The organism is Dolichospermum planctonicum (assembly GCF_005402965.1).
In the GTDB taxonomy this organism is placed as follows: domain Bacteria; phylum Cyanobacteriota; class Cyanobacteriia; order Cyanobacteriales; family Nostocaceae; genus Dolichospermum; species Dolichospermum planctonicum.
Genome location: NZ_BJCF01000002.1, coordinates 1 through 56,173 on the forward strand (window position 1 = coordinate 1; position 56,173 = coordinate 56,173).

Annotated in this window: 68 protein-coding genes and 3 pseudogenes (1 of these 71 cut by a window edge); 19 read left to right on the plus strand and 52 right to left on the minus strand. The window is 41.0% G+C overall.

Features of this window, described 5'->3' with window-relative positions; all coding sequences use genetic code 11:
- Together FFO06_RS01080 and FFO06_RS01085 are read right to left on the minus strand one after the other, a co-directional pair.
- Positions 1–782 (minus strand): calcium-binding protein (locus FFO06_RS01080; RefSeq protein WP_236097045.1); only part of this gene is annotated, 782 nt, incomplete at its 3' end.
- A gap of 68 nt (positions 783–850) precedes the next feature.
- A complete protein-coding gene (locus FFO06_RS01085; protein ID WP_137906383.1) occupies positions 851–1,060 on the minus strand; it encodes a C-type lectin-like domain-containing protein in 210 nt (69 codons plus the stop codon).
- A 299-nt stretch (positions 1,061–1,359) separates the two neighbouring features.
- Between FFO06_RS01085 and FFO06_RS01090 the strand changes: the two genes are divergently transcribed.
- From FFO06_RS01090 to FFO06_RS01100, 3 genes are all read left to right on the plus strand, one after another.
- Positions 1,360–2,601: an NB-ARC domain-containing protein gene (locus tag FFO06_RS01090; RefSeq protein WP_137906384.1), complete on the plus strand. Its 1,242-nt coding sequence runs from the start codon at positions 1,360–1,362 to the stop codon at positions 2,599–2,601.
- A 734-nt stretch (positions 2,602–3,335) separates the two neighbouring features.
- Positions 3,336–4,241: a M48 family metallopeptidase gene (locus tag FFO06_RS01095; RefSeq protein ID WP_137906385.1), complete on the plus strand. Its 906-nt coding sequence runs from the start codon at positions 3,336–3,338 to the stop codon at positions 4,239–4,241.
- Positions 4,242–4,495: 254 nt separating this feature from the next.
- Complete coding sequence (locus tag FFO06_RS01100) at positions 4,496–4,996, plus strand: 2TM domain-containing protein (protein WP_137906386.1); 501 nt, start codon at positions 4,496–4,498, stop codon at positions 4,994–4,996.
- Between the two features lie 45 nt (positions 4,997–5,041).
- Here the strand turns inward: FFO06_RS01100 and prfA are convergent, their stop codons facing one another.
- The 31 genes from prfA to rplC all read right to left on the minus strand — a co-directional run bounded on the left by prfA (position 5,042) and on the right by rplC (position 22,960).
- Positions 5,042–6,142 carry a peptide chain release factor 1 gene (gene prfA, locus FFO06_RS01105; protein ID WP_137906529.1) on the minus strand — a complete coding sequence of 367 codons (1,101 nt, stop codon included), beginning with the start codon at positions 6,140–6,142 and terminating at the stop codon, positions 5,042–5,044.
- Between the two features lie 126 nt (positions 6,143–6,268).
- On the minus strand, positions 6,269–6,505 hold the full coding sequence (gene rpmE / locus FFO06_RS01110; RefSeq protein ID WP_137906387.1) for a 50S ribosomal protein L31: 237 nt from the start codon (positions 6,503–6,505) through the stop codon (positions 6,269–6,271).
- Between the two features lie 173 nt (positions 6,506–6,678).
- Positions 6,679–7,095 carry a 30S ribosomal protein S9 gene (gene rpsI, locus FFO06_RS01115; protein ID WP_028085236.1) on the minus strand — a complete coding sequence of 139 codons (417 nt, stop codon included), beginning with the start codon at positions 7,093–7,095 and terminating at the stop codon, positions 6,679–6,681.
- On the minus strand, positions 7,095–7,550 hold the full coding sequence (gene rplM, locus FFO06_RS01120; protein ID WP_027402083.1) for a 50S ribosomal protein L13: 456 nt from the start codon (positions 7,548–7,550) through the stop codon (positions 7,095–7,097). The genes rpsI and rplM overlap by 1 nt, the downstream gene beginning before the upstream one ends.
- Positions 7,551–7,584: 34 nt before the next feature.
- Positions 7,585–8,418, minus strand: coding sequence for a tRNA pseudouridine(38-40) synthase TruA (gene truA, locus FFO06_RS01125; RefSeq protein ID WP_137906388.1), 834 nt, complete (start codon positions 8,416–8,418; stop codon positions 7,585–7,587).
- A 104-nt stretch (positions 8,419–8,522) separates the two neighbouring features.
- Positions 8,523–8,873, minus strand: a complete 351-nt coding sequence (rplQ, locus tag FFO06_RS01130; RefSeq protein WP_028085239.1) for a 50S ribosomal protein L17 — start codon at positions 8,871–8,873, stop codon at positions 8,523–8,525.
- A 39-nt stretch (positions 8,874–8,912) separates the two neighbouring features.
- A complete protein-coding gene (locus FFO06_RS01135) occupies positions 8,913–9,857 on the minus strand; it encodes a DNA-directed RNA polymerase subunit alpha (protein WP_137906389.1) in 945 nt (314 codons plus the stop codon).
- Between the two features lie 323 nt (positions 9,858–10,180).
- Positions 10,181–10,576, minus strand: a complete 396-nt coding sequence (rpsK, locus tag FFO06_RS01140) for a 30S ribosomal protein S11 (RefSeq protein ID WP_028089019.1) — start codon at positions 10,574–10,576, stop codon at positions 10,181–10,183.
- 54 nt (positions 10,577–10,630) lie between these two features.
- Positions 10,631–11,011 carry a 30S ribosomal protein S13 gene (gene rpsM, locus FFO06_RS01145; RefSeq protein WP_028089020.1) on the minus strand — a complete coding sequence of 127 codons (381 nt, stop codon included), beginning with the start codon at positions 11,009–11,011 and terminating at the stop codon, positions 10,631–10,633.
- A 96-nt stretch (positions 11,012–11,107) separates the two neighbouring features.
- Entirely contained in the window at positions 11,108–11,221 is a 114-nt protein-coding gene (gene rpmJ / locus FFO06_RS01150) for a 50S ribosomal protein L36 (RefSeq protein ID WP_015079193.1), read from the minus strand.
- A gap of 111 nt (positions 11,222–11,332) precedes the next feature.
- Positions 11,333–11,557, minus strand: a complete 225-nt coding sequence (gene infA, locus FFO06_RS01155) for a translation initiation factor IF-1 (protein WP_006276978.1) — start codon at positions 11,555–11,557, stop codon at positions 11,333–11,335.
- 206 nt (positions 11,558–11,763) lie between these two features.
- Positions 11,764–12,318 carry an adenylate kinase gene (locus FFO06_RS01160; protein WP_137906390.1) on the minus strand — a complete coding sequence of 185 codons (555 nt, stop codon included), beginning with the start codon at positions 12,316–12,318 and terminating at the stop codon, positions 11,764–11,766.
- Positions 12,318–13,631, minus strand: coding sequence for a preprotein translocase subunit SecY (secY, locus tag FFO06_RS01165; RefSeq protein WP_137906391.1), 1,314 nt, complete (start codon positions 13,629–13,631; stop codon positions 12,318–12,320). The genes FFO06_RS01160 and secY overlap by 1 nt, the downstream gene beginning before the upstream one ends.
- 92 nt (positions 13,632–13,723) lie before the next feature.
- Positions 13,724–14,191 (minus strand): 50S ribosomal protein L15, encoded by a 468-nt coding sequence (gene rplO, locus FFO06_RS01170; protein WP_137906392.1) that lies wholly within the window; start codon positions 14,189–14,191, stop codon positions 13,724–13,726.
- A 64-nt stretch (positions 14,192–14,255) separates the two neighbouring features.
- Positions 14,256–14,780: a 30S ribosomal protein S5 gene (gene rpsE / locus FFO06_RS01175; protein WP_028089024.1), complete on the minus strand. Its 525-nt coding sequence runs from the start codon at positions 14,778–14,780 to the stop codon at positions 14,256–14,258.
- A 69-nt stretch (positions 14,781–14,849) separates the two neighbouring features.
- On the minus strand, positions 14,850–15,212 hold the full coding sequence (gene rplR, locus FFO06_RS01180) for a 50S ribosomal protein L18 (RefSeq protein ID WP_028089025.1): 363 nt from the start codon (positions 15,210–15,212) through the stop codon (positions 14,850–14,852).
- Between the two features lie 2 nt (positions 15,213–15,214).
- Entirely contained in the window at positions 15,215–15,763 is a 549-nt protein-coding gene (rplF, locus tag FFO06_RS01185) for a 50S ribosomal protein L6 (protein WP_137906393.1), read from the minus strand.
- Between the two features lie 94 nt (positions 15,764–15,857).
- Positions 15,858–16,259 (minus strand): 30S ribosomal protein S8, encoded by a 402-nt coding sequence (gene rpsH / locus FFO06_RS01190; RefSeq protein ID WP_028085248.1) that lies wholly within the window; start codon positions 16,257–16,259, stop codon positions 15,858–15,860.
- Between the two features lie 20 nt (positions 16,260–16,279).
- Positions 16,280–16,828, minus strand: coding sequence for a 50S ribosomal protein L5 (rplE, locus tag FFO06_RS01195; protein WP_137906394.1), 549 nt, complete (start codon positions 16,826–16,828; stop codon positions 16,280–16,282).
- 113 nt (positions 16,829–16,941) lie between these two features.
- Positions 16,942–17,292 carry a 50S ribosomal protein L24 gene (gene rplX, locus FFO06_RS01200; RefSeq protein WP_137906395.1) on the minus strand — a complete coding sequence of 117 codons (351 nt, stop codon included), beginning with the start codon at positions 17,290–17,292 and terminating at the stop codon, positions 16,942–16,944.
- Positions 17,292–17,660 (minus strand): 50S ribosomal protein L14, encoded by a 369-nt coding sequence (gene rplN / locus FFO06_RS01205; RefSeq protein WP_137906396.1) that lies wholly within the window; start codon positions 17,658–17,660, stop codon positions 17,292–17,294. Before rplN ends, rplX begins: the two co-directional genes overlap by 1 nt.
- Before the next feature lie 45 nt (positions 17,661–17,705).
- Positions 17,706–17,957: a 30S ribosomal protein S17 gene (rpsQ, locus tag FFO06_RS01210; protein ID WP_137906397.1), complete on the minus strand. Its 252-nt coding sequence runs from the start codon at positions 17,955–17,957 to the stop codon at positions 17,706–17,708.
- Positions 17,958–17,963: 6 nt separating this feature from the next.
- Positions 17,964–18,191, minus strand: a complete 228-nt coding sequence (rpmC, locus tag FFO06_RS01215; RefSeq protein WP_027402099.1) for a 50S ribosomal protein L29 — start codon at positions 18,189–18,191, stop codon at positions 17,964–17,966.
- Between the two features lie 3 nt (positions 18,192–18,194).
- Entirely contained in the window at positions 18,195–18,620 is a 426-nt protein-coding gene (gene rplP, locus FFO06_RS01220; RefSeq protein WP_137906398.1) for a 50S ribosomal protein L16, read from the minus strand.
- 95 nt (positions 18,621–18,715) lie between these two features.
- The gene (rpsC, locus tag FFO06_RS01225) at positions 18,716–19,507 is read right to left on the minus strand and encodes a 30S ribosomal protein S3 (protein ID WP_137906399.1); all 792 of its coding nucleotides are present in this window, start codon (positions 19,505–19,507) and stop codon (positions 18,716–18,718) included.
- Between the two features lie 57 nt (positions 19,508–19,564).
- Positions 19,565–19,927, minus strand: coding sequence for a 50S ribosomal protein L22 (gene rplV / locus FFO06_RS01230; RefSeq protein WP_137906400.1), 363 nt, complete (start codon positions 19,925–19,927; stop codon positions 19,565–19,567).
- A 20-nt stretch (positions 19,928–19,947) separates the two neighbouring features.
- The gene (gene rpsS, locus FFO06_RS01235) at positions 19,948–20,226 is read right to left on the minus strand and encodes a 30S ribosomal protein S19 (protein ID WP_028085257.1); all 279 of its coding nucleotides are present in this window, start codon (positions 20,224–20,226) and stop codon (positions 19,948–19,950) included.
- Positions 20,227–20,371: 145 nt separating this feature from the next.
- Positions 20,372–21,235 carry a 50S ribosomal protein L2 gene (gene rplB, locus FFO06_RS01240; RefSeq protein WP_137906401.1) on the minus strand — a complete coding sequence of 288 codons (864 nt, stop codon included), beginning with the start codon at positions 21,233–21,235 and terminating at the stop codon, positions 20,372–20,374.
- A gap of 91 nt (positions 21,236–21,326) precedes the next feature.
- Positions 21,327–21,644 carry a 50S ribosomal protein L23 gene (locus FFO06_RS01245; RefSeq protein ID WP_137906402.1) on the minus strand — a complete coding sequence of 106 codons (318 nt, stop codon included), beginning with the start codon at positions 21,642–21,644 and terminating at the stop codon, positions 21,327–21,329.
- Positions 21,637–22,269, minus strand: a complete 633-nt coding sequence (rplD, locus tag FFO06_RS01250; RefSeq protein ID WP_137906403.1) for a 50S ribosomal protein L4 — start codon at positions 22,267–22,269, stop codon at positions 21,637–21,639. Before rplD ends, FFO06_RS01245 begins: the two co-directional genes overlap by 8 nt.
- A 52-nt stretch (positions 22,270–22,321) precedes the next feature.
- Positions 22,322–22,960 carry a 50S ribosomal protein L3 gene (rplC, locus tag FFO06_RS01255; RefSeq protein WP_028085261.1) on the minus strand — a complete coding sequence of 213 codons (639 nt, stop codon included), beginning with the start codon at positions 22,958–22,960 and terminating at the stop codon, positions 22,322–22,324.
- An 856-nt stretch (positions 22,961–23,816) separates the two neighbouring features.
- On the opposite strand from rplC, the gene FFO06_RS01260 reads away from it, so the two are divergent.
- A complete protein-coding gene (locus FFO06_RS01260; protein WP_028085262.1) occupies positions 23,817–24,293 on the plus strand; it encodes an NAD(P)H-quinone oxidoreductase subunit N in 477 nt (158 codons plus the stop codon).
- A gap of 30 nt (positions 24,294–24,323) precedes the next feature.
- Here FFO06_RS01260 and FFO06_RS21060 read toward each other — a convergent pair whose 3' ends face one another.
- Positions 24,324–24,545, minus strand: a complete 222-nt coding sequence (locus FFO06_RS21060) for a hypothetical protein (protein ID WP_190371108.1) — start codon at positions 24,543–24,545, stop codon at positions 24,324–24,326.
- Here FFO06_RS21060 and FFO06_RS01265 point away from each other — a divergent pair.
- Entirely contained in the window at positions 24,454–24,996 is a 543-nt protein-coding gene (locus tag FFO06_RS01265) for a DUF3172 domain-containing protein (RefSeq protein ID WP_028085263.1), read from the plus strand. The two genes, FFO06_RS21060 and FFO06_RS01265, sit on opposite strands and share 92 nt — an antisense overlap.
- 272 nt (positions 24,997–25,268) lie before the next feature.
- Here the strand turns inward: FFO06_RS01265 and FFO06_RS01270 are convergent, their stop codons facing one another.
- Positions 25,269–25,931: an AMIN domain-containing protein gene (locus tag FFO06_RS01270; protein WP_137906404.1), complete on the minus strand. Its 663-nt coding sequence runs from the start codon at positions 25,929–25,931 to the stop codon at positions 25,269–25,271.
- 53 nt (positions 25,932–25,984) lie between these two features.
- Positions 25,985–28,180 carry a cation:proton antiporter gene (locus FFO06_RS01275; protein ID WP_137906405.1) on the minus strand — a complete coding sequence of 732 codons (2,196 nt, stop codon included), beginning with the start codon at positions 28,178–28,180 and terminating at the stop codon, positions 25,985–25,987.
- Between the two features lie 686 nt (positions 28,181–28,866).
- On the opposite strand from FFO06_RS01275, the gene FFO06_RS01280 reads away from it, so the two are divergent.
- Positions 28,867–30,561, plus strand: coding sequence for an ABC-F family ATP-binding cassette domain-containing protein (locus FFO06_RS01280; RefSeq protein ID WP_137906406.1), 1,695 nt, complete (start codon positions 28,867–28,869; stop codon positions 30,559–30,561).
- Positions 30,562–30,661: 100 nt separating this feature from the next.
- Here FFO06_RS01280 and FFO06_RS01285 read toward each other — a convergent pair whose 3' ends face one another.
- On the minus strand, positions 30,662–32,767 hold the full coding sequence (locus FFO06_RS01285) for a right-handed parallel beta-helix repeat-containing protein (protein WP_137906407.1): 2,106 nt from the start codon (positions 32,765–32,767) through the stop codon (positions 30,662–30,664).
- A 283-nt stretch (positions 32,768–33,050) separates the two neighbouring features.
- Between FFO06_RS01285 and gpmI the strand changes: the two genes are divergently transcribed.
- The 3 genes from gpmI to FFO06_RS01300 all read left to right on the plus strand — a co-directional run bounded on the left by gpmI (position 33,051) and on the right by FFO06_RS01300 (position 35,877).
- On the plus strand, positions 33,051–34,649 hold the full coding sequence (gpmI, locus tag FFO06_RS01290) for a 2,3-bisphosphoglycerate-independent phosphoglycerate mutase (protein ID WP_137906408.1): 1,599 nt from the start codon (positions 33,051–33,053) through the stop codon (positions 34,647–34,649).
- Between the two features lie 199 nt (positions 34,650–34,848).
- On the plus strand, positions 34,849–35,082 hold the full coding sequence (gene secG, locus FFO06_RS01295) for a preprotein translocase subunit SecG (protein WP_137906409.1): 234 nt from the start codon (positions 34,849–34,851) through the stop codon (positions 35,080–35,082).
- A gap of 21 nt (positions 35,083–35,103) precedes the next feature.
- Positions 35,104–35,877: a peptidase gene (locus FFO06_RS01300; protein ID WP_137906410.1), complete on the plus strand. Its 774-nt coding sequence runs from the start codon at positions 35,104–35,106 to the stop codon at positions 35,875–35,877.
- A gap of 36 nt (positions 35,878–35,913) precedes the next feature.
- On the opposite strand, the gene FFO06_RS21770 is transcribed toward FFO06_RS01300, so the two are convergent.
- The 7 genes and pseudogenes from FFO06_RS21770 to FFO06_RS01335 all read right to left on the minus strand — a co-directional run.
- The gene (locus FFO06_RS21770; RefSeq protein WP_137906530.1) at positions 35,914–36,033 is read right to left on the minus strand and encodes a DUF29 family protein; all 120 of its coding nucleotides are present in this window, start codon (positions 36,031–36,033) and stop codon (positions 35,914–35,916) included.
- Positions 36,034–36,268: 235 nt separating this feature from the next.
- On the minus strand, positions 36,269–37,237 hold the full coding sequence (locus FFO06_RS01310; RefSeq protein ID WP_137906411.1) for an orange carotenoid protein N-terminal domain-containing protein: 969 nt from the start codon (positions 37,235–37,237) through the stop codon (positions 36,269–36,271).
- A 310-nt stretch (positions 37,238–37,547) separates the two neighbouring features.
- Positions 37,548–38,696, minus strand: a complete 1,149-nt coding sequence (locus FFO06_RS01315) for a glycosyltransferase family 4 protein (RefSeq protein WP_137906412.1) — start codon at positions 38,694–38,696, stop codon at positions 37,548–37,550.
- A gap of 274 nt (positions 38,697–38,970) precedes the next feature.
- A complete protein-coding gene (locus FFO06_RS01320) occupies positions 38,971–40,617 on the minus strand; it encodes an MFS transporter (RefSeq protein WP_137906413.1) in 1,647 nt (548 codons plus the stop codon).
- Positions 40,601–41,530 carry a DNA repair protein RecO gene (gene recO / locus FFO06_RS01325; RefSeq protein WP_137906414.1) on the minus strand — a complete coding sequence of 310 codons (930 nt, stop codon included), beginning with the start codon at positions 41,528–41,530 and terminating at the stop codon, positions 40,601–40,603. Before recO ends, FFO06_RS01320 begins: the two co-directional genes overlap by 17 nt.
- A 29-nt stretch (positions 41,531–41,559) precedes the next feature.
- On the minus strand, positions 41,560–42,237 hold the full coding sequence (gene deoC / locus FFO06_RS01330; protein WP_137906415.1) for a deoxyribose-phosphate aldolase: 678 nt from the start codon (positions 42,235–42,237) through the stop codon (positions 41,560–41,562).
- Positions 42,238–42,347: 110 nt separating this feature from the next.
- Positions 42,348–42,563, minus strand: a pseudogene (locus tag FFO06_RS01335) (DNA cytosine methyltransferase); the annotation flags it as partial.
- An 89-nt stretch (positions 42,564–42,652) separates the two neighbouring features.
- Between FFO06_RS01335 and FFO06_RS01340 the strand changes: the two are divergent.
- The 4 genes from FFO06_RS01340 to FFO06_RS01355 all read left to right on the plus strand — a co-directional run bounded on the left by FFO06_RS01340 (position 42,653) and on the right by FFO06_RS01355 (position 45,392).
- The gene (locus FFO06_RS01340; protein ID WP_028089047.1) at positions 42,653–43,375 is read left to right on the plus strand and encodes a pyridoxine 5'-phosphate synthase; all 723 of its coding nucleotides are present in this window, start codon (positions 42,653–42,655) and stop codon (positions 43,373–43,375) included.
- Positions 43,376–43,467: 92 nt separating this feature from the next.
- Positions 43,468–44,187, plus strand: a complete 720-nt coding sequence (locus FFO06_RS01345; RefSeq protein ID WP_137906416.1) for a nuclear transport factor 2 family protein — start codon at positions 43,468–43,470, stop codon at positions 44,185–44,187.
- 147 nt (positions 44,188–44,334) lie between these two features.
- Positions 44,335–44,664 (plus strand): MgPME-cyclase complex family protein, encoded by a 330-nt coding sequence (locus FFO06_RS01350; protein ID WP_137906417.1) that lies wholly within the window; start codon positions 44,335–44,337, stop codon positions 44,662–44,664.
- 74 nt (positions 44,665–44,738) lie between these two features.
- Positions 44,739–45,392, plus strand: a complete 654-nt coding sequence (locus tag FFO06_RS01355) for a hypothetical protein (protein ID WP_137906418.1) — start codon at positions 44,739–44,741, stop codon at positions 45,390–45,392.
- A gap of 51 nt (positions 45,393–45,443) precedes the next feature.
- On the opposite strand, the pseudogene FFO06_RS01360 reads toward FFO06_RS01355, so the two are convergent.
- The 5 genes and pseudogenes from FFO06_RS01360 to folD all read right to left on the minus strand — a co-directional run.
- A pseudogene (locus FFO06_RS01360) lies at positions 45,444–45,653 on the minus strand (divergent PAP2 family protein); the annotation flags it as partial.
- A 408-nt stretch (positions 45,654–46,061) separates the two neighbouring features.
- Positions 46,062–46,673: a hypothetical protein gene (locus FFO06_RS01365; RefSeq protein WP_137906419.1), complete on the minus strand. Its 612-nt coding sequence runs from the start codon at positions 46,671–46,673 to the stop codon at positions 46,062–46,064.
- Positions 46,674–46,974: 301 nt separating this feature from the next.
- The gene (locus FFO06_RS01370; RefSeq protein WP_137906420.1) at positions 46,975–47,436 is read right to left on the minus strand and encodes a divergent PAP2 family protein; all 462 of its coding nucleotides are present in this window, start codon (positions 47,434–47,436) and stop codon (positions 46,975–46,977) included.
- An 85-nt stretch (positions 47,437–47,521) separates the two neighbouring features.
- Positions 47,522–48,460, minus strand: a complete 939-nt coding sequence (gene crtE, locus FFO06_RS01375; protein WP_137906421.1) for a geranylgeranyl diphosphate synthase CrtE — start codon at positions 48,458–48,460, stop codon at positions 47,522–47,524.
- A 183-nt stretch (positions 48,461–48,643) separates the two neighbouring features.
- Positions 48,644–49,522: a bifunctional methylenetetrahydrofolate dehydrogenase/methenyltetrahydrofolate cyclohydrolase FolD gene (gene folD, locus FFO06_RS01380; RefSeq protein WP_137906531.1), complete on the minus strand. Its 879-nt coding sequence runs from the start codon at positions 49,520–49,522 to the stop codon at positions 48,644–48,646.
- 215 nt (positions 49,523–49,737) lie between these two features.
- Here folD and FFO06_RS01385 point away from each other — a divergent pair, with 215 nt between their 5' ends.
- Positions 49,738–50,769, plus strand: a complete 1,032-nt coding sequence (locus tag FFO06_RS01385) for a hypothetical protein (RefSeq protein ID WP_137906422.1) — start codon at positions 49,738–49,740, stop codon at positions 50,767–50,769.
- Between the two features lie 27 nt (positions 50,770–50,796).
- Here FFO06_RS01385 and FFO06_RS01390 read toward each other — a convergent pair whose 3' ends face one another.
- The 3 genes from FFO06_RS01390 to FFO06_RS01400 all read right to left on the minus strand — a co-directional run bounded on the left by FFO06_RS01390 (position 50,797) and on the right by FFO06_RS01400 (position 51,924).
- Positions 50,797–51,099 (minus strand): 4a-hydroxytetrahydrobiopterin dehydratase, encoded by a 303-nt coding sequence (locus FFO06_RS01390; RefSeq protein WP_028089056.1) that lies wholly within the window; start codon positions 51,097–51,099, stop codon positions 50,797–50,799.
- A gap of 45 nt (positions 51,100–51,144) precedes the next feature.
- On the minus strand, positions 51,145–51,408 hold the full coding sequence (locus FFO06_RS01395; protein ID WP_137906423.1) for a transporter suffix domain-containing protein: 264 nt from the start codon (positions 51,406–51,408) through the stop codon (positions 51,145–51,147).
- A 300-nt stretch (positions 51,409–51,708) separates the two neighbouring features.
- On the minus strand, positions 51,709–51,924 hold the full coding sequence (locus FFO06_RS01400) for a hypothetical protein (protein WP_137906424.1): 216 nt from the start codon (positions 51,922–51,924) through the stop codon (positions 51,709–51,711).
- Positions 51,925–52,034: 110 nt separating this feature from the next.
- Here FFO06_RS01400 and FFO06_RS01405 point away from each other — a divergent pair, with 110 nt between their 5' ends.
- The 5 genes and pseudogenes from FFO06_RS01405 to folE form a co-directional block, all read left to right on the plus strand.
- Positions 52,035–52,754, plus strand: a complete 720-nt coding sequence (locus FFO06_RS01405) for an aldehyde oxygenase (deformylating) (protein WP_137906425.1) — start codon at positions 52,035–52,037, stop codon at positions 52,752–52,754.
- Between the two features lie 94 nt (positions 52,755–52,848).
- Entirely contained in the window at positions 52,849–53,868 is a 1,020-nt protein-coding gene (locus FFO06_RS01410; protein ID WP_137906532.1) for a long-chain acyl-[acyl-carrier-protein] reductase, read from the plus strand.
- Positions 53,869–54,048: 180 nt separating this feature from the next.
- Positions 54,049–55,029, plus strand: a complete 981-nt coding sequence (locus FFO06_RS01415) for an acetyl-CoA carboxylase carboxyltransferase subunit alpha (RefSeq protein ID WP_137906426.1) — start codon at positions 54,049–54,051, stop codon at positions 55,027–55,029.
- 346 nt (positions 55,030–55,375) lie between these two features.
- Positions 55,376–55,525, plus strand: a pseudogene (locus tag FFO06_RS01420) (SDR family NAD(P)-dependent oxidoreductase); the annotation flags it as partial.
- A 186-nt stretch (positions 55,526–55,711) separates the two neighbouring features.
- On the plus strand, positions 55,712–56,173 hold the 5' portion of the coding sequence (gene folE / locus FFO06_RS01425; RefSeq protein WP_137906427.1) for a GTP cyclohydrolase I FolE. It continues 246 nt past the right edge of the window; the window shows 462 of its 708 coding nt (coding positions 1–462); the start codon lies at positions 55,712–55,714; its stop codon lies off the right edge, out of view.

Genomic DNA, 56,173 nt, shown 5'->3' on the forward strand with positions numbered 1-56,173 from the left:
ATCAAGGTATCTGTTCCCTCATCGCCATTGCTTGTGACGTTATCCTTGATTTGGATACTGCCATCAGAGAGAATATTTGCCTGAAATTCTGTATGGCTTCCTGCGTAATTAACTATGTCATTACCCGTATCACCATTGAGGGTGTCATTACCAGCACCACCATTGAGAATATCATTACCAGCACCACCATTGAGGGTGTCATTGCCACCAAGACCATTAATAGTGTTATCACCTATAGTACCTTCAAGGGTGTTATTACTATCATCACCATTGATGATGCTCTCCAGGGTTTCAATTGAGAGAAACCAACCACCAGCAACATTTCCCACATCACCACTGACATCATCGAATATGTAGAGCCGCCACTGACCGTTGGGGTTAGTACCGTTAAAGACAGAAAAGTCTGCATTGTAAGATCCACCGGGGGCAGGAGAGGGAAAAGAGTCGGAGTCACCAACATTATTAGTTGGCCGATAAGTACCACTGCTAATGCCTCCTTCAGAAAGACTAGAAGTGGCAGTGGCATCAAAAGTCAAAGTAACGTTGTTTATATCATTACTACCCCCTGCATCAGACATCAGGATGCTGTTCGCGCCCGTTGGACTTACTAAAAGCACATCAATGTCCCCTGGCCAGGTATGGTTGAGGTTAGTCAGGGTGACTGTTAGCTTAGTCAAATTACCACTTGTTCCGGAAACATTGATAATTGAAGGATAAGGATCACTTGTCCCGTAGTTTGGAATAGAGATGAAGTTAGTGTTACTGAAAGTTGAAGTTGGCATGGAGATAAACCTGTGTATTGTGAATGGTTATTTTCTGAAAATTATCATACCTGCGACATAGTTTTGTACTAACTTTGTACTGACTTTGTAATCGCCTGGATAGCAATAGGATTTAAATATCTATCTAAAGATAGATGACAAATCAGCCTTTCTTGCTCGGCTTGATTGTTGACGGTGACAAGATTTCCGCCTAAACTCCGTGCCTGTGCTTGAGCTTGTTGCCATGTTACAGCGGTAGTGAGACGATAAATAGACCCAGCGTATGTAAATGTTGTCATGACTATAACTGTTTAATTAGATGATGTTTCTGAACTGTGCTAGGAAAAATCTTTCTCGCTTAAATATTTTATTCCACTGCTAAGTGACTTCCATACTGAGAAACACTGACTTCATCTGACTTCATCTGACTTGAGAGCTAATTTTGACACCAAAAAACAAAACAACCATTGTCATCTATCTAAAGATAGATTTACATGACGCACTGATTATGAGAAGATATCACTCATAACATCTGAAATTTAGTCAAATCTGCCTGAAAAAGTGGATTATTGCCGTCTCTATGTAAATTATTTATAATATGCGAAAGTCAATTAAAGTAAGCAATGACCGTATTCAACAGGTTAATATGGCACTTGGAGTTAATGGCTACCCCAGCCAAAGATCTTTAGCTTATGACACAGGATTATCCCTATCTACAATTAGTAATTTTCTGACTGGTAAACCTGTTAGTTATACAAGCTTTGAAGAACTGTGTCGTAAATTAAATCTAGATTGGCAAGAAATTACTACCAGTGTTCAAGTAATATCTACCACTCCCACATACGCACAAATACGCAAAAAAGAACCAAATGCAAATCAATTTCTAGACTGGGGAACTGCAATTGATATTTCAGAATTTTACGGATATAGCCAAGAACTGACACAATTACAGTCATGGATTTTACAAGATGGTTGTCGTGTACTGGGATTATTCGGTATGGTTGGAGTTGGAAAAACAACCTTAGCTACTCAACTAGCAAAACAAATTCAAAATCAATTTGATTACGTTTTTTGGCGTTATGTGCCTAATGTCCTGTCTTTTGATGAGATGATTACTGATATGCTATCCTTGGTGTCCAATTACAAGGAAAGTAAACCCAATATTCATCGAATTATCCATTATTTGCGTGCTTATCGTTGTCTGATTATCTTGGATGACATCAAAATAGTTGTAGACGAGTTTGATAGCGAATATAATCATATTATCCAAGTAATTGCGAAAACCAATCATCAAAGCTGTCTAATTTTCACCTGTCGAAATCAACCTGACCAAATTAGTTTACTGGAAAACTGGTCATCCTCAGTGCGTTCTTTGAGATTGTTTGGTTCTTTTAAAACAGCGTTTTCCTTAATACAATCAAAACAACTATTGGGGACAGAACAACAAAAATATGAATTATGCGATTTATATGGTAATAATCCTTTAAAAATTCAAATAGCTATTAATGCGATCATCAAATTATTTAATGGTGATATTAGCAAATTTCTAGCACAGAATACCCTATTAGTCAGTTATCATCTTCACAGGTTGCTAGAACAACAGTTAAATTGTCTCTGTGATCTAGAAAAGCAAATCATCTATTATTTGGCAATTAACTGGCAATTAACAACAATTACTGATTTAGAAAATATATTACCTCATATTTCTAGATCCCATTTTTGGCAAGCAATAGAAAGGCTACATTCACGCTCTTTAATTCAGGAAAAAGCAGGTAAATATACTTTGCAACCTGTAGTTATGGAGTACGTTATGGAACAATTTAAACCAAAACCTGTATGAGAATTAGTGAATAAAAATATGGGTTCGTAAACAATAACTTGACCATTGTTTGTAGGTTTGGTTGAACGCAGTCAAACCCAACAAATGGGCCGAAATGTTGTAAATAGGGTAGAATGTCGGGTTTCGTTCCTCAGCATTTTCTGAAATGGCAAACATCTTTTACAGCAGTTCCCGATCTTATGAAGTACAAATATCAATAATAAAACTCTTGTGGTGCGGGCATACTTCGACCAATCTCAGTACAAGTCTTGCCCGCACAAGGTGTATCTCACTCAAAGCTACTTGCTGTAAAAGCGATCGCTCTGGTAAAATCATAAAGTCAAGTTAGAATAGAGGAAATTCTGGCTACAGATTTTTACAAAGCATAGAATATAAAATATACATGAGCAATAAAACATTTAGATGAGAACTCAAAAATGTTGGGTTTCGTTCCTCAACCCAACCTACGAATATATTTGAGTTTTGAACGGGATTTTTTTACGTTTGCGGAGGGTGTCATTAGCTATATAATTTAATTATATTAATAATATTACCAAATTAACCCACTAAGTAGGAGAACGGAAAAAAAACCGACATAAGTAACGAAAAGTAAAGTTGCCCAAAACCGTTCGGCTGACGCTCACGGCGAAGCCTCTTCCCTGTTCCCTGTTCCCAGTTAAGAGTTCCCTGTTCCCAGTTAAGAGTTCCCTGTTCCCTTGTCATAACGACAATTTTTAACGCCAACCTACTTACCCATGACAAAAAAAATATTAACTGGAATCAGTTCAACAGCTTACGAACACCCTTTTGATCGAAAAGCTTTGGCTTCTTTACAAAATATGCCCGGTATTTCTCCTTTACTGAAAAAAGTCAACGAATATGGTATTGATCGTTTACTGAGATTACAAAGTATTGCTAGTGAAATCAGAGTTACACCCCGGAATTTTCCCCAATTATATCAACCATTGCTAGAAGCTTGCCAAATTCTGGATGTGACAACCATTCCTGAATTGTATTTGTTTCGAGGCACAGGACATATTCAAACCTATATTATTGGCGTAGAAAAACCTATTATTGGGATTAATATTGAAGCAATGGAATGGTTAAATTATGATGAATTACTATTTATTTTTGGATACGAAATTGCTAGAATTAAAAGTCAACATATGATTTATCATCAAATATCAATTGTCATGCCGGCATTGAAAGTATGGTTAAGTAGTACCACATTAGGATTAGGAGGATTGATCGCTAGTGGTGTGGAATTAGCGTTATATAATTGGGTAATGATGGCAAAATTTACAGCAGACCGTGCAGGTTTATTAGCTTGTCAAAATATTCATGTTGCAACTACCGCATTAATGAAACTTGCGGGTTTACCAGAAGAGTATTTAACCCCTAATGTCATCGAAGATTTCCTAATTCAATCCCGCGAATTTACTGCTAATAGTGTTGATAATCTAGATCAAGTTACGAAAATATTAAGTTATTCAGAATCTCATCTTTCTTGGTTAGTCATGCGAACTGGTGAATTATTAAAATGGGTTGATTCGGGAGCATATAATCGTTTAATTCAAGATGAAAATATCAACACACCAGTAACAGAAGAAATACCCGAAACAGGAGAAAAAGAAGGATGGAATTTTTTAAATTCTTGGTAATTTAACTGGGTATTGCTGTTAGAGATTTCCCAATAAAAATATCTCAAAATAAATTCATCAGTCTTCATCTGTGTTAATCTGCGTTAATCTGCGGTTAATTATCCTTCAAATCTTCATCTAACCACAGATACCACTCTAGAACCCACGAAAAAGAACTAAACCAGAATAGATTTAAATTTGCTAACCTGGAAGTAGTACCAATATTGCTGATAGTAGTGTGGTTCTCTATGAAAACGTTTATTTGAGCAAGAATTATGACAGAATTTAATTCTCATACCCTGCGTTCCTATACTCAAGAGGATGTACAGCAAATCCTACAATTAGCAATTTCTCGTCAAGTCAATGACAATAATCAAGAATTTTCCTATCAACAGATATTGGAAATTGCTAAAGAGTTACAAATATCACCTGATAATCTCCAACAAGCGGAACGAGATTGGTTGGTTAAACAAAGCGAATTCGAGCAACGTCAAGCTTTTAACCTTTATCGTCGCAGTAAATTTAAAAAACGTCTCGGAAATTACGCAATTATTAACATTTTTTTCCTAGCCATGGATTCCCTAAGTGGCGGTATTTCTTGGTCACTTTATATCTTAGTCGCTTCTGCATTAGCCATATCTTTAGATATTTGGAATACTTTTCAAACTAAAGGGGAAGATTACGAAATCGCTTTTCAAAGATGGAATCGCAACCATCAAATTAAACAAACAATTAATACAGTTTTAAATAAGTGGTTTAAGGTATTTAGTCCTTAAACCTGAGAATAGTTAACTATCTATTTTTCCTGTTTCCTGTGATAATTAACTACTAGAACCGGAGGCGGCTAATTCTGCTAACCGTTCTTGTTGGTCTTGAGATATACAAGATTGGATCACGGTTTCTATATCACCCTCCAAGACAGGATTAAGGGTAAAATTTTGACCTAAACGGTGGTCAGTCACCCGACTATCTTTATAGTTGTAGGTGCGAATCTTTTCCGAACGAGAACCCGTACCAACTTGGGATCTCCGCATGGAAGTGACAGCATCCTGTTGTTCTCGCAGTTTTAATTCATACAATTTAGCCCGGAGAATTTGCATCGCCCGTTCTTTATTCTGTAACTGACTACGTTCTTCTGTACAGAAAATCCGAATACCTGTAGGTTTGTGAAATAAGTCAGCGGCTGTTTCCACCTTATTCACGTTTTGTCCACCCGCACCACCAGAACGGGCTGTACTCATTTCAATATCTTTCGGATCAATATGGACTTCCACTTCATCCACTTCCGGCATAATCGCTATAGTAGCGGTAGAAGTGTGAACCCTTCCCCCAGATTCCGTTGCTGGTACGCGCTGTACACGATGTACACCAGATTCAAACTTGAGTTTACTATAAACACTATCACCTTGAACTTCTAGAATTACCTCTTTAAAACCGCCCATTTCCCCAGGGGACTCGCTGACTAACTTCACCTTCCAACCTTGGTTATCAGCATACCGGGAATACATTCGCAGTAAATCTCCTGCCCAGATACTTGCTTCATCACCACCTGTACCAGCGCGGATTTCCAACATAATGTTTTTATCATCGTTGGGGTCACGGGGTAACAGCAATACCTTTAAGCGACTTTCTAAATATTCTAGCTTTTCTTCTAGTTCGCTAACTTCCAATGCGGCCATCTCATGCAACTCTAGGTCGCTATTAGACTCTTTGAGTATTTGACGCGCCCCTACCAATTCATCCTGGGCTGTTTTCCAAGTTTCATAGGTATTAACTACCTCTTCCAAAGAAGAACGAGACTTAGCAATTTTTTGATACTCATCAGGATTACTAGCGGTATCAGGATCAGCTAAACGGCGTGTTAATTCATTAAAGGTTTGTTCAACGGATTTAAGTTTCTCCAGTAAGTATAATTCTGCCATGATGACTATAAATGCTCCTAAAAAATAACAAGTTGGCTCAAGCATAAAATGAGAAGCGACCCAGCGCAGTGCGGGGTCGTCTATGGCTTCCGCCATGCACTCGCTTAAATAGCTATAGCCAACCCGCTACTTTTGATTATCGTCAGCAGTTTGAGCGCTGGACATACCATATTTACGGAGAAAGCGTTCTACACGGCCTTCAGTATCAATCATTTTCTGAGTACCAGTGTAAAAGGGGTGATTTCCAGACCAAACATCTACGTGGAGTTCGGGCTTGGTAGCGCCAATGGTCATCACTACTTGACCATTACAGTAGACCTTAGCGTCTGGATACCATTTAGGGTGAATATCAGGTTTAGCCATTGTTTTTTGTGTTGTGAATGTATATAAATTTTGACACTTTAGATTTTAGATTTTGAGATAAATCTCTATGGCTTAGGCCATGCTTTGCTATTATATATCTCTATCGTCCCTCAGAGACAATACATATTGCTGCGCTGGTGGAGAAAAACCCCAAATCCAAAATCCAAAAGTGATTAACGTTTGGAGTATTGAGGTGCTTTGCGGGCTTTATGTAAACCGTATTTCTTCCGTTCTTTAGCTCGTGGGTCACGAGTTAAATACCCTTCGGTTTTCAAAGGTGAACGGTTATCCGGGTCAAGCTCACATAAAGCGCGGGCTACTCCTAGACGGATAGAATCAGCTTGTCCAGTTAAGCCACCACCTTCAGCTTTCACAACAATGTCGTATTCGTTTTCCAAACCCAATGTTTCTAAAGGTGCTTTAATAGCTCCTAAATAGTTGGGATTGAATTGGAAATACAATTCTCCATCTTTACCGTTAACAGTCATTTTACCAGCACCAGGAACTAGGCGAACTCTGGCCACTGAGCATTTACGACGACCAGTACCCCAGTAAACGGCACGACCGCTATTAATTTCTGCTACCTGCATTAATTTTCTCCAGGAATTGTACTAATGGTGATTTCTTTAGGTTGTTGTGCTGCATGAGGGTGGGTAGGTCCTGCATAGACTTTTAGTTTGGTAAATAGTTGTTTACCCAAACTGTTTTTAGGTAACATACCCTTAATGGCGTGTTCGAGGATTCTTTCTGGTAAGCGCTGTTGCAACTTAGCGAAGGTTTCTGTTTTCATGCCACCGGGACGGCCAGAATGACGACGGTAAAGTTTTTGGGTGCGCTTTTTACCTGTAACTGCTACTTTCTCAGCATTGATAATAATCACAAAATCCCCTGTATCTAAATGGGGAGTATATTCGGCTTTTCTCTTCCCTCTGAGAATCATAGCGACTTCGCTGGCCAATCTTCCCAGACGCTTATCTGTAGCGTCTACTAAGTACCAATCACGCTCAAGAGATGCTTGAGGGGGAAGGTAGGTTTTACTACTCATTTTTTGTCCTTTGTCCTTTGTCCTTTGTCAGTTGTCAGTTGTCATTATTCATGACTAAGTATGGTTGGGTGTCGTACCATATTTTTGGTGGAAAGGGAAAATCGGGATAACCGACTCTCAATAAGCATAGTCCGTGAGCAGGTGCAGAATATTTCACTTCTTCTCGCCGTTCTTGTTGCCAGATTTCGGTGAAATTCTCTACTGTCCGTTGTCTAGAACCCACTTCTACTATCATGCCTATTAACAGCCTTACCATGCCATATAAAAATCCATTAGCTTGAATTTCAATATGGATAAAAGCTCCGCTGCGACGACATTCTACTGCTTGTATTTCTACCCAGGAATGCGATCGCACTGACCCAGCCCGCTCAAAAGCAGATAAATGGTGTTTTCCCAGCAGTGGTTTGAGGGCAGATGTCATTAAGGATTCATCTAAGGCTGCATAATAATAATGCCAACTGAAGGGTTTTACGAATAAATTCGGTAATTCTTCGGTGTATATAGTGTAACGATATCGTCGGTAAACAGCGCTAAAACGAGCGTGCCAACTTTCACTTACACCTGCTGATGCCCTGATCAATACATCTGGGGGCAAATAGCTGTTGAGAACTTTTGCCCACTTATGTGCGGGAATTAAACCTGTAGCCTGAAAATGAGCGACTTGAGCGGCAGCATGGACTCCAGAATCAGTTCTACCTGCGCCGTGGAGTGCTACATGATACCCCAAAACCGTGGCTATAGCTGTTTCTATCTCCTCTTGGACGGTGCGCTGTCCTTTTTGTCTTTGCCAGCCGTGAAAATGAGTACCTAGATACTGAATAACTAAAGCTACTCGCTGAGTGGGATAATGCTGGCCGCTTTCTAACATAGTTGTTTGTCAGTTGTCAGTTGTCAGTTGTCAATTGTCAGTTGTCAGTGGTTTTTCTTGACTACTGACTAATGACCCATGACCCATGACAATAACCAATAACTTTAAACTAGTTCAATAATCGCCATTTGAGCATGATCACCGCGACGGGGTACGGTATGGAGAATCCGAGTATAGCCCCCTTGACGGTTAGCATACCGAGTAGGAGCTTGCTCAAATAGTGCATGAACTAGGGTTTTGTCGTAGATATAACCTAAAGCTTCACGACGGGCTGCTAGAGAGCCATCCTTTGCTAGAGTAATCATTTTATCTACCTTACTGCGAACAACTTTAGCTCTGATTAAAGTTGTAGTAATTCGACCATGACGTACCAACTCTGTTGTCAAAGCTCTGAGGAGAGCGCGACGTTGGTCTGCTGGTTTACTAAGTTGTTTGACTCGGCAACGATGACGCATAACAATGCACTAATGAAGTTTTATTTATTAGGTTTTGCTTTAGCTGCTTTTGGAGCTTCTTTCTGGAGCCAAGGTAATACCCAAGCGCCGCTGTAAAGCTTCCACTACTTCTTCCGCTGACTTTTGACCAAAGTTTTTGATTTCTAAAAGGTCTTCTTGGGTATAATCCAATAAGTCCGCTACAGAGTTGACTTGGGCGCGTTTGAGACAGTTATAAGCTCTTACAGACAACTGTAACTCTTCAATTGGGATTTGGGCTGTGGGGTCATCTGGGTAGTCTGAACCTATATCCGTTAGTTCTAAGGAGATATCTTTCAAAGGGTTGAATAAATCTACCAAAATTCCAGCGGCCGATGATAGTGCCTCTTGGGGAGAGATGCTACCATTAGTCCATACCTCCAACAGGAGTCGGTCTTTCAAAGAACCATCGCCACGAGCTTCTTCCACACTATAGTTGACTTTCCGTACAGGCATAAATACTGAGTCAATTTGCAGAAAATCCAAAGATGTGGCTTCTTCTCTGCCTCGTTCTACAGTGCGGTAACCTTTGCCTCTCTCAATGCGAAATTCCATTTCCAGTTTGCCACCTTCAGCGACGGTGGCGATATACTGAGTTGGGTCAATCACTTCTACTTCGCTGGGTAAGTCAAAATGTGCCACCGTTACCGTAGCAGGTCCATTCACGACTAAGCGACCAATTTGGGGTTGAGCAGAATAACTCTTGAGAATCACATCCTTCATGCGCATGAGGATTTCCAGTACATCTTCCCGCACACCCGGAACCGTTGCAAACTCATGACTAACACCAGCAATTCTCACTGCTGTTACTGATGTTCCTTCTAAATTAGAAAGTAACACCCGCCGCAACGCATTACCAACAGTTGTTCCTTGTCCTCGCTCTAGAGGTTCGAGAACAAACTTGCTGTAATAGCTCCGACTTTCCTCAGCATTAGATTCTACACATTCAATTTGAAACTGCGCCATGGAGTAGCCTCCCTTTTTAAGGTGCTGCTAGAAGGTAAATTAATTGCCTCGTTTTCCAGTTGACAATTGACAGTTGGCAATTATCGCCTAAATTTGATATCTTAATTTAGCCTACAGGTATTGTTTTTTTGGTTTCCACAAAGTTGATCAACCTGGGGGAAAAGCTGATTATCGCTTTGTGACGCGAACTTATTTACCCCATGGGTCTAAATTGGATAGGTACTCCCTTGGGGAAAATAGTTCAAAATTACCAGCCACACAGGGCATTGCTGATTATTTTCCCGAGCTTCAACCTACCGGCTTGGGTGCCAAAATAGTTTTGTTTAAACTCGACGGCGCTTGGGTGGACGGCAACCGTTGTGGGGAATTGGGGTAATATCCCGAATGAGTGTAATTTCCAGTCCTGCACCTTGGAGCGCCCGAATCGCAGTTTCTCTGCCGGCACCAGGGCCACTAACCATGACTTCGATTTGCCGCATTCCTTGGTCTGTGGCTCGTCTAGCCGCGCTTTCAGCAGCGGTTTGTGCCGCAAAGGGAGTTCCTTTTTTTGCCCCTTTAAATCCACTAGAACCAGCACTTGCCCAGGAGATGACATCTCCTTTTTGATCGGTAATCGTGACAATGCTATTGTTGAAAGTAGATTGAATGTAGGCAATGCCGTTGGGAACGTTCCGTTTCTGTTTTTTGCTCCCGGTTTTTTTGGTTGGTTGTCTGGCCATATTTGTTGAGTAAATTTAAGGTACAACTTGCCCATTGCCGCAAGTTTAGAAAAATTATTTACCGGGAGCTTTTTTCTTCCCAGCCACCGTCTGTCTTCTACCACGTCTGGTTCTGGCGTTGGTACGAGTTCTTTGTCCCCGCACAGGTAGGCCCATGCGGTGTCTACGACCTCTGTAACAGCCAATATCAACTAGACGCTTAATATTTAGCCCTTCTAAACGACGTAAATCCCCTTCAACTTGATAGTTGCTTTCGATTTCGCCTCTGAGGGCTGTGACATCAGCATCACTTAGGTCTTTGACGCGGGTATCTGGATTTACACCAGTAGCCGCGAGAATTTGATGTGATCTAGTTAAGCCAATTCCGTAAATGTATGTTAGACCGATTTCAACGCGCTTATCGCGGGGAAGGTCTACTCCGGCAATCCGTGCCACAATGAATTTCTCCCTATTGTTTTCGTAATTGCAGTTAGTAAAACGTGATCTGGCCTCAAGCCTTTAGTCCCGTTCTTAACTTTGATAGATTTGAATCTATCCCTGACGTTGTTTGTGTTTGGGATTTTCACAAATCACCATAACGCGACCACGACGCTTGATCACGCTACATTTCTCACAAATCTTCTTAACCGAGGCTCTGACTTTCATGCCTTTTAAAATTGACTCCAAATAGTAGATTATAGCATTTATAGAAGAAATATTTCAGTTATGTAACTAGAAAAAAACCAATTGATTTATGGTAGAATTCTCTACATAGATTTATTTCTTCCGCAGACGATAGGTGATTCTACCTTTGGTTAAGTCGTAGGGTGTTAATTCAACTTTGACGCGATCGCCAGGTAAGATCTTAATGTAATTACGGCGAATTTTTCCAGAGATGTGTGCTAGGACATTAAAGCCGTTATCTAAGTCAACACGAAACATTGCATTAGGCAAAGATTCGGTGACAGTCCCTTCCATTTCAATTAGATCTTGCTTAGACAAGTTTTTTCCTCAACTCAACAATCTCCTATTATTCTTGTACACTTGTCATGCATAAAGAACACAATTAGAGAAATATCTCAACAGTTTATGAATATATCTTAGCTAAAATTGACTTGTGCCTGGGCGAGAAAGTAGGGTACAGGTAATAGGCCATCATGAAATCAGTTTTTTCCTTCTACCTACATAGAATACTGTCCCTATTTCTTTTAAGCAGCTATGATATTTTGCAAAGCAGTAAAAACTTCTTCTTGGGACTGATTACCGTTGACTGTGAGGAGTTTTTCGCGCTGGCTGTAATAACTAATCAAGGGTGCAGTATCATCACGATAAACCTCCAGGCGGCGACGAATCACCTCCTGAGTATCATCTTTGCGTCCGCGTCCGAGTAAGCGACTAACAACAGTTTCATCTGGCGCATCCAGATTGACTACTTTTTCACCACCCTGTCCTAAATTTTCGAGTAATTTTGCCAAAAACTCTGCCTGTGTAACTTTACGGGGAAAGCCGTCTAAAATCCAACCTGATTTAGCATCTGATTTTTTCAGACGTTCCTCAACCATATCCTCTACTAATTTATCGGGGACTAATTCGCCTTTATCCATATAAGCTTGGGCTTGGATACCCAAATCTGTTTTCTCCTGAATAGCCTGACGTAGAATGTCACCTGTAGAAATATGGGGAATCTGTAAAAATTCAGCCAATATTTTAGCTTGAGTTCCTTTACCTGCTCCCGGTGGTCCCAAGAAGATTAATCGCGTCACTATTGTTTCACCATTCCTTCATATCGCTGAGATATAACATAAGTTTGGATTTGTTTAGCCGTATCAATTGCCACACCAACCAAGATTAACAAAGATGTTGCACCTAGCCCCTTAAAAGTTGGCACTTTCAAAGCACTTTCCACTGCGGTAGGAATAATTGCCACCAAACCCAAAAAGATAGCACCTAAAAAAGTGAGGCGATTTGTCACCCGTTCAATATACTCACTAGTAGCCTTACCGGGACGAATACCCGGAATACTAGAACCCATTTTTTTCAAATTCTGAGCCACATCTACAGGGTTGAGAATCAACGAAGAATAGAAGTAACTAAAGAAAACAATGGAAATTAAGTAAACGAGGGCATATACCCAAGGTGCAGAACCACCAGGACTCAGGTAGGTATTAACAATGTTTGCTAATTCGGGATTTTTAGTAAAATTGGCGACTAAAAGCGGCAAACTCAGGATGGCCGCTGCGAAAATAATCGGCATTACCCCCCCAGAATTAAGACGTAGGGGTAAATAACTCCGCTGTTCTGCTAAAACCTTTCTACCCACTTGACGACGGGCAGAAATAATAGGGATGCGGCGCATTCCCTCTTGTACGAACACAATACCCACAATAGTGAGCATAAAAACTAGTACAAGAACAATGACACGACCGACAATTTCCCGTCCACCCACCTGTACCAAGTCAATGGTATCACCCAGAGCCTTGGGTAAAGAAGCAACAATGTTGACAAAAATCAGCAAAGATGCACCATTACCAATACCCCGTTCCGTAATTAGTTCTGATGCCCACATCACGAACATTGAACCAGCAGTGAGAGCAATTGCGGTTTCTGCCACAAATATCGGACCTGGGTTGAGGGCAAATTGTTGGAGGAATAATGCCGAAAAAGCCACGCTTTGAATAATTGCCCAACCTACAGTCACATAGCGGGTAATTTGTGATATTTTCCGCCGACCTGCTTCCCCTTCATTTTTCTGTAAATTTTCTAAAGAGGGCAGAGCGGCGGTGAGCAATTGGATGATAATGGAAGCATTAATAAAGGGCAAAATCCCCAAAGCAAAGATCCCCAAAGTAGAGAGTCCTCGTCCAGAGAATATATCCAACAAGCCAAAGATGGAATTATTGCCCGATATAGCTTCAGCAAACTTAGGTCTATCAATTCCTGGTACAGGTAAAAAGATGCCCAAACGAACTAAAATTAAAATACCTACGGTAACAAGCAGCCTACCTCTCAGTCCTGCTGCTTGCGCCATCTGCATAAAAGTTTCTTGAGCCGTTGGGGCTTTGTCTCGACTGATCATAGAGTTTTACCTTTTAAGTATGAGGTGTGAAGTATGAGGTGTGAAGTTTCCAGTGCTTGATCTTTTATCCTTCATCCCGCATCCTTCATCTTTTATGCAGCTGTGGCTGTAGGCCGCGCTACGCTATCACAACTCCCACCAGCAGCCTCAATTTTGATACGAGCTTGGCCCGTGAAAGCAGCGGCCTTGACCCGGAGAGGAACATTTAATTCCCCATTTCCCAAAATTTTCAATGGCCCCTTAGCAGCGGTTAAAATACCAGCCTCCTTTAAAGATTCCAGAGTTACTTCTGAGTTAGCAGGTAAATCATTTAACTTCTCTACATTAATGATCGTGTAAATTTTCCGATTAACGAGAGGGAATCCCTTGAGTTTAGGTATCCGGCGGTACAATGGCTGTTGACCACCTTCAAAACCTGGTCTTGTCCCACTACCAGAACGGGATTTTTGACCACGCATCCCTAGACCAGCACTAGCGCCTTGTCCAGCAGAAATACCTCTACCTACGCGCTTACGGCGTTTTTTCGAGCCTTTTTGAGGCTTAACATCGTTCAGTCTCATTTTGATTGGGGATTTTAGATTTTAGATTTTGGATTTGAGATTGAGAATCTGATACAAAGGGCGACTAAATATAGAGTTTCTCAATGGCGATACCGCGATCTTCAGCAACTTCACTTAATGTCCGCAGGGTAGATAGAGCATTAACTGCGGCTCTAGCGTTATTTAAAGGATTGTTTGAACCTAATTGTTTAGCCAGAATATTACGTATTCCTGCTAACTCTAATACAGTCCGTACAGCACCCCCAGCAATTACGCCTGTACCTGGTGCTGCTGGACGCATCATGACCTTAGCTCCACCACCAATACCATCAATGGGGTGAGGAATAGAATTGGATTTAGTGATAGGGATGTCAATTAGATGTTTTTTACCATCAGCGACACCCTTTTTAACTGCACCAATTACATCTGAGGCCTTGCCAACTCCGACTCCAACTTGTCCACGTTCATTACCGACGACGACAATGGCGCGGAAGCTAAGTTTTTTACCACCTTTGACGACTTTACTCACCCGGCGGATTTGGATAACTCGCTCTTGCCAGTTGGTTTCTTCTTTTTTCGCACGACTTGCTTTACGACGACCGGTTACCATAATCAATGTTCTCTTTTAGTTGTCAGTTGTCAGTTGTCAGTTGTCAGTTGCTACTGACCACTGACGGACTTAGAAATCTAAACCAGCCTCCCGTGCTGCCTCGGCTAGGGCTTTAATGCGACCATGATAGAGGTTGCCACCCCGGTCAAAAACTACCTTGGTGATGCCTTTTTCTAGAGCGCGTACTGCTACCAATTTACCAACTTGCACTGATGCTTCACAGTTAGCACCAGAAGCGATATTGGATTTTAATTCTGGTTCTACGGTTGATGCCGCTACTATAGTTTCCTGTTTGGTATCATCAATCACTTGAGCGTAAATATGCTCATTAGATCGGAATATAGCCAGACGGGGACGTTCGGCCGAACCGTTAACTTTACCACGAACGCGCCGATGACGACGCTGTTTTGATTCTCTACGAGTAAGTTTCATATTTACTTCTTACCACCCTTACCAGTCTTACCAGCTTTACGTCTGACCACTTCACCGGCATAGCGAATACCTTTACCTTTGTAAGGTTCAGGGGGACGAACGGCGCGAATTTTCGCGGCTGTGTTGCCGACAATTTCCTTGTCATAGCCACTGACTATGACATTAGTAGTACCTTCTACCGCAAATTGAATTCCCTCTGGTGGTTCAATTTGCACTTGATGGCTATAACCCATGTTTAAAACTAGGTTACGCCCTTGAATTTGAGCGCGATAACCGACCCCTTGGATTTCCAAGCGACGTTGAAAACCTTGGGATACTCCCTCTACCATGTTGGCCACTAGTGTGCGGCTCAAACCGTGCATTTGTCTAGAGGTCCGGGTTTCATCACGACGGGTAACTAGCAATGTTTCTCCGTCTTGGGAGACGATAACATTGTTAGGTAGTTGTCGGGAAAGTTCACCTTTAGGACCCTTTACCACTACTTTGACACCATCAATCGCCACTTGAACTTTGGCGGGGATGGTAATTGGACGTTTACCAATACGAGACATGATTTTTTGTTCTTTGTCTATTGTCAGTTGTTAGTTGTCACTTGTCAGTTGTTCGTTGTTTTGCCACTGACCAATGACCAATGACCAATGACGATTACCAAACGTGGCAAAGCACTTCACCGCCTAGATTTTGGCGGCGTGCTTCGCGGTCAGTCATAATCCCACTGGATGTAGAAATAATGGCAATACCGATACCGCCTAGCACTCTTGGTAATTCTTTTTTGTTGGAGTAAACTCGTAAACCGGGTTTACTGACTCGCTTGAGGGCAGTAATTAAAGGTTGGCGATTTTTACCTTTGTATTTCAGGGAAATAACTAGGTTACGCTTTACTCCTTCTCCTGCTTCTTCAACTTCCGCAATAAAGCCTTCTTCCCGCAATACCTTGGCAATACTCCGAGTCATCTTTGTAGCTGGTACTTGCGTAGTTTGATGTTTCGCCATATTGGCATTGCGGATGCGCGTCAGCATATCTGCAATTGTGTCGTTAGCCGCCATCGTTCCCTCTTTAGATGAACTTATTGATCACGAAAGGGCATTCCCATTTCCTTTAATAAGGCGCGGCCCTCTTCGTCGGTTTTTGCCGTGGTGATAATAGAAATATCTAAACCTCGGACTTGGTCAATTTTGTCGTATTCCACTTCTGGAAAAATTAGCTGTTCCCGCACACCTAGAGTGTAGTTGCCACGTCCGTCAAAGCTTTTGGGGCTGACACCGCGAAAGTCTCTGATTCTAGGTAGTGTCAGGTTAATCAGACGATCTAAGAAGGCGTACATCCGTTCGCCTCTGAGTGTCACCATAATCCCTACAGGCATACCTTGACGAATTTTAAAACCTGCGATCGCCTTTTTAGCCCGTGTTACTACTGGTTTTTGTCCAGTGATCAGGGCAATTTCGCTCAGGGATGCCTCCAGGGATTTAGCATTTTGAGCAGCTTCTCCCAAACCTCTGTTGACAGATACTTTGATCACCTTCGGCACTTGATGCACGTTGGTGTATTCAAACTGAGTAATCAATTTTGGGACAATTGTCTCTTGATATACAGTTTTTAGTCGTGTTATGGCCATAGTGTTTCTCCTTATATCCCCTGGGCTTGGTCAGGGAATTTTAGATTTTGGATTTTGGATTTTGGATTTGAGATTTTGGTGGAAAATCTAAAATCTCATCCTCATTCACCAGTTTATTTATCTAAAATCTCACCTGTTTTTTTGAGCATTCTCACTTTCTTACCCTCGGCAGTGAAAGTGTAGCAGACGCGACTAGCAACGTTTTGTTTGGTAGAATAGAGCATCACATTAGAGCTATGAATGGGGTACTCAGTCGTGACTATTTGCCCTGATTCCCCTTCTTGCTGGGGTTTCACGTGCTTGGTTTTCATGTTGACACCTTTGACCACAACTTTGCTCAGTTGTGGTAGTGCTTTAATCACTTCACCAACTTTACCTTTATCTTTGCCGGCGATGACTTGCACAGTGTCACCGGTTTTGACGTGCATTTTATAAAAAACTTTGGGTTGTGGCTGCTTTGCCATTACAGCACCTCCGGAGCCAGAGAAACAATTTTAGTAAAGTTTTTATCGCGCAGTTCTCGAGCTACCGGACCAAATACCCGTGTACCTCTAGGATTACCTTCCTTGTTGATGATAACTGCCGCGTTATCATCGAAACGGATGGTCATACCGCTATCACGACTAATAGCCTTACGAGTACGCACAATTACTGCTTCTACAACATCAGACTTTTTGACAGCCATGTTGGGTGAAGACTCTTTGACAACGGCGATAATTCTATCACCTACGCCACCATAACGGCGGTTACCTGCACCTAATACGCGGATGCACATTAGTTTTTTAGCACCGCTATTATCTGCGACATTCAGATAAGATTGGGGTTGAATCACAACTGGTCTCTCTTTTGGGTTTGTTGTAGCTTATGTTACAACAGTTTACGCTGTAGCTTTGGTGTTCAGGATTTCTGTAACTTGCCAACGCTTAGTTTTGCTTAGGGGTCTGGTTTCTTGAATCCGCACGCGATCGCCTATTTTGCACGTATTTTCTTCGTCGTGAACTTTATAGCGGCGGGTTTTAACTACGATTTTGCCGTACTTGGGGTGAGGAGCGCGGTTTTCTATGGCTACTACCACAGTTTTTTGCATTTTATCGCTCACTACCAAGCCAACTCGTTCTTTGACTGCCATAATCTTCTACTTTTGCTCTTGGTCTGAAAGACTTGCTGCCCGTTTCCGTTCTCCTTCTACTGTCAGCAATTGGGAGAGTCGGTGGCGTGCGTGTTTGAACTGGTGAGGCTTTTCTAGTTGTCTTGTGGCTTTTTGCAAGCGCAACTGGAATAGTTGTCTTTTAACTGCAACAATTTCCTCAGCCAGACGTTCGTCATTTAATTCTCTAGCTTCCGCAATCTTGGGAAGAGGCATAAGCTACTCCTGCTCCTGTGGTTGAGAGCGCACAATAAATTTGGTCTTAATTGGCAACTTAGCGTCGGCCAATCGCATAGCTTCGCGGGCAATTTCTTCAGCAACGCCGCCAATTTCAAACATAATCCGGCCTGGTTTGACTACGGCTACCCAAAATTCTGGATTACCTTTACCAGAACCCATCCGGGTTTCAGCAGGACGCATGGTGATTGGTTTGTCTGGGAAAATGCGAATCCAGATCTTACCACCCCGGCGAATATAACGAGTCATTGCCCGACGGGAGGCCTCGATTTGCCGTGAAGTAATCCAAGATGGTTCTTGGGCTTGGAGTCCAAAGTCCCCAAAGTTGAGGGTACTGCCACGGCTGGCCAGACCTTCCATACGTCCGCGTTGTTGTTTGCGGAATTTAGTTCTTCTAGGACTTAACATGATTTGTCAGTTGTCGGTTGTCTGTAGGGGCAAACCCCCCGTGGTTGTCCGTTGTCCGTTGTCAGTTTTTTTTGCCACTGACTATTGAGCATTGACTAGGCTTCATTGGAGCGGTCTTCAAACTGTTGACGGCGACGTTGTTGTTGCCGGCGACGGGGTTCGCGTTCACGGTCTCCACGGTCACGGTCACGGTCACGGTCACGTTCTCTGGCTGGTTGGGTGGGAGCCTGTTCTTGACCAGGAATAATTTCTCCTTTAAATACCCAAACTTTAATACCGAGGATCCCGTAAATTGTCTTAGCTGTGCAGCCAGAGTAGTCAATATCAGCACGCAAGGTATGGAGAGGAACTCTGCCTTCACGGGTCCACTCTGTCCGGGCAATTTCTGCACCGTTGAGCCGACCACCGATTTGGATTTTAATTCCTTGTACTCCTGCCCTTTGCGCCCGTTGAATTGCTTGACGGACAACTCGACGGAAGGAAACACGACGTTCTAATTGTTGAGCAATGTATTCAGCAATTAGATAGGCATCAGCATCAACTCGTTGGATTTCGACTACATTAATGCGAATTTGGCGATTACCACCCAATGCCCCTTGCAGTCCCAACCGTAATGATTCAATACCTTGACCACCACGACCTACAACCACACCTGGTCTGGCTGTACGTACTTCTAGGTCAATTTGATCGGCTTTGCGCTCGATTCTCACTTCGGAAATCCCGGCGTTATTTTGCGCGTATCTACCTAGTTTTTGTTCAATGTATTGACGGAGTTTGTAATCTTCTTGTAGAAGTTCTGGATAACGGTCAGGTTCTGCAAACCAACGGGATTGGTGTTCTTGTGTTATACCCAGTCGAAAGCCGACTGGATGAATTTTCTGTCCCACAAATGCTTCCTCTAAAATTTCTGACTGTACGCAATTTTCTTGTGCCTATAAAGCTGTTTACTCAGCAGTAGCGCCGGCGGAAACCGCAACAGTTATATGACACGTTGGCTTGCGAATTTGGTAAGCTCGACCTTGCGCTCTGGGCTGAAACCGTTTTAGCACTGGACCTTGATCAGCGTAGGCTTGACTAATTACCAAGTCACCCCGGTCTAGTCCAGCATTATGCTCGGCATTAGCTGCGGCACTTCTGAGAACCTTTAATATTGGTTCACAAGCACCATAGGGCATAAATTCGAGAATGATTAGTGCTTCTCGGTAGGAACGCCCGCGAATTTGATCAAGTACACGGCGCACTTTATAGGGAGAAATGCGTATATAACGGGCGATCGCTTTTACTTCAGTAGTAGTATCAGTTGCCATAAGTTAATTGTAGATTGCGATTATCTCCCTGATTTTTTGTCACTTTTGCCATGACCTCTGTAGGTACGAGTAGGAGCAAATTCTCCCAATTTATGACCTACCATTTGTTCATTGACAAATACAGGAACGTGCTGCCGTCCATTGTGAACAGCGATAGTATGACCTACCATCAAGGGTAAAATTGTCGAAGCTCTCGACCAGGTTTTAACCACTTGTTTTTCATTTTTTGCATTCAACTTCTCAATTTTCTTGAGGAGATGGTCAGCAATAAACGGACCTTTTTTTAAAGAACGACCCATAGTGCAATTTTCGATTTTGGATTTTGGATTTTCAATTTCTGAATTTTGGATTTTGGATAACTAAGCTGTCCCATATTAGGCCTCAAAAACTTTGAAAGCTTAAAAATAGACCCAATCTAAAATCCAAAATTTAAAATCTCAAATTCTAGGACTGACGGCCACCACGTCCACGTTTAGAGGATTTGCGCCGACGACGGATAATTAATTTAGTGCTTGCTTTCTTGCGCTTACGGGTCTTAGCACCCAATGTAGGTTTACCCCAAGGTGTTACAGGACCGGATCTACCGATAGGCGCTCTTCCCTCACCACCACCATGGGGGTGATCCACAGGGTTCATGACGCTACCTCTAACCTTGGGACGACGGCCTTTCCAGCGATTCCGTCCAGCTTTACCAGCACTCAGGTTTCTCGCGTCTGTATTACCGACTTGGCCAATGGTGGCGTAGCAATCACGGCGAATCAAGCGGACTTCACCTGAAGGTAATTTTAAAGTTACATAGTTGCCTTCTTTAGCGACAACTTGGGCAGTTGCACCAGCAGCACGGACGATTTGACCGCCTTTACCTGGAGTCATTTCCACGTTGTGAACATTACTGCCCAGGGGGATATTTGACAGTGGCAAAGCATTACCATCTTCAATGGGAGAATCAGGTCCTGCAATCACCTTTGTGCCTACAGTCATGCCATTGGGTTGCAAAATGTAACGTTTTTCGCCATCTTCGTACAATAACAAAGCGATCCGCGCATTCCGGTTAGGATCGTATTCAATGGCTGTAACTGTTGCCCAGACATTCCGCTTATCTCGCTTAAAGTCAATAATGCGGTAAAGTTGTTTGTGTCCGCCACCCCGACGACGGCTGGTTATCCGCCCTTGATTGTTCCGACCTTTGGGACGATGAACTGATTCAGTTAATGATTTTTCTGGCTCAGTTTTGGTAATTTCAGCAAAGTCGGAGATTGTAACTTGGCGAGTACTGGGGGTATAAGGGCGATAAGAACGAGTACCCATAGTTGAATTTTGAATTTTGGATTAATCAATTTTGGATTTTAGATTTTAGATTTTAGATTGTTTCTGATCTCAAATCTCTCATCTAAAATTTCTAGACTTCTGGGAAGAGAACTTTTCTAATTTTTTCTTCGTCCCCAGGAGCAACGGTGACAATAGCTCGCTTATATTGGGGCTTATAACCAATAAATCTACCTACACGTTTTTGTTTCCGTGGTGGGTTAGCGGTATTGATTTTGACGACCTTAACTGCAAATAGGTCTTCAATGGCGGCTCTGATTTGTGGTTTAGTGGCTTTAGGAGTTACTTCAAATGTATATTTGTTTTGCTCCATGAGCATGGTCGCTTTTTCGGTGAGAATGGGGCGACGCACTAAATCGGGTAGGTCACGGGTGGCAACTAGTTTAGACACTGTAGACCTCCTGAATCTTCTCTATAGTTGATGATGTGACAACAATTTTGTCAGCATGGAGCAGGTCGTAAACGTTTAACTGGTTAGCAGGAATCAGTTTTAAGTTTTCAATGTTCCGGGCTGATAAAAGCACGTTTTCTGCAATTTCCGACAAAATCAACAGTGTTTTTTGTTCCGGTGCAGCACCCCATCTAGCTAATGCGGCCACGAGTTCCTTTGTTTTAGGACGTTGTAACTCGTTGCTAAATTCCTCAACAATTATTAAGTCTTCAGCACGACTAATAAAGGCTGTTCGCAATGCCAAACGGCGTTCTTTGCGGTTCATTTGTAGGTTAAAATCTCTGGGCTTAGGTCCAAAGATCACACCACCACCACGCCATAATGGTGAACGAATAGAACCTGCACGGGCGCGACCTGTGCCTTTTTGCCGCCAAGGTTTACGACCACCACCACGAACTTCGGCACGAGTTTTAGTGCTGGCAGTTCCCTGGCGAGAATTGGTCATTTGTCTGACTAGGGCGCGGTGTACGATATGCGCCGCTGTTGTTTCTTTGGCAACTCGTAAGTCAAAGCTGGTTTCCCCAACTTGCTCTCCTTGCCAATTTTTAATTACACTCTCTACCATCTTTGTGTCCTTTGTCAGTTGTCAGTTGTCTTTTTTTGCCAATGACCAATGACTATTTTTTACCAACTTTCTTTGCCGGGAGAACGTTAACTAAAGCTCCTGGTTTACCAGGAATAGCTCCCTTAATGATGATTAAGTTACGTTCTGTATCTACTCTTACTACTGTCAGTTTGCGAATTGTGACACGAGTACCGCCTAAACGTCCTGCCATCCTTTTCCCGGGATAAACACGACCTGGGGTTGTACCAGCCCCAATAGAACCTGGCGCTCTGTGGTTTTTAGAACCGTGGGACATAGGTCCACGACCGAAGTTGTTACGCTTCTGGTTGCCGGCAAAACCGCGACCGATACTTGTGCCAACTACATCTACAATTTCACCAGCACTAAAAATGTCTGCTTTAATTTCTTGACCTAAAGCATAATCTCCAGCACTATCGGTGCGATATTCATTCAAATGACGGACAGCCGGGGCAGATGATTTAGCCAAATGTCCCAACAATGGTCTGTTCAGTGCCTTGGGTTTAACTTCACCATAACCAACTTGAATGGCTGCATAACCGTCGGTCTGTTTTGTTTTAACTTGTGTAACGGTGCATGGACCTGCTTGGATGACGGTGACAGGAATAGATACTCCTTCTTCATCAAAGATTTGGGTCATGCCCAGCTTGGTGCCGAGAATACCTACAGACACAGTTACTGGTTCTCCTTCCTAATTTGACTAATGGAAATTGGAAGTTTTGTCACGGTTGCTTGAGGGAACTTTACCTTCAGAAATTTGGACTGGTGTTAAGCAGTGCAAATTATTGGCAACGCAACAATTCTTGCTCTTTCTGTTTTAGTGAATTTGTTTATTTTCACTTACCTAATCTAATCACCATCACAAGAATAGTTTCCTACCCTATTGAGAAGGTGTTACTTCTACTTAATGCGAGGCTTGATTGCTTTGCGCTGTGTGCAGCAATGCTTTCGTCCAAGCAGTTGCTTTGGCACTCTACCGTTGTAGTGGGACTTAAGTGGTTATTGACCCTCAGTATCCGTTTCCTGACCATTAACATAATGCCATAAAACCAACATTATTGCTCAGGAACTACTTCTCTTAATAGTTTAAACTATTGTTTGAGGTCTGGCCTAATTTTTTAGGATTTACGGGAGTGATTTGCTGTGGGAGCCTACATAAGATTTTGGCTCTCGGTTTGTGTCCTAGCTTTTTTAGTTTAGCAGTCTCTTGTCTAGATAAGCTAATTTATTCTTCTGGGGGAACTAACTAGAATATCAGATGCTAGGACTGGCTGATAACTCTAAAATAAGATGGCTATCTAATTTACTATTCGGTCACAATCTAACATTGTAAACCATTCATTAATTTTTGTCTAGTATTTTTTTAGATATTTTTAGATATATTATTGGGATGCTGATAGGGGGGTGATTTTGCCTAGATTTTAGCTTGAGATTCTCAAGGTTGATGAAAATATGCAGCTTCATTTAACTTAATCTACTAGCAGAGAGTGAATAATAGAGATATCTGAGATGGGATAGGAAGAAAATCTATGGCCTTAATTACCACTGGTAACGGTTTCATCCGCAATTTGGAGAAGTTTGGTGCGTTGGGTGTTTATGTTCCTCTGGAAGGGGGCTATGAAGGTCGCTATTTGCGCCGTTTGCGGGCTGCTGGCTATGTTGGCCTCCATATTACTGCTAGAGGATTAGGTGACGTGGCTGCATATCTGACTCAGGTTCATGGTGTGAGACCGCCACATTTGGGTAAAAAAAGCACTGGTAGTGGTGCTGCGGTGGGTGATGTATATTATTTACCACCCATACTCGATTCTCATTTAGCACAATTACCTCCTAAGTCGAAGGGGTTAGTATTGTGGATAATTGAGGGACATATTTTGTCTGATCAGGAAGTTGAGTATTTAATGGATTTACCCAAATTAGAACCAAGGGTTAAAGTAGTAATTGAGAGAGGTGGAGATCGCACTTTCCGCTGGAAACCTCTAGAAAAGACTCTGTTAGCTAGTTAGGGGATTTCCTGCCGTTCGCCCGTACAATGGTCAGTGGTCAGTTGTCGTTTGACTGACTGCTGGCTGTGGTTGTGACATCGAAACAATATCAAAACAATATAGTGAATCAGGGAAAATCAACCAATTCCTTCTAATTTGGCGTGAAGGTAATAAAGCGAAAATGAGACGTAAATCTTCTAACAATAGACCGACTAATACCCCTAAAGCCTCTATTTTCCAATCTCCGATTTTTAACTTCGCCAGCATTGCCATTTTTGGGGGGGTGCTGATTTTGGGAATTGGAATTGGGATTGCATTTAGTTCTACAACTACATTGAGTTCATCAAATGTGGCTTCCCGGGAGTTCATTGACACTAAAGCGCCAAATCCTGAGATTTGCGTCCAGTATGGAGCTAGTGCAATGGTGATGGATGCTAGATTATTTGTCACTCTTAATCCTTTTAATGTTTATGTTGCCCAGCCTAATATCCGTCCTGGATGTGTAATTCGTCAAAATAACTGGGCAATTTTGGAAAATAAAAAACTTGTGACTTCAGATCAGGTCAGGGAATGTAAAAATCGTTTGAATACCTTTGGCTTTACAGGGGACTTAGACAGCGAAAAGCCGGATATTAGATGTATATATCAAAATGAATCGGCTCAAAATTTCTTTTTATCTCAACCTGGGGCTGTGGGAACTCCTCAAGATACGGAAAGATTTTAAATATATAGGACTTACGCGAGTGTCACACAAAATAATATTTTTGTGTTTTTCGTGGAGGCTTTAGCCCTGATTATTTTCCTGTAGCATCTTGAAGAGAGGTCTAAAGTTCTGACTACAATAAGACTTACCCGCAGGTTACGGAATAATCAACCACGAAGGAGCGAAGATCACGAAGGAAAGAGGCTTTGAAAGATATTTTGCGTAAGTCCTGATTATATGTAGGATATTATGCCTGTTGCGTAGGTGCTGATAGTCTGGGTGGCGTAGCCTGTCTAAAATTTTTGTATGGGTAGGGGTTGACCAAATTCGATAATGGGAATTTCTGTAGGGTTGTTTGGGGAATTATTTTTGTTGACTGTAGGCTTAGGAAACATTGCTGAAGGGATGGGTGAATTGGGGACTGATGCGGGATTTTGAGAATTTAGAGGTGGTACAGTGACAAAAGGTTGTTGGGGGTTGGTAATCAAGTTTGTGGATGGTGGTAGGGTGGTGGAGAGATTTTGGGCGGGGGAAAAGGTAATATGGGGACTAAAGACCCAGCGCGTGGGTTTTTGTGGGGAAAGGGGCAAAAGTTGTATTTGATTGGATTGTAACTGAGTTCCTGGCGCTAAATCAAGAACTATGCGGGTGACGTTTTCGTTCATTTGAGAAATGCGAATTTTCTGAATTGCACCTGAGTATTCTTTTTGGGTGGGGACTTGACCGAGTTTGGTGTTAGGCAAATCAAGCACTAAACGTGGTGGTTCGGGAAGGTAAAAATATTGAGGTTTTACGGTAGCTGAGAGGTTAATTTTTAATTGCTGTGCTTTGGGGTTAAATTGCCAATTATCCAATTGTGCGACTGCTTGGGCAAAACTGATACTAGGGCTGAGAATAATTAGGGCAAATAAGCTCACCCTCATCGCTGGCAGAATTTGATTATTGCTAATTTTCATGACTTGATTATTTGGGGTTGGGATGTTTAGCACAGTGTACCGACTATCAAAAGTTAGGAATTGGGAATTATTTCTTGGGTATTAATTGCTGGTAACAGAGAGGTCAGATGTGAGGTAATTTGACTGTAACGACGGGTAATGAGTAAAGAAGAACGACATTGAATGGCGAGTTGATCTGTGTATCTTCCTAATGTTTGACGTTCAATTCCCCAGAGACGACTAGTACCAACAATAGTTAAATCAACATTTTCTGAAGCAGTAATTACTGTTCGCATTGGGTCTGGAGTGGTGACGGTGTTGATCTGAATCCGATCGCGGACACTCTTAGGTAATTGCCCCATCATGGCGTTAAGTTCATAACTTAGTTCGTCTGGGGTGTGATGTCCTTTAAATACCTGTAAAACTTGCAACATACAAGTATCATGGTTAATGAGCATTCTCAAAGCGATGATCAGGGCTAAATCGTCATGAATGTTAGCCGAGTAGGGAACTAATAAACTTTCAATAGCGTCTCCACCTTTATCTACAAATACGGCTACGTCTACTGGTGTAGTGCTAAGAATTTGTCCAACTCTTCCCCCTAAACGATTGTTACTAAAAGCGGGACGATGCCAGCCAACGAGAACTAGGTCTGACATGACAATTTTGGCGGCTATTTGTGCTGTTTCTCTGGCGACATTGCTAGATATCCGAACTATGGGATGGATATAGGAGCGTGTTTCTGGTGGTTCTAGGGTAGCGATTAATTCTTCTAGTTTTTGACGACGTTCGGCTATGAGTCTATCGGCTTCGTTGGGGCTACTCTCAAAGCTATAGTCTTCTTCGAGTTCAATGAAACTGAGGGGATAAACTACGGCGGGTTGTCGGTTGTTGATGGCGATCGCTGCTGCTAATTGTAACAAACCTTTTTGGGTGTCGGGATTAGCTACTGGAACTAAAATCCGATATTGTGATGAATAGGGTTCACTAATTTCTGGTGGGGTTTCTGGTGGAATTTCTGCTTCTGGTTCAACAATATCTAATCTAATCAGGCGTTTAGGATATGTCCATTCTAGTAATGGTGAGGTCATGAATGTTGTCACCAAGGCCATAATTACTAACATGGTGAAAAGCAAGGGTGTAATTACTTTTAATTCTAACCCGATATTCAAGACGATTAACTCGGTTAAACCACGAGTATTCATTAACCAACCCAGGGCGGAAGATTCTCGTTTGTCAATGCCGCTGAACCTAGCTGCTACATAAGCACCAATATATTTACCGCCAATTGCCACTAATAAAATCAAGGCAGACAATAGCCATAACTTAGGACTGTTGAGTAAACCAATTTGTGTTTTTAAACCACTGTAGGCGAAGAATATTGGTAATAGAAAGATGAGGACAAAATCTTCAGTTTTGATGGCCAATTCTCTGACTAATTCCTCATCTTTGGGCATGACTGCGCCTAACAGGAATGCGCCAAAAATCAGATGAATACCGATAAATTCCGTAATTAAAGCGGAGGAAACAACCCCCATATAAATTACAGCCAGGAGGAATTGACTCAAGCGCCCAGCCCGACGATGATGTTTACTCAAACGTTTGAGAAACCAACGTCCAACTGTGAACATGAAGCCAATATAAACAATACTTTCAATAATAGTGAGAACGGCCTGTTGATCAATGCTACCATGACGAGCAACGGCGATCGCTACGGCCAAAATACACCAAGCTGTGACATCATCCACTGCGGCGCAAGTCAAAGCTAATGTGCCTAAACGAGTTCCCTGTAAGTTGTTTTCGGTAATAATTCGCGCCAAAACAGGAAAGGCAGTAATTGACATTGCTGCCCCTAAAAATAAAGCAAAAGGAGCAAAATTGACATTACTACTGGAAACTAAAGGATACAGTACGAAAGATAATACAAATGCAGAAGCGAAAGGAACAATAATACTGAGATTGGAAATGAGAATGGCAGTTTTTAAGTTACCACTCAGATATTTGGGATTTAATTCTAACCCAATCAAAAACATGAAAAATATTAGCCCTATTTGCGATAAAACGTTCAAATAAGGCATTGTTTCTGATGGAAAGAGATGATGTGCTAGATCAGGAGCAATTAAACCAAATAATGATGGACCAAGCATAATGCCGGCGAATATCTCACCAATTACCAATGGTTGTTTAATTGCTTTAAATCCCAGTCCTACAAGTCTTGAGAGTCCAATAACAATTAGCACTTGAACTAGAACGAGAACAACTGTGTGCATAGTTTCCCCACTAACGATTACCAGATTTGACGCAGATAATTTTTGATAACTGTGAATATTGTCAATATGATTAGATACATCTGGAGACCATTTTTATTGGTTTGAGATGTTAGTCATGGTTACTTTACCATCTTAATGGTTAATGCTAAAAATAACTAACTATCAATTTATTGATTAAACTAGAAATAATTTGACAATCAGCAATAATAAAACAAATTAAAGAGAATCTAGGATTTATAACTGTTGATCAAGAAATTATTTAATCCAAAAAGTTAATCATATAGAATTTACGCAAAAAATCACGAAACCGGGGGTAATTAATGAATTACCCATAAGCAATAATCAGGTTTATGGCTAGGCCACAACTGCTATCAATAATATTTTCGATATTTATCATGTCATAAATGCTGTCAGTTACGTGAGTATTGGTCACCAGAATCAAGTCAAAATATGGACTTTGATAGTGATTTCCCAGTAAATGTACCACATATCTGGGAGGAGCAGCCAGAATTTCGGCGATCAAGCCAGAGAATATAGTTCAAAAATGACGAAAACTGGCATTAGTCGGGGATTCTCAAGGAGAAAATTTATTTTTATAGTCAAAAAACTTGTAAATATTGCGTTAATTTTTGTTAAGATTGAATACGGCGTTAGTTTTGCCCCTTTTCCTACCCAAGAGACACTTCATGCTGCGACTAGAACATATCAGTAAAATTTATCCTACAGGCGAAGTTCTTAAAGATATCAACTGGGAAGTCAAACCAGGAGATCGTATTGGTTTAGTTGGTGTTAATGGTGCGGGAAAATCTACCCAACTGAAAATTATCTCTGGGGAGATTGAACCGACTGCTGGGGAAATTATTCGTCCGGCTAGTTTACATATAGCTTATCTTAACCAAGAGTTTGAGGTTGACCCCACTCGCACAGTCAGAGAGGAGTTTTGGACTGTATTTAAAGAAGCTAACGAGGTACAGTTAGCTTTGTCTCACATACCTCGTGAGATGGAAACTGCCTCTCCAGAAGAGTTAGATGAATTAATTCACAAACTAGACAGGTTGCAGCGGCAATTTGAAGCTTTAGACGGATATAACTTAGACTCCCGCATTGGTAAAATATTACCAGAAATGGGATTTCAATTGGAAGATAGTGATCGCCTAGTGAGTGCTTTTTCTGGCGGTTGGCAAATGCGAATGAGTTTAGGTAAAATCCTCCTCCAAAAACCCGATTTATTACTATTGGACGAGCCGACAAACCACTTAGATTTAGAAACTATTGAGTGGTTAGAAAATTACCTCAGAGGTTTAATTACCCCGATGGTGATAGTTTCCCATGACCGGGAATTTCTGGATCGTCTTTGTAACCAAATTGTAGAAACTGAACGGGGTGTTTCTAGTTCTTACCTGGGTAATTACTCATCATACCTACAACAAAAAGCAGAAAATCAATCGGCACAGTTGAACGCTTATGAACGTCAACAAAAAGAACTAGAAAAACAACAAGCATTTGTAGATAAATTCCGCGCTAGTGCTACCCGCAGTACCCAGGCAAAAAGTAGAGAAAAGCAACTAGACAAAATTGAACGCATCGAAGCACCTGTAGGCGGAGTCAGAACCCTACATTTCCGTTTTCCTGATGCTAGTCGTAGCGGTAGAGAGGTAGTAGAAATTAAGGACTTAACCCATATTTATGGAGATAAAATTCTATTTTTATCCGCAAATCTGTTAGTAGAAAGAGGAGACAGAATTGCGTTTCTAGGTCCTAATGGTGCGGGTAAATCCACACTTTTGAAAATGATTATGGGTGTGGAAAAACCCACAGAAGGGATTGTTAAATTAGGAGATCACAACGTTATTGCTGGTTACTTTGAACAAAACCAAGCGGAAGCGTTAGATCTAAATAAAACTGTCATGGAAACCATTCATGATGAAGTTCCTGAATGGACAAATGAAGAAGTTCGCACACTGTTAGGAAGATTCTTATTTACTGGTGATACCGTATTTAAGAAAGTTGGGGCATTAAGTGGAGGTGAAAAAGCTCGGTTAGCGTTGGCGAAAATGCTATTGCGTCCAGCGAATTTAATCATTTTAGATGAGCCTACCAATCACTTAGATATTCCAGCGAAGGAAATGATGGAAGAGGCCTTACAAAATTATGATGGTACAGCCCTTGTAGTTTCCCATGATCGTTATTTTATTTCCCAAGTAGCTAATAAAATAGTAGAAATTCGTGATGGTGAATTTCGGGTTTACTTAGGAGATTATCACTATTATCTGGATAAGAAAGCCGAAGAAAAAGAATTAGCAGAATTGGCAGCAGCAGAAGCGGAAAAAGCCGCAAAAAAAGCTGCCAAAGCTGCCAAAGCCGGAGCAAAACGAAAGTAGGTAATATCGGCAAATGGGTGACTGATTGTGATTCTGGCTTTCTGTCACCTGTTTTTTAAGCAGCAATTTACATCTCCCGGTTCGCCCATTTTTTAAGGAGTTAGGAAACAGCTTTACGGTACTTATCCTTGTATAACCCGATTTTATTTATTGGCAGGTGCTGAAATCCAAACTTGTAAGCAGCCGAGTCGGACTTTAGTTGCAAGAGATCATCATCTGGGACTACAAAGCTGACATCGTTCTTAATTAAATTTCCCTCGATAGTAATAGTCTTGTCGGTCAGTTTGTTCTTTAACTTTAACCAGCCGTCACCAAAATAGACGTTACGTATAATTTTATTGCCTTTGGGAACGCCATATTCATCTTCTAAAATTTTCACCAATTGAGGGTAGCGGATACTGTAGGGCGGATGTTTATAGTTCATATCTTCCAGCTTTTCCACCATTCTCCAATTACCTCCGCGAGCAGCACTGGCTTTTGCCCAGCCTAAAATACGTGCATCTACAGATATTGAAATCTTATTTTTAACAAAGATGTTGTTCTCTACTGTGTTATCACGTCCGCCACCGATTAACACGCCCTGCTGCACTTTATAGAATAGGTTACCATAGATTGTTGTACCGCTAGTACCGTCGTCAAGGTACACTGCCATAACAAGAGTAGAGTGAGTAGAGTTGTTTTGCTTTTGAAGTCCGTACAGGTGGTGAAAATAGTTATAGCGGATGATGTTCCCTTGCTGGGTGTAGTCTCCACCCATATAAAATGCCCCAGCATCATTAGTTTCTAAGCAAACGTGGTGGATATTGTTGAACTCAATGATGTGATCGTTGCCGCTAAGAAGAATAGCATTGTGGGGCGCGTCATGAATCAAATTATGTGAGATCAGATTACCAACACCTTGAATAGAAATGCCTGCTCGGTACGTCTTCACCCACCTAGCATAATTATGAATGTGATTATTGATAGCATAGTGCTTTGCTGGTGTCAGGGTTTTGCGATCGCCTCCATTCAAGACTATACCCGTTTCACCAATGTTATATACATCGCTGCTAATGACACCGTGGCGGATTCCTCCCTTAATTTCCACCCCATTTGTACCAAGGTTACGAATTTGACAGCCTGCAACCAAGACGTTCTCCCCCTTAACTATCCTAAGGGCTGCACCTCTGGAATCTTCAAATATCAGACCACTCAGGGTAATATAAGATGCAGCATTTAGGGAAACCAGTGGCTCTTTCATCATAGAAACAATAGCCCGGTTGTTTTCCACAGGTGTTGGTGGCCAAAAATAGAGAATGCCAGTTTGACGATGCAAATAATATTCACCGGGGGTGTCCAATTCTTCTAGGAGGTTAAGGACGTAATAACGCTTGCCCTTTGTGTAGCCATAGACCCCGTGGGGCGGCTCAGTAGCAATTTCGTGAGTCTGTGTGTTGATCAGCTTGACTTTTTCATAGGAGTCTGCCCAATCCCAAGTCCAGTAGCCGTGTAACCAAATATCCCGCTTATTATTCCATAGCTGAGGGCGATTGCCGTCATAAGTGAACCTACCACCATTCTTTCCCGCCGGCACATCGGCGATTTTTAGATCACCCTGGTTAGGCCAACGTGCTATGTGCATGGGTTGGTCTGCAAAAAACAGTTCTAAGGGAGAAGGATGATCGGGTCTTCCGAAGCCGCGTGGTGAGAGTTGTCCGTAATCTGTAATCCCCTGTGCTTTCAGATCGACTTGTAGGATCTTGCCACGGGCGACAGGTTGCATCTGCTTGAGGATACTGTGATCATTAACAGGGTAGAAATCCCGGATCTCCTTTCCCCCAGATAGGCGAACTTGCTCATTTAAGTAGGGACGGTAAACAATAGGCGAATCCTTTGTGCCGCTATCTTCTGCATTCAGGATAAATGGTACCTTACGTTCATAAATGCCCCCACGTAGGTAGACAGTAACGCCGCCTTTAGGGAATTTACGCCCCTTTTTCAGAGTACGGATCTGATCACGCACCCGCTCAAGTGTCTGGAATGGTCCATCGGTCTTCTCTGAATTAGGGGCTGCAATCTCACCTGACCAGGTATCGTTTCCTAAAGGAGAAACGTATAGGTTTACTGGTGTCGAACTGGCATTTGCTCCTAATATAGTGCAGCAAATAACAAGTATCAGCCCAATGCAGAAATACCATAGAGTTTGCAACCTTATACTGATGTACATTTGGTATCTGTTCCTGAAAGCTAATCCAAAATTAATTATACCCGTGAGGTGTATATATATAAGGTGGATTGACTCTTTTATTCTTGGAGAGGTTTCCCGTTTCCAATAGATAAGTTATCTACTATTAAAAAAATAAAGTGAAATCCTGATGAGACAAGAATTTTAAAAAGCTGACTGGTAAATGCTGACCGGGGACTGGGATAAGATCAACAGAATTTAACTTCCATAAATGATTAGCAATGGTATCATTCAAGTATTACAAAAAGTAAAGGGCGATTTTACTATGACCAAAGCACCTGTTGCTCCTGTGGTGCTAGTCATTCTAGATGGATGGGGCTACTGTGAGGAAAAGCGAGGAAACGCTATTATTGCTGCCAAAACTCCCGTCATGGACAGTTTATGGGCAGCCTATCCCCACACCCTCATTCGCACATCAGGAAAAGCCGTAGGGTTGCCAGAAGGTCAAATGGGCAACTCGGAAGTTGGTCATTTGAACATTGGCGCTGGTCGGGTCGTACCGCAAGAACTGGTACGGATCTCAGATGCTGTAGAAGACGGTTCTTTAAGGGTAAACCCAGCCCTGGTGAAAATTTGCCAGGAAGTCCGTTCCACTAATGGCAAGTTACATCTAGTGGGGCTTTGTTCTGATGGGGGGGTGCATTCCCATATTACCCATCTATTGGGACTACTTGACTTAGCCAAAGAACAGCAAGTTTCACAAGTTTGTATCCATGGGATTACTGATGGCCGTGACACGAAACCGAAAGATGGAATCAGGTTTATCCAGCAGCTAGAAGAATACATAGAGGATATTGGTATTGGTGAAATTACCACTATTAGTGGTCGCTATTATGCCATGGATCGTGATCACCGCTGGGATCGAGTCCAACGGGCTTACGATGTAATGACAACAGACGGTGCAGGCAATGGACTCTCGGCTGTAGAGATATTGCAAGCATCCTACGCTGAAGGTATTACTGATGAGTTTATTCTCCCCGTCCGTTTGCAACCAGGTGCCGTAGAATCGGGTGATGGGGTAATATTTTTTAATTTCCGTCCTGACCGTGCTAGAGAACTAACTCAAGCTTTTGTCAGTAAAACTTTTAACGGTTTTGAAAGACGGCAAATTGTGCCGCTTTCTTTTGTAACTTTTACCCAATATGATCCAGAATTACCCGTTTCTGTGGCTTTCGAGCCTCAAAACCTGACTAATATTCTGGGTGAAGTTATCGCTAACCGTGGTTTAAAACAGTTTAGAACTGCGGAAACGGAAAAATACGCTCATGTCACCTATTTCTTTAATGGGGGAATGGAAGAGGCTTGTGTGGGAGAAGACCGGGAATTGGTCAGTAGTCCCATGGTAGCGACCTATGATCAAGCCCCAGCGATGTCAGCACAAGCTGTGACGGATGTGGCGATCGCTGCTATTAAAAAAGGCATCTACTCCCTAGTAGTGATGAACTATGCTAACCCTGATATGGTAGGGCATACGGGACAAATACCGGCTACAGTAACAGCTATTGAAACGGTAGATCTTTGTTTGGGTCGTCTGATTGATACAATTGGTAAAGCTGGTGGTACGGCAATTATTACTGCTGATCACGGCAATGCTGAGTATATGCTAGATGAGGGCGGTAATCCTTGGACAGCGCATACTACCAACCCAGTTCCCTTAATTTTGGTAGAGGGTGAAAAAACCAAAATACCGGGATATGGAACAAATGTGGAATTAAGAAATGATGGCAAATTAGCCGATATTGCCCCAACTATTCTGGATATTTTACAAATATCCCAACCCCAGGAAATGACCGGGCGATCATTACTCAAAGCCGCAGAATATGATTTACAATTAACTCGTACTCCTGTACAGGTGGGCTTGTAAAATTGTAAAATGTTAGGGGTTTAGTCCTGGTGACTGGAAGTCGCAGCTACACAATCAAAGTCCGCCGGCGCGGACTCAAGAAAAATCAAGATTTTGAAACCTACGCTGGTGGGTTTTGCCTGTGTAGACGCGGTTTCTAACCGCCAATTTAGCTAAATCCCTGATTGTTTGATGACTTCTTATAACCAACATTTCTAATATGACAATTACTAACATCGTACAAGGTATTTGGGCATTTTCTGCTCTTGGTTTAATTGTTCTGGTTTTGTTACATAGTCCTAAAGGTGACGGAATTGGTGCTATTGGTGGACAAGCACAATTGTTCACAAGTACCAAAAGTGCCGAAAATACTTTAAATAGAGTTACTTGGGCGTTAACGGTGGTTTTTATGGGTTTGACTGTGGTTTTAAGTGCTAATTGGTTGCCCAAGTAGTTGCGAATGAAAATGGGGAAAATGGGGAAAATTACCCAAAATCAACGATTTTGGCGACGGTTAATGGCAGTTCTGATTTTAGCAATAAGTACAGGACTGTTAGTTATTTTTACTGATTTTCCAATTAATGCTGTTTTCAGCGAACAGGAGAGAAATTTTCAATTATCTAATTCTCTATCTGTTCTGAAAAAGCACCATTCTTTACCACCAAATCTGGTAAAATGGCACGATAAAACAAATAGTGGTGATTATTTTGATCAAATCAAATCTACTAAAGTTGGTTATTTAATTTGGTCAAACTTTCCGGCAAAGGTGAATATAGAAATACCAAAAGATATTAGTGAAAAACAATCACAAATATGGGTTGGCAATGTTTTAAAAGCAGTTGAAGAATGGAGTATTTATTTACCTTTACAGGTAGTAGAAAAATCCGATATTGCTGATATTAAAATTATTCGTAAAGTTCCACCTTTACAACTTGAACCTAATAGTAAAATACCTCGTGCGCGTTCGGCTTTAACTACTTATGATTTATATACTGCAAATAATATTCTATCTCACAGGTTTACAATTCTGTTGAGTCCCAGTCAAACTGGTGAATATGTACTATCGGCAGCGCGTCATGAACTTGGCCATGCTTTAGGTATTTGGGGTCATAGTTTGTTACCAACTGATACAATGTATTTTTCTCAAGTTCGCAAACCACCGTTTATTTCTGTTAGAGATGTAAATACTTTAAAACGGGTTTATGAACAACCTACAGGTTTGGGTTGGTCTGTTTTAGGGAAGGATTAAATTTTCCCGACGGAAAATATGATATTTTAAGATATTTTAAGATAAACGCAACCAGTTTTTGTCTAAAATCTGACCTAAAGTGTAGGGACAGAGTTCTGGTAAGTTAGTTAATTTTCTTTTGATTTTAACATAATCTAAAGCATTACTGTAAATCAGATTAGTATTTTATACTAAATTGTTGCGTAAGTTAGTGGTTAATTCTTGATGATTTGGTGACTTAGCTTAATATTTTATTAATTACGCTTATACATGGAAGATAGTTCTTCCTCGTCTCTTACATCATAACAAACTTTTCGCCCAGTGTCAATACCTTATACTTTATAATTTGCCAGTTTGGAGGCTGTTAAAACGGTTTGATGCCAACTTTATTGTTAACAGCCTCTTGATTTGATTAAACTCGACGCAGGTTCATGAGTTCTTGAGGAGATGCCAGCATATCAATAGCTACAAAAAATATTTTTCCTTCAGGATTGATCAAAAACCGCCAAGAAATATTCATACCGACAGTAACACCAAACCAAGGAGTTTGGACGATTCCTGTAATTTTCAGTTGCTTAGAACCGTCTGGTTGAACTTCACAGATACCTTGTTGCGGCATCATGTTAAGTCCTTGTGCTTCTTCGCGCATATATTTAGCGATCGCTTCCCGTCCCACAATTGGCTTTTGGAATGGTGGTTGTAGCGCACCGTCAGTAGTGAATAGCGCAATAGCAGCATCAAAATTATCTGCATTCATGGCTTCAATATAGCCTAACACAGCGGGTTCTGTAATGCCGTCAATTTTCACCGAGGAAATCACTGGAGTTGTGCGTTGGAAAGCAGGTTCTGTAGCTGCTTTGGGATAACTACTAGGACCGAGGTCAGAAGTATCAAATCCCATATCTACTACAGTATTTCGCAATACGGTAATTTGCTGACCTGGATCAAGTTTTTGTGTAGTTTCTAATACAAATTTTACACCAGGGGACATTTGATAACCAACGGGGATAGGGGTAATAACTCCCTGTTTCATCAATTCTCCTAACTCGTACCAGAACGCTAGTTTAGTATTTACACTGAAGAAACCATAGGCACGGCTAATAGGAGTATCAGCGCGACTGGCTAAATCCCGCATGACTTTTGTTTGTTCTTCACTGGACATTTGCTTAATTTGATTAAGCAAACCCTCGGCTAATTGTAAGCGTGCCGCTCCTGGTGCAGCAGGAGTAATGGTTTTACCCATTTCAGTATAAGCGTACCAAAGATAAGCTAATTGATCATCAACGTTAAGTTGATCGAACAAGGCTATAGTTGCGGGAATTGGACTAGGAACTTGAGTATTAGAAAAAATAGTTTGAGCAGACTGGATAGTTAATGCCACAATTGGAATCTCCAAGATTATGTGTTTATTAGTCGCTATGAAAACTTAAGTTAAAAATGTTTATGATGAACTTAGGTTTTATGTAAAGTAATGTAACGGAAATCTTAATTTTTGTAAAGCCATGGAAATTACGACTTGACAAAATAGATTAAATGTGGTTATTCATCATAAATGAATAAATAATAAATATCTTCCTCCTCCAGAAGTAGCTAGAGGTAAGTGCATTTTTTTATAACCATTGTAGAGACGTTTCATGAAACGTCTCTGCTAGAGGTGTTTATTGATTGTCAAGAAGAAACGATGAAATTACCTAAACACCCCAACTCAGTGTTAAAGGCCGCTGTACGACGACTTGATGATAAAGCTCTTCTAATTGGGTGATGTTATCATTCAGGGTATAGCGTTCCAATACCCGTTTTCTGGCTTTTTGTCCTAACAATGTTGTTAGTTCTGGATGATCTTGAAATAGTGGTAAGAGGGTTCTTAACTGCGATCGCACGCTTCTAGTATTAATTGCTACACCTGCACCCCGTTCTAAAACTTCTCCGTCAGCACCGACATCAGTAGCTAAACAGGCTAAACCACAGGACATTGCTTCTAATAGGGATAGGGATAGACCTTCTACCAAAGAAGGCAAAATAAATACATCAGACCCCCGTAAAATTTCGATGCGGCGATTTTCGTCAGCAATAAATCCTAACCAGATGATCCCATGTTCTCGCCCATAAAAGGATTCTAAAGAAGGTTTTAATGGACCATCACCGACAATAAGTAATTTTGTATTAATTCCCATATCTGATTGTTTCCAAGCACGCAAGAGAGATTCAACGTTTTTCTCCTGAGCGATTCTTCCTTGGTACACAAATAAACGTTCAGCGCCAAATTCTGTTTTGATTTGGGAATATCCGGGAGAATACTTAATAGGATCTACACCATTAGGAATTACAGCAATTTTGTTTTCCCGCACCCCCATATTTGAGAGTAATTCTCTCTGAATTTGGGAAAAAATAATTACGCGGTCATAATGATCTAAAAAAGGGGCATAAAGTTGATAAGCTAAGAGTTGGGTACTAGATAATAATTTTGCTCCTTTACCTGCAAATGGAGTGTGAAAAGTTGCAATTAGAGGTAAATTTAATTCTTCGCAAATTTCTGGTAAAACGAAGTCAAGAGTTGATAAAGTCAGAGAAGCGTGGACTATATCTGGTTTAATTTCTCTGAGGGAATCTTTCAAAACTTTAGTTGCTTTAAAAGAGGGAATAGTGTAAACCTGGGACTTGTAGATAAATGGTAGGGGAACTTCTTGAAAATTCGGCCAGTTGTCCGTGGTGGCTTCTTCCTGAGCGAAGTGTAGAAAACTAACCTCATGTCCTCTATCTAATAAGCCGTTGGTAATTTCTCGACTGTAGGTGACGTTACCACAAAAGGGCGTTTTTTTTCCAATCCAAGCTATACGCATTCTTTGGTTATCTATAAAAAAGGCGGGTGTCAACTATACTGTTTTAATTATGCAGTTGTGATAACAGAATTTTCGTTGATGATAAAAATTCAGTTACAGGTAATTGAAAAACTAAATAATCTTGGTAATTAAAAATTCAATAAATAACTTTATTGATGATAAATATTAAAAAGTTATGAAATATTTACTTAATCACAACTTAATATACTGATTATTTAGTTTGTTTCCAGCCAAGGCTATTTTCCATCTGACTGGATTAAGTTTAGCATGAAATTCATGATTTTGATGCAGTTGTTGATGATTTAGCATCCTCAGATGCACCAGTATTGTACCAGGTAAAGAGACCGCCGCATAAGACGATGACGGCTAGGGTAAAAAATACTGCTTTTAAGCCGATAAAAGTTTCTGCTATACCTGCTAAAGCCAGGGGGAGGGAGAGAGCAATATTAATCACATTATTTTGCAGTCCAAATACCTTACCGCGCATAGCTGGGGGTGTTTCAGTTTGAATTGCGGTTTGCATGGGTATACCGACCAAAGCGCCAAATACGCCCACTAAGGCTATAAATAAGAGTACAGGTAAGAGTTGGGTTGTAAATAATGATAAACCAATTAAAGAGGCTGTCATGCCGATACAACCGCAAAAACTGAGTTGTTTGTAGGAAAAACGTTGACCAAATTGGCCGAGAATTGTCGCCCCCACAGCAACACCGACACCTGCGGAGGCTAGTAAAAAGCCGAATTGAGAGGCTTTCATATTAGGAATAATTTCCGCCATGCGCACAGCCAGAACAGTGAGGGCTGCAAAGACAGAAAATAAGATAATTAGTTGTAATAAAGCATTACGGATGCGATGATTTTCTTGGAGATAACGTAACCCGTCGCGCAGGTCTGAGAAAACATGGGGAAATTCTGTTTCTGGGGGGTGAGGTTTTTCGTTAGTTTGGAGTAAGAATAATATTAACCCAGCGATCGCATAACTACCACCGACCAAAATTTCTTTTCCCAAGCCACCACTACCACCTAATTGTATCCACAGTTTATCTGCTAATGCTAAAACTGGTTCTCCGACTGCAAAACCAACAATTACGGAAGCCATCATTGTTGTTGTATAAAGAGAATTAGCGGAAAGCAAATCTTGTTCTTTTACTATTAAAGGAATGGCGGCTTGTTCGGCTGGTGCAAAAAATTGTGTTAGGGTAGAAACCAGAAAAGTCACACCTAAAATAATCAAGAAACCCACTGGTAAAACTCCCACAGGCTGCCAATTATGAGTGAACCATAATAAAGCAGGAATGAGTAAAACCAGAATACCGCGCCAAATATTTGATGCTACCAAAACAACTTTTTTTGACCAACGATCTACAAACACTCCAGCAAGAGAACCAAATAATACTGCGGGAATTGTAAAGGCCATCATTAAAGCGGAAACCCAACCGCTAATACTTTGATCACTAGCTTGAAACTGGCTATTAATCAAAGCGATCATTAATACTAAATAAACTTTATCAGCTAATTGACAAAAAACTTGACCTGCCCAAAGAGCCAGGAAATTCTGATTTTTTAATACAGGTAAAAAACCCGCTCGTTGATGATTTTCTGAATCTTGACCTCCCGAACCACTATCCATTATTGGTGGAGTTTCTGGTATTATTTCCGTTGCTACTGAGTCCTGATCCTGATCACAATTAATTTTGCCATTTATCTGGGTAATTTCTAGTGGTTTAGGGATATTAGTCAAGGGAATTTCTGACGTAAAACTTCCAGATTCAGAAATATTATTGAGTGATATTTCTGAACTATGAATATGACTTAGTTTAGGTGAAGAAGCAACATTATGATCTGATGATCTATGGTTTTTTTTAGCTTCGCTAGGTGAGTGAGTTCGGCTTTTTCTATCTAAATCAGACGATTGCATCATGGTTAGTGGCAAAATAAGAGTCAATCAAAGTGGCAGAGTGAATTGGTCGTTCTAAATGATACTGGACGTACTGGCGTAAAACTTGCTCAACAGCTAACCATCCAGAATAGTCGGCTGCATCTATTTGTATTATCTCTATTTCCGACAGATGTTGAAGCATAAACAGTTCTTTTCCGTTCAACAGGTAAGAAACAACTGGTAACTCCTGCTGATAAAAAACCGTTTTATCACTAGGGTCAGAGGCCAAGGATTGGGTATTGGTAACATTTGTCTTTGTTTTTCCGTTCATTTTCCGATGTTCCCATTTTCCCTGCTGTATTTGCTGTTGCAAATTTTTCCAGGCCTCTAAACAAATTATCCCACCAGAGGGAATACTAAATCCAACTTGCCAATGGGGATTTTTCCAGTCTGGAGTTAAAAACCGCTGTGTTAAGCAACAAAATTCTACTTGTGGTTTTAGACCCGCTAAATTTAAAAGCTGAAATACACCTTGAACTAAACAAGCGACTACAGCTTTTATTTCTGTTCCAGGTATATATTCTATACGCTGAATATGTTTATTAAATAATTCATAAATTTCTATTTGGGGTTGTTCGCTTAAAAATTGACATAAGACTATTTCAGCTAAATATTGACTAGCAGCTAATTTACCCAAATTCCTAGATAAACCCGGATAATTTTTAATAGTTTCAGCCTCAATAATTATATTGAGATTTTTGCCGGGAGAAATTAGTAATTCATTAATCACAAACATCCCCATTTTACCGCCCAGACTGGAATTTTGTTTACGCGCCCCAGTCGCCACTGCCCGAATTAAACCAAATTCCTGGGTAAGAATTGTGACTATTTTATCCGATTCGCCCAGGGGCTGAGTTTTGAGATTGATACCAGTTGCTTTGTAGGTTTTAGTCATTAGTTACTAGTAAAAAATTTTCATATTATCTATTCCCCGACCGGGTTATTACGTTGACGAAGTAAATCTACACCACGGGATGTGCCTAATCGAGTCGCACCAGCTATAATTAGATCTAAGGCTTCATTGTGTGTACGAATACCCCCTGATGCTTTGATTCCTACCCGATCTTTTGCGATTTCCTTTAACAGCTTAATATCTGCTACAGTTGCCCCACCATTCCAACCTGTACTGGTTTTTAAGAATGCTGCACCAGCATCCATAGCCAATTCTGCTGCTATTTTTTTCTCAGTATCAGTAAGAAGACTAGTTTCTAAAACTACCTTAACAGGCTGTCCGGCTTCTTCGCAAATTGTGGCAATTTCCTGGTGAACTTCGTCTGTTTTCCCGGCTTTTAACCAGCCTAAATTAATAACTACATCTAACTCAGTAGCGCCATTATCTACTGCTTCTTTAGCTTCATATAATTTCACGGCTGAGGTATTTGCACCATTGGGAAAGCCAATGACCGTACAAATTCGAGGATTTTTTTTATATAATAGTTCTGCTGCTTGCTTGACATAGCAGGGATTTACACAAACGGAAGCAAAGTTATATCTATATGCTTCATCGCACCATTGACTTATCTGTTCTGGGGTGGCAATTGGTAATAGCAGAGAGTGGTCAATAAATGGTGCAATATCAATGTTTGGATAGTCTAATGCCATCGTTTTTATTTTGGTGTAGAGTTTATTAAACTTGATGAAAATTAAAGTATTTCTTATATATTAAACCACAGATCAGGAGAAGTCAGAAATTAGTAGTATAGAGCGTGCGACTATTCTGGCAAACCACTGTTTAAAAAGTCAAGAATAGTTTGTGCTAATGATTTTGCTGCTAAGTATGGTACACCATTGCCAACAGTTTTAAACATATTCGTAAGTGACATATTTCCTGGGAGTGAAAAATTAGCGGGTAAAGATTGAATTGCTAAAGCTTCTGCTACAGAAATACGCCTAATTTTGTAAGGATGTAAATGGACTTCATTATTACCATTGAATTAAAAAATTAAAAATTATTAGTATTTCCGCTAAAATCAACATCTGAAGACAGTAAAAGACAGCAAAGCAGGAGAAACCAGACGTGCCTACACTCGGTGTAAATATTGATCATATAGCTACTATCCGTCAAGCTCGGCGTACAGTAGAACCAGACCCCATAGCAGCAGCATTACTAGCGGAATTAGCAGGTGCAGATGGCATTACTGCCCATTTACGCGAAGATAGAAGACATATTCAAGATCGAGACGTGCGACTATTGCGGCAAACCGTCAGAACTCATCTAAACTTAGAAATGGCTGCGACCGAGGAAATGTTAGCTATAGCCCTAGACATCAAACCTGATTATGTTACCCTAGTACCAGAAAAGCGGGAAGAAGTGACCACAGAAGGTGGTTTAGATATTGTCGGACAAACTGCTAGAATAGGGGCAATAGTGGATAAACTGCAAAATGCTGGCATTCCCGTAAGTTTGTTCATAGATGCCGAATTACCACAAATCGAGGCATCTGTCAAGGTAAAAGCCAAATTTATTGAACTGCATACAGGACAATATGCAGAAGCCAAAGACGAAACAACTCGTCAGCGGGAACTAGCTTTATTAGCCCAGGGCTGTGAACAAGCCATTAAAGCGGGTTTAAGGGTAAATGCTGGTCACGGACTCACATACTGGAACGTTTACCCTGTGGCCGCGCTTCCAGGTATGGAAGAACTCAATATTGGTCATACTATCATTAGTCGAGCCGCTTTGGTAGGTATAGAAAGAGCAGTTCGAGAAATGAAAGCAGCAATGGGGGGTAATTGGTAATTGGGTAAAATTCTGATCTTTTACCTCTTGCTACTGGGGAGTATTAGTTGCGAAATCCTGTAAATTAAATTAAAGTCAGACTTGAAACTTTTATGAGTTCTACACCGAATAACTTACCCCTATGGGTACAGGACAGAGCTAAGGTAATTGCAGCCAGTACAGACGCTCAATGGCGCTATCAAAAGCCACCTGACTATACCCGTTCTCAGCAGAACCTAGCTAAAGAGAGTATTCACCATCATTTAGAAGGTACACTGGAAGCAATTGTGGAAAACCTAGTCAGAACCTTTGAAATGGAAGTTTCATGGAAAACCAACCCCCAACAGTGGTTATCTGTCGTTAATGACAAATTCCGGGTGAGCAGCAATGGCGGCCAACAATATACCGCTGCTGAATTAGGTGCAAAAGGTACTTATAATTTATTTATGGCTGACTCTGAACATTACAAAGCTTCTGAAGAAAGTTTTGAATCATCCCATGATATCTTTCATAGTACCTTTCCCCAAGGATTTCCCTGGGAAGTATTAGCAGTTTATTCAGGTCCGCCTCATGTTACATTCAAATGGCGACACTGGGGACATTTTCAGGGTAAATACAAAGATTATGCACCAACGGGGGAAACAGTAGAAATGATCGGTATGAGTGTTGCCCATGTTACCGATGATTTAAAAATTGTTTCCTTAGAACACTATTTTGATAATGCCCTGTTCTTGGAAAAGTTGACAGCAGGTGGCAAAATAGAAAATAGTGACAATAATAAAGGTAGTGGTTGTCCCTTTGGTTCTTGGTTTCAGGGATTAAAGAAAAGTTAATTATGCGGGGTACAGCTTCAATACTGTACCATTATTACATTCCTGACTTCTGTTTTCATGATGTCAATGAAATGATGAATCAATACTAGAAGTCGGGGATGTTAACACCTTACCATAGAATTATGGATTAGTCAGTAAACACAGAAAATGGAAAAATATTATTACGTTTTGGCCAGTCAACACTTTCTCATAGAAGAAGAACCAATAGATGAAGTTCTCAAAGAACGGACTCGTCACTATCATGAACAAGAAAAAGAAATTGATTTTTGGTTAGTCAAGCAACCTGCTTTTTTAGAAGCACCAGAAATGAGAGATATTAAAAAGAAATGTCCTCAACCAGCAGCAGCAATTATTTCCACTAATGCCCAATTTATTACCTGGCTAAAATTACGATTAGAGTATGTCATTACTGGAGAATTTTCAGCCCCTTCTCACACTATACCTAATGCAATAGCCTCTCTTAGCACCGTTTCTTAATAGCGAACAGGGAATAGGGAACAAATCATAATTTCACCTTTTCCCCAATTATCAATTATCAATATTATGATATTATGCAAAAATTACCAACTTTATCGGGTGTTTTATTATTAGCATTTGCCCCCTTAATTAGCAATATTCATCCTGTTATTGCTCAACAAAATTTTGCTAATTGTCAACAACCAAATATAGGGGAATATTTATTATTAGTATTGAGTCCGACACCGGAAAATCAAAAGCAGTTGCGTACTGCATTACCGACTGAGCAAAAAACAGTTGTTTGTCAGTATAACAACCAAACAGTAACGCGAGTTGGTGGTTTTACAAATATTGATGATGCCAACCGTTGGGCGAGGTATATTCAAAATATAGTTGGTTTATCTGCCACTATTACCACTCGTGCAACAGAACCAGTGACCCGACAAGCAACTCAAACAATACCAAACACACAAACTACAAAAATCACCTACGACCCCAAAATATTAGGGGAAGGTTATGCAATTCTGGTAGATTATTTTAACCGTCCAGAAATGGTTAGTAGTCTGCGAAACGCTGTAGGAGGTGATGTAGGTTTTGTATCCTATGGACAACGCCCTTACTTACTCGCAGTTTATACTACCAATCAAAAAGAAGCATACAATACATTAAAAAAACTCAGTGAAACCGGATTTGTGGCCATTTTAGCAGATGGTCGGAAAGTGGTTTTACTACGCTCAATTGTGCGTTGATAATTCTTAGTTGTGTTAGTTGTTAGTTGTTTATTAACTAATGACAAACGACTAGTAGGCCGCCCTAGCTAACCAAGAAATAGTTACACCCAGAACCGAACCAGCAATAACTTGAACTGGTGTATGTCCCAATAATTCCTTGAGACGGTCTTGGAAAAAGTCAGGTTTTTCATGAAATAATTCATCAATCATTTGATTAAGTATCCGGGCTTGCTTACCGGCAGCTTGACGGACACCAGCGGCATCATACATAACAATAATCCTTGATCCCGGGGTTTTTGTCGTTCAAATTCTTGTTTAGTCATGATGAATACTTGATAGCTGTGGTTTTCTTCAGGTGGCGATGAAAGTCGCTAACCCGCATTTCTCATAAACAATGCGATTCCTACGGAGCGCCTCGCTTTGGTGAGAAATCCGGGGTATTTCGTATAATATAATCAAAGCTGCGAATAACTCAACAACCGCAGTATCCCAGTTGAAAAACTCTGAAACTGCACATCTTAAAGGTTCAAAATAGTTCCTATTCGTAATTATCTCATTCCCAGTCGGAGACTGGGAATGCTATCACAGAGGCTCTGACTCCAGACTCCACTGTTTTTGAAGGCAGAGCCTTCTAGAATTCATTCCCATATAGAGTATGGGAACGAGAGATGGGAACGAGAAATTATTTTAATGTTTTTGGATTTTTAATTCACATTGTTGGAAAATATAATTCACCGCAGCAAATAATTTATCTAAATCTTGAATCATATACAGATTTTTATTTCGAGTAAATACATCACCAACCAACTTTCCAAATTGCCATATTTTCCCGTTAGAAACAATTCCAAAAATATCACTAACAAAATCATCATTAATTCTCTGAACTGCGATCATTTCAGCTAAACACTGACTCCAACCTTCTTCAAATTTGTCTTGTTTAGCTTCAACTATCAAAAAATAAGGTTTATCAAAAACAATTGTACTTAAAGAGTTTCGCTGTGTCACAGTATAATCAGGAATACCTGATAAATCCTCATCATAAGCTAATGCTTCATGACTCCAAAGAGTTAATTTACTTCGGTAAGGTTTCCATACTTCTTTCAATACTGGATAAATGAGATTTTCACAAATAGCATCTTCCGAGTTATCAATAACTCCATCTGTAAATAGCAAGTCTAATTCCTCCTTAAAAGATTCCTTAGCCGGAAATTCTACTTCCAACATAAAATTAGATTGCACATACTTGATTTGAAATTTTTTAATGACTGAACTAATACTTTTATAATTGCTAAATGCCATAAAATTGTGTCAATCCTTAAATCCTTATGACAAGGGAACAGGGAACAGGTTTTGGGCAACTTTACTTTTCGTTACTTATGTCGGTTTTTTTCCGTTCACCTACTTATAGCTTCCCATTGTGCATCACGAAAATCAGCGTTTGGGTTATTCAAAGCCTGACGCAGAAGGACTAATGCTTTTTCTCTCAGTATGGTTGTCATATATGCTGCGTATCTACTTGCCATACTATTGTATCACAAAGGATAACCAACACCATTTGTAATAGGTTGATCATCTGGGAAATCCGGGCAATTACCAATGACTAGTAGGCCGCCCTAGCTAACCAAGAAATAGTTACACCCAGAACCGAACCAGCAATAACTTGAACTGGTGTATGTCCCAATAACTCCTTGAGACGGTCTTGGAAAAAGTCCGGTTTTTCATGAAATAATTCATCAATCATTTGATTAAGTATCCGGGCTTGCTTACCGGCAGCTTGACGGACACCAGCAGCATCATACATAACAATAATAGCAAAAACCGCAGCTAGAGCAAATTCTGGAGATGCCCAGCCCAAAGTTTGTCCTACACCGTCTGCTAGGGCTGTCACTAGGGCTGAATGGGCGCTAGGCATACCCCCAGTCGTGACTAGGACACGCACATCTAATTTTTGGTGTTTGACTAACTCAACGATCAGCTTTAATCCTTGAGCCAAAAAACAAGCTACAAGCGCAACCAACAGCACCCGGTTGTTAATAATTTCGCCTATGCCTATGTCCTGCATGGTATTTTGGTGAGGTTAGTAAGTGTGAGTAGTGGTTGTGTGGAGGAAAAATGAGGATACAAGCCGCCAAAATCCAAAATAGAGGTTAGTGATTGCGGCTGGTGATAAAATGAGCGAGCGCTTGGAGAGGAATAGCTTTTTCCCCATAAAATTCTAATTCAGCACAAGCCTCAGCAACTAGTTGTTGAGCTTTAGCGCGAGATTCTTCAATTCCCCACAAACTAGGATAGGTGACTTTTTTAGCTGCTAGATCCTTACCAGCGGTTTTACCTAACTGTTCTTGGGTAGCAGTAATATCTAGAATATCATCAATGATTTGGAAAGCGAGACCAATATTTTGAGAATAACGAGTTAGTTTTTGCACATCTTGAGCAGATGCACCGGCAATAATTCCTCCACAAACTACAGAAGCTTCTAACAGGGCTGCGGTTTTGTGATTATGAATAAAATTCAGAGTTTCTAGGGAAATATCTGATTTACCTTCCGATTCTAAATCTACTACCTGGCCACCGACTAAGCCAGCCGCACCCAAAGCCTTGGCCAGACGAATAATTACTTGTAAAACCCTATCCTTGGGTACATTTTCAGGAGTTTGGGCGGCCACATACTCAAAAGCTAAGGCCAATAAACCATCTCCTGCTAAAATAGCCACATCTTCACCATAGACTTTATGATTTGTCAATTTACCACGACGATAATCATCATTATCCATAGCGGGTAAATCATCATGAATCAGTGACATGGTATGGATCATTTCTACCGCGCAAGCTGTGGCCATGGCCATTTCTATTGTGCCACCAATCATGTCGGCGGTAGCTAGACAGAGAATGGGACGAACTCGTTTACCTCCAGCTAAGAGGGAGTAGCGCATGGCTTCATAAATCTTTTCTGGATAAGTCACGGTAATGGAATTATCTAAAGCCTGTTCGCAAAGCTGTTGTCGTTCTTTGAGATAGGTAGCGAGGTTAAAACTAGCCGACTCTGATTTTTTTGGGGTTGTCAATTTTTCATCCGTTGCTACCATGCTTTGTATTCCTCTTAACTGTTCAAAATATGGGGCTGTTGTTTGCGATCTGTATACTAATTTTACGGAGGTTGGGGACGGAAACACTCACGGAATTTTAGATTTTAGATTTTAAATTTTGGATTGGAGATTCAAAGTTTACAATCTCCAGGAGTTTGAAGCCGCATTCATAAAAATTATTTCTCAATTGTCTGTTCTTTGTAAATAGCTAGAAACAGTATTTTGCAGTAACATAGCCACCGTCATTGGACCGATACCACCAGGAACAGGGGTAATATATTCTGCTACATTAGCGATCGCTTCAAACTGAATATCACCAACCAAACGACTTTTGCCACTGTTATCTGTAACTCGATTTATCCCTACATCTACCACAACCGCACCCGATTTTACCATATCAGCGGTAATCATCCCCGGAATACCTGTGGCTGCAATGAGAATATCAGCATTTTGGGTAATGTCCGGTAAATTCTGAGATTTTGAATGAGCAATTGTGACTGTAGCATTAGCCTCTAATAACATCAATGCCATGGGTTTCCCTACTAAAATACTACGTCCTACCACTACGGCTTTTTTCCCCTGTAAAGGAATTTTGTATTCCCTTAATAAGCGCATCACACCCGCGGGAGTACAACTGCGTAGACCTGTTTCACCCCGTACCAGTCGCCCTAAATTCACCGGGTGGAGTCCATCAGCGTCTTTATCCGGTGCAATTCGATGTAGTAGACTGACAGCATCTAAATGATTGGGTAAGGGCAATTGTACCAAAATTCCATCTACCCTTTCATCTTCGTTGAGTTCAGCAATGACTTCCTCCAGTTCAGTTTGACTGGTTTGGGTGGGGAAGTGTTTACCAAAAGAGGTAATTCCCACTTTAGCACAGGATTTTTCTTTATTGCGGACATAAGCGGCTGATGCTGGGTTATCACCAACCATTAATACTGCTAAACCAGGAGGTCGGCCAATTTTACCCTGTAATTTAGTGATTGTCTCGCTGAGTTCTATTTGAATTTTATCGGCTAATGCCTTACCATCTAGTATTTTGGCAGTTTGTATATTCATAAAGAAGGGAATAGGGAAAAGTTTTTGATTTTCATCTTTCGTCTGCATCCTGATCTTTTGTTTATTTATTTATTCATTTTCTCATTTTCCCAGTCCCCTAAAATTAAATTTTTGCAGTAAAATACTAACTTGCTTTATTCACCAATTTCCAGAATAATAAATATTAGGTTATGTGAATATAAGCACAAGTCGCATACCCCAACTACTTATCCATCGTGCAAGATACCGACTCCATGAATGACATTGCTGCTGCACTCCAACAACCAGCGGATTTAGATTTTCAACTACCCGATCCAGAAGATGAACAAATTCCTGAGTCTGATTTTTTACAACAACTTGATGTAGCATGGCAGGTATGTGATCGTTTTGATTTGCAAACCGAAATTTGGCGAGGCCGGATTTTACGTTCTATCCGTGACAGAGAAAAAAAAGGCGGAGATGGGCGCGGTACAGGTTTTCTTAAATGGCTTAAAGAACGGGAAATCAGTAAAACCCAGGCCTACAGTTGGATTCAATTGGCTAATAGTGCTGATACCCTGATTTCCGATGGCAAACTCGACCCGGACACAGTTAATAACTTTAGTAAACGGGCTTTTGTCGAAACTGCCAAAGCTGTACCAGAAGTACAACAGATGGTTAGTGAAGCGGCACAAAAAGGCGATCGCATTACCCGTCGAGAGGTCCGTCAACTCAGTGACGAATGGACAGCCATGTCTTCCGATTTATTACCGGAAGAAGTCAGGGAAAAAGCCGCCGATAACAGCCTCCCACCGCGCTACATTGCCCCTCTAGTCAAGGAAATGGAAAAACTGCCCGAACTGCACCAAAAGGCATTACAAAGGGATATAGCCGCCAATCCTGACGTTGATACTGTTAAACAAGCGACTTCAGAAGCCCGTCAATTAGCTAAATATCTCAAATCTGCTGCTCAGGTACAAGCGTTAATAGCGGAAGATGTAGATATTGAAACTGCATTAGAAGAAGCCCAAAGAGTCGGTTGTTTAAGTATTGCTGCTGACTTGGTAAATCAAGCATCTCAAATCGAACAAAGTATTGCTAAGTTGTATATGACTTGGAAAAAAATTGGTAATTTAGCGGATAGGTTATATGTAGATACGGGTGCAAGTACACCTAACCTGCGATCGCTCCTCACTTGTATAGAACCCCTTGGTGGTGAAATCATGGAACTGCAACTAAGCGGCGCAATAGAACATACTATCCGCTTACAAATCCAGGAAACAAATTAGCTTCGGGTGTTACCAATTCCTCCTTATTTAGGGTAACAGCGGTGCTGCTAATTCATCCATTTTTTTAGCAAGTTCAACATCTAAATTACTGATAGCATTACCAATATCGTGGGTAGTAAGATCAACTATAACAGTGTTGTAAACATTAAACCATTCCGGGTGATGTCCCATTTTTTCCGCATAAATACCGACACTAACCATCCAACCTAAGGCAGTTGCAAAAGAGTTAAATTTATATTCTTTGTACAATTTGCCATCTTTGATTTGCCATCCTGGTAAACTCTTGAGAGCTAGTGTTAGTTCAGTTTCGTTCAATTTTCGTGCTGCCATTTTCCTAACCTACACAGGGATTTTATCAATCGCTATTCTATCTAATTACCATCTTTGGCGATTTTTGTGCTTCCATCTTTTGAGTAATATTCGCAAATAGCGAAAACTGAAATAACGGCTATACTTTTGCACCACTTCTTTTCCCACCAACAGCACCCCTGGCCAAAACAAAACTTCGGCCAAGACTAATAAAGCTGGTACTAATAGGGCTTTTTGAGCCAGGGAAATCGGTAAAAATGGTACAATGACAGCGATGGCTAACCAGGGAGAAAATGAGATAATGATTAAAATTAAACCTAGATTTTGCATATTTTATGTTTTTTTAAATAAAATTATATTTAACTCAGTATAGAGAATAATCTATTTTTTATCAAAACTCCGATCTGGAGATGTCTAATTAGTCAATTCCTATTTGGCTGAAATACAGATTTATCCGCGCATATTTGCGTTTATCTGCGTTTAATTACTTATTTTGACACCGCAGTTGAAATAGTCAAGGCTATAAAATCCGAATTAACTTAAACTGCGATCGCTACTTACTAAGGTACAATTAGTGAAGGCCAGTAAAAACTTTCTTTCCATAGCGCCCGATAATTGGCTAGAGTCCAATTACTGGGGAAAATCGCTGCTTTTGTTACCTAAACTCCCAGAAATGTGGAGAAAATCACAATTAGCGGCAGGAAAACGATAAATACACCTGTTAGCACCACTAACAGGCTTAAAAAATTGGCATTTTTGAGATTCCAATTTAGCTTGGACATTGGTTATGACTTCATGTATTTGTTTTTCTGGTACTAAAACATCAGTAAAAACTAATCTAATCACTATAGTTCCTTGTTAAGTTAAATTAAATCACAGTGATCATTATCCCCAATTTTATCGGGCAAGTTAAGTTTTTGTATCCAATGAGTAGGGTTAACGGAGTAATACAGAATATGCAGCAGATTTTAGACCAGGTCAAAGAAATTGATGTCCAAAGTGAAGAAATTGATTTCCAAAGTGAAGTATATAAAGAGGCTTATAGCCGCATTAATGCTATTGTCATTGAAGGGGAACAAGAAGCCCACGAAAATTACATAACATTATCTCAACTATTACCGGCACAAGCAGAGGAATTAATTCGCCTGTCAAAAATGGAAAGTCGCCACAAAAAGGGATTTGAAGCCTGTGGAAGGAATTTAAAAGTAACTCCAGATCTGGAATTTGCCAAGGAATTTTTCTCAGGATTGCACAAAAACTTCCAAACCGCAGCAGCAGAAGGTAAAATAGTTACTTGTTTGCTAATTCAATCTTTAATTATTGAATGTTTTGCGATCGCAGCCTATAACATATATATTCCCGTAGCTGATGACTTTGCCAAGAAAATTACAGAAGGAGTTGTCAAAGAAGAATACAGTCATCTTAACTTTGGTGAGGTGTGGCTGCAAAAAAACTTTACAGAATCCAAGGCTGAATTAGAGCAAGCAAACCGTCAAAATCTGCCCATTGTCTGGAAAATGCTGAATGAAGTAGCAGACGATGCCAAAGTTCTAGCAATGGAAAAAGACGCTCTAGTAGAAGACTTCATGATTCAATATGGCGAAGCATTAAGTAACATAGGCTTTACCACCCGTGACATCATGCGTCTTTCTGCTTACGGACTCGCAACTGCTTAAATACTAACCATAGGGGTGACAATTTCGTTACCCCGGAGGATTGCTGAATAATTCCCAAGTTTTGCACGACAGCACACGCCTAATATATCACTCCATGTTTGGTTTAATTGGACATCTGACTAGTTTAGAACACGCTCAATCAGTAGCTCAAGAATTGGGATATCCAGAATATGCCGATCAAGGGCTAGACTTTTGGTGTAGCGCCCCGCCACAAATAGTTGATCATATCACTGTCACCAGTATTACGGGACAGAAAATAGAAGGAAAGTATGTAGAATCTTGTTTTTTACCGGAAATGCTGGCTAATAGGCGGATTAAAGCCGCAACACGCAAAATCCTCAACGCTATGGCTCATGCACAAAAGCATGGCATTGATATTACAGCTTTGGGGGGATTTTCCTCAATTATCTTTGAAAACTTTAATTTAGAACAGTTTAAACAAGTTCGCAATATTAATCTAGAGTTTGAACGCTTTACTACAGGCAATACTCATACAGCTTACATTATTTGCAAGCAAGTAGAAACAGCATCCCAAAAACTAGGAATTGAATTATCCCAAGCAACTGTGGCTGTGTGTGGGGCGACGGGGGATATTGGTAGCGCAGTAACCCGCTGGTTAGATAAAAAAACAGATGTCCAAGAATTGCTATTAATTGCCAGAAATCAAGAACGTTTGCAAGAACTACAAGCAGAACTAGGACGGGGTAAAATAATGGGGTTACAGGAGGCATTACCCGAAGCGGATATTGTCGTCTGGGTGGCTAGTATGCCCAAAGGCGTAGAAATTGATCCAACCACATTAAAGCAACCCTGTCTATTAATTGATGGTGGTTATCCTAAAAACTTAGGCACAAAAATCCAGCATCCGGGGGTATATGTGTTAAATGGTGGCATTGTGGAGCATTCCCTAGATATTGACTGGAAAATTATGAAAATTGTCAATATGGATGTACCAGGCCGTCAATTATTTGCTTGTTTTGCCGAGTCAATGCTACTGGAATTTGAGAAGTTATATACAAACTTTTCTTGGGGTCGTAATCAGATTACCGTAGACAAAATGGAGCAAATTGGTCGAGTGTCTATCAAACACGGTTTTAGACCATTGGTAGTTTAGTCAAAAGGCAAAAGGCAAGAGGCAAGAGGCAAGGGGTAAGAGGCAAGAGGCAAGAGGCAAAGATAAATATTCTCCTGGTTTTCCTATTCCCTGTTAAGAGTTCCCTGTTCCCTATTCCCTATTCCCTGTTAAGAGTTCCCTATTCCCTATTCCCTATTCCCTATTCCCTATTCCCTTAATATGGCAACAACTGAGCGTAAACCGCTACTATTAGATTTTGAAAAGCCTTTAGCAGAATTGGCCACTCGAATTGAGCAAATTCGCCAACTAGCTGAAGAGAATGGTGTTGATGTTTCCGGACAAATTCGCCAACTGGAAGCACGGGCTATGCAGTTGCGGGAGGAGATTTTTAGTAGTCTGACACCATCCCAACGACTACAAGTAGCTCGTCATCCTCGCCGACCTAGCACTTTAGACTATATTCAGTCTATCAGTGATGAGTGGATGGAGTTACACGGCGATCGCTGTGGCGGAGATGATCCCGCTTTAGTGGGTGGTGTCGGCCGTTTGGCTGGACAACCGGTAATGATGTTAGGACATCAAAAAGGTCGGGATACCAAAGATAACGTTGCCCGGAACTTTGGTATGGCTGCGCCTGGAGGCTACCGTAAGGCTCTGCGGCTCATGGAACACGCCAATAAGTTTAATATGCCAATTTTGAGCTTTATTGATACTCCTGGGGCTTGGGCGGGCATAGAAGCGGAACACCAGGGACAAGGAGAAGCGATCGCCTATAACTTGCGGGAAATGTTCTGCTTTGACGTACCCATTATTTGTACAGTTATTGGTGAAGGTGGATCCGGTGGGGCGTTGGGTATTGGTGTTGGCGATCATTTACTGATGTTTGAACACTCAGTTTATACAGTTGCTACCCCGGAAGCTTGTGCTGCAATTTTGTGGAAAGATGCTAGTAAATCCCCTCAAGCAGCGGTAGCCTTAAAAATTATCTCCCATGATCTGAAAAATTTGGGAATTATTGATGAAATTATTCCTGAACCTTTGGGTGGCGCACATTCTGACCCATTAACAGCGGCTACTAATTTGAAACAAGCCTTGGTAGAAAACTTAGATAAACTTAACCGTTTCACCCCCGCTGAACGTCGCCAACTCCGTTATGATAAATTCCGTAATATTGGTGTTTTTACAGAACTTGCTCAGTGAAATACTTACAGCTATCCCAAGGTGATCAGCCGCATAACATAACCAGGACTTAGGCAACTGGGACATTGGTAGGGTGCTGTTGATATTTGACGTACCCTACAACAGATTTTTTAGTGTGACATTTGCGTAAGTCTTAATATTATTTATCTCCCTGATAGGTAAATGAGCGGCTGCTGCTGGTGAAGCTAAAAAAATTCAAGACAATCCCATAGAATTACAGTAATGCTATAATTGCCTATGGCTGCTTCAAGATTTTTAACAATCCTCTCAGCTATAAGCATTTGTATTTACTTGATTTTATAAGTAGCTGTTGGCTCACAGCACTGGCAAAAAGTTGGCAAATATCATGAATTTTGAGCAAAAAAGACGGGCTTTGATGACTGGGGATAGTAGCGGAATTGGGACAGCAACAGCTTTAGCTTATGCCAAAGCTGGGATAGATGTAGCATTAGTCAGCCGTTCTCAAGATAAATTAGAGTCCGTAGCTAAAGCCGCACATTAAAAGTGGAAGGTGAAACCTTCTGTTTTCTAATTGGTGATTTCGTTATTTATCTCTATGAATGATAATTGACAACTGACAACTGACAACTGACAACGGACAACAGACAACAGACAACGGACAACAGACCACTGACCACTGACGACTGACCACTGACCACTGACTAACTACTAAAATTTAATCATGACTATCGCTGGTTCAAACGGTTCTAATCGCTTTCAATCTCCCCTGATTCCTGATTTAGCAGAAACTATCAATGTTCGACCAGACCGCAACACTCACGGTGGTAAAGCAGCAGAAATACATCCACCATCTGAGGAAACAATGGATGAAATGATGGCAGCTGTACGGACAATGCTAGTGGGAGTAGGGGAAGATCCTGAACGAGAAGGACTTCTGAAAACGCCCAAGCGTGTAGCTAAAGCTATGAAGTTTCTCACTAGTGGCTACAATGAATCCCTAGAAGACCTCATCAATGGTGCGATATTTGATGAAGGACATGATGAGATGGTACTGGTTAGAGATATTAACTTCTTTAGCTTGTGTGAACATCATATGTTACCTTTTATGGGTAGGGCGCACGTTGCCTATATTCCTAATCAAAAGGTTGTAGGATTAAGTAAATTAGCGCGGATTGTTGAGATG

Bases quoted from the DNA above. Each gene is read 5' to 3' on its own strand.
- FFO06_RS01285 (WP_137906407.1), bottom strand. From the start codon at position 32,767: ATGTACATCAGTATAAGGTTGCAAACTCTATGGTATTTCTGCATTGGG.
- FFO06_RS01365 (WP_137906419.1), bottom strand. From the start codon at position 46,673: ATGGCATTTAGCAATTATAAAAGTATTAGTTCAGTCATTAAAAAATTT.
- rplB (WP_137906401.1), bottom strand. From the start codon at position 21,235: ATGGGTACTCGTTCTTATCGCCCTTATACCCCCAGTACTCGCCAAGTT.
- rplM (WP_027402083.1), bottom strand. From the start codon at position 7,550: ATGAGTAGTAAAACCTACCTTCCCCCTCAAGCATCTCTTGAGCGTGAT.
- rplO (WP_137906392.1), bottom strand. From the start codon at position 14,191: ATGAGACTGAACGATGTTAAGCCTCAAAAAGGCTCGAAAAAACGCCGT.
- FFO06_RS01275 (WP_137906405.1), bottom strand. From the start codon at position 28,180: ATGCACACAGTTGTTCTCGTTCTAGTTCAAGTGCTAATTGTTATTGGA.
- deoC (WP_137906415.1), bottom strand. From the start codon at position 42,237: ATGGCATTAGACTATCCAAACATTGATATTGCACCATTTATTGACCAC.
- prfA (WP_137906529.1), bottom strand. From the start codon at position 6,142: ATGGCAGAATTATACTTACTGGAGAAACTTAAATCCGTTGAACAAACC.
- rplR (WP_028089025.1), bottom strand. From the start codon at position 15,212: ATGAAACTTACTCGTAGAGAATCAAAACAGCGTCGTCATCGGCGCGTT.
- FFO06_RS01100 (WP_137906386.1), top strand. From the start codon at position 4,496: ATGACAGAATTTAATTCTCATACCCTGCGTTCCTATACTCAAGAGGAT.
- FFO06_RS01355 (WP_137906418.1), top strand. From the start codon at position 44,739: ATGCAAAAATTACCAACTTTATCGGGTGTTTTATTATTAGCATTTGCC.
- folD (WP_137906531.1), bottom strand. From the start codon at position 49,522: ATGAATATACAAACTGCCAAAATACTAGATGGTAAGGCATTAGCCGAT.
- rplF (WP_137906393.1), bottom strand. From the start codon at position 15,763: ATGTCTCGTATTGGTAAACGTCCAATTACCATCCCCGCCAAAGTTCAA.
- rpsH (WP_028085248.1), bottom strand. From the start codon at position 16,259: ATGGCGGCTAACGACACAATTGCAGATATGCTGACGCGCATCCGCAAT.
- crtE (WP_137906421.1), bottom strand. From the start codon at position 48,460: ATGGTAGCAACGGATGAAAAATTGACAACCCCAAAAAAATCAGAGTCG.
- rplD (WP_137906403.1), bottom strand. From the start codon at position 22,269: ATGGTAGAGAGTGTAATTAAAAATTGGCAAGGAGAGCAAGTTGGGGAA.
- rpsE (WP_028089024.1), bottom strand. From the start codon at position 14,780: ATGGTAACCGGTCGTCGTAAAGCAAGTCGTGCGAAAAAAGAAGAAACC.
- FFO06_RS01390 (WP_028089056.1), bottom strand. From the start codon at position 51,099: ATGGCAGCACGAAAATTGAACGAAACTGAACTAACACTAGCTCTCAAG.
- rpsS (WP_028085257.1), bottom strand. From the start codon at position 20,226: ATGGGTCGTTCTTTAAAAAAAGGTCCGTTTATTGCTGACCATCTCCTC.
- rpmJ (WP_015079193.1), bottom strand. From the start codon at position 11,221: ATGAAAGTCAGAGCCTCGGTTAAGAAGATTTGTGAGAAATGTAGCGTG.
- FFO06_RS01320 (WP_137906413.1), bottom strand. From the start codon at position 40,617: ATGATGCAATCGTCTGATTTAGATAGAAAAAGCCGAACTCACTCACCT.
- FFO06_RS01090 (WP_137906384.1), top strand. From the start codon at position 1,360: ATGCGAAAGTCAATTAAAGTAAGCAATGACCGTATTCAACAGGTTAAT.
- FFO06_RS01410 (WP_137906532.1), top strand. From the start codon at position 52,849: ATGTTTGGTTTAATTGGACATCTGACTAGTTTAGAACACGCTCAATCA.
- rplX (WP_137906395.1), bottom strand. From the start codon at position 17,292: ATGGCAAAGCAGCCACAACCCAAAGTTTTTTATAAAATGCACGTCAAA.
- FFO06_RS01280 (WP_137906406.1), top strand. From the start codon at position 28,867: ATGCTGCGACTAGAACATATCAGTAAAATTTATCCTACAGGCGAAGTT.
- FFO06_RS01350 (WP_137906417.1), top strand. From the start codon at position 44,335: ATGGAAAAATATTATTACGTTTTGGCCAGTCAACACTTTCTCATAGAA.
- FFO06_RS01265 (WP_028085263.1), top strand. From the start codon at position 24,454: ATGAGACGTAAATCTTCTAACAATAGACCGACTAATACCCCTAAAGCC.
- FFO06_RS01315 (WP_137906412.1), bottom strand. From the start codon at position 38,696: ATGCGTATAGCTTGGATTGGAAAAAAAACGCCCTTTTGTGGTAACGTC.
- rpsQ (WP_137906397.1), bottom strand. From the start codon at position 17,957: ATGGCAGTCAAAGAACGAGTTGGCTTGGTAGTGAGCGATAAAATGCAA.
- FFO06_RS21060 (WP_190371108.1), bottom strand. From the start codon at position 24,545: ATGGCAATGCTGGCGAAGTTAAAAATCGGAGATTGGAAAATAGAGGCT.
- FFO06_RS01085 (WP_137906383.1), bottom strand. From the start codon at position 1,060: ATGACAACATTTACATACGCTGGGTCTATTTATCGTCTCACTACCGCT.
- FFO06_RS01260 (WP_028085262.1), top strand. From the start codon at position 23,817: ATGGCCTTAATTACCACTGGTAACGGTTTCATCCGCAATTTGGAGAAG.
- FFO06_RS01300 (WP_137906410.1), top strand. From the start codon at position 35,104: ATGGGGAAAATTACCCAAAATCAACGATTTTGGCGACGGTTAATGGCA.
- truA (WP_137906388.1), bottom strand. From the start codon at position 8,418: ATGTTAGAAAGCGGCCAGCATTATCCCACTCAGCGAGTAGCTTTAGTT.
- rpmE (WP_137906387.1), bottom strand. From the start codon at position 6,505: ATGGCTAAACCTGATATTCACCCTAAATGGTATCCAGACGCTAAGGTC.
- recO (WP_137906414.1), bottom strand. From the start codon at position 41,530: ATGACTAAAACCTACAAAGCAACTGGTATCAATCTCAAAACTCAGCCC.
- FFO06_RS01415 (WP_137906426.1), top strand. From the start codon at position 54,049: ATGGCAACAACTGAGCGTAAACCGCTACTATTAGATTTTGAAAAGCCT.
- rplP (WP_137906398.1), bottom strand. From the start codon at position 18,620: ATGTTAAGTCCTAGAAGAACTAAATTCCGCAAACAACAACGCGGACGT.
- FFO06_RS01095 (WP_137906385.1), top strand. From the start codon at position 3,336: ATGACAAAAAAAATATTAACTGGAATCAGTTCAACAGCTTACGAACAC.
- FFO06_RS01345 (WP_137906416.1), top strand. From the start codon at position 43,468: ATGAGTTCTACACCGAATAACTTACCCCTATGGGTACAGGACAGAGCT.
- FFO06_RS01405 (WP_137906425.1), top strand. From the start codon at position 52,035: ATGCAGCAGATTTTAGACCAGGTCAAAGAAATTGATGTCCAAAGTGAA.
- secY (WP_137906391.1), bottom strand. From the start codon at position 13,631: ATGATCAGTCGAGACAAAGCCCCAACGGCTCAAGAAACTTTTATGCAG.
- FFO06_RS01270 (WP_137906404.1), bottom strand. From the start codon at position 25,931: ATGAAAATTAGCAATAATCAAATTCTGCCAGCGATGAGGGTGAGCTTA.
- rplV (WP_137906400.1), bottom strand. From the start codon at position 19,927: ATGGCAACTGATACTACTACTGAAGTAAAAGCGATCGCCCGTTATATA.
- FFO06_RS01370 (WP_137906420.1), bottom strand. From the start codon at position 47,436: ATGCAGGACATAGGCATAGGCGAAATTATTAACAACCGGGTGCTGTTG.
- rplE (WP_137906394.1), bottom strand. From the start codon at position 16,828: ATGGCCATAACACGACTAAAAACTGTATATCAAGAGACAATTGTCCCA.
- secG (WP_137906409.1), top strand. From the start codon at position 34,849: ATGACAATTACTAACATCGTACAAGGTATTTGGGCATTTTCTGCTCTT.
- rpsI (WP_028085236.1), bottom strand. From the start codon at position 7,095: ATGCAGGTAGCAGAAATTAATAGCGGTCGTGCCGTTTACTGGGGTACT.
- rpmC (WP_027402099.1), bottom strand. From the start codon at position 18,191: ATGCCTCTTCCCAAGATTGCGGAAGCTAGAGAATTAAATGACGAACGT.
- FFO06_RS01395 (WP_137906423.1), bottom strand. From the start codon at position 51,408: ATGCAAAATCTAGGTTTAATTTTAATCATTATCTCATTTTCTCCCTGG.
- FFO06_RS01135 (WP_137906389.1), bottom strand. From the start codon at position 9,857: ATGGCGCAGTTTCAAATTGAATGTGTAGAATCTAATGCTGAGGAAAGT.
- rplQ (WP_028085239.1), bottom strand. From the start codon at position 8,873: ATGCGTCATCGTTGCCGAGTCAAACAACTTAGTAAACCAGCAGACCAA.
- gpmI (WP_137906408.1), top strand. From the start codon at position 33,051: ATGACCAAAGCACCTGTTGCTCCTGTGGTGCTAGTCATTCTAGATGGA.
- rpsK (WP_028089019.1), bottom strand. From the start codon at position 10,576: ATGGCCAGACAACCAACCAAAAAAACCGGGAGCAAAAAACAGAAACGG.